A 57,671-nucleotide genomic window follows, 5' to 3' on the forward strand; every position below is an offset into this window, starting at 1 on the left:
CTGGAAAAGGCCCCATTCGAGCCTGGCGGATCAGACGCCGGATGAGGCATACTTCGCGACGCTGCCTGCGATCAAATCGGCAGCATGATTGCCTCGGCCGCTCCACTTAAAAATCTCAGAAAACTGTCCGAACGAGTGAGGCCACCTCTGCTCTACGCCGCCAGCCCTTACCAGGATCACGCTCTATATCGTGAGTTCGAGGCGGAGATGTTCGAGGCGCGGCTGGGGCTGTTGGAAGGTTGGGCGTATCCCGATGCCCGGCTCAGCGGGGGCGCCGGCAAGAAGATCACGCAGACGCGGGCTCGTGCTGCACGGGATCTCAAGCAGCTCCTGAGACAAACGGCCGAGTCGGTCGAACTGCGCAGTACCGGACACGCGTGGTGTATCAGCGGCACGCACGGCTGTCACGGCCAAGGGGTGTACGACCCTTCAATGTGCGGTGGTTGCTCGCAAGCCGTCATCGACCAAGAGCAAGCATCTGCCTGGCAGATGATCCACCTGGACAACCTGCGGCTAGCGGCGATCACCGATTGCGGCCCCGTGGTGGCCGATAAGGCACGGCGGGCGGTCGAGCGCTCGACGCAGGTGCTGCTGGATCTCGGCTGTGCGCTGCCGACCGATGACCAGGTCAGGACGTATACGGCCGCGCAGGAGGGCGCATGATCATCCGTGCAGGCATTACCCCAGCCGAGACCCAAACCGGTTCGGCGCCACGCCGTCGGAGCAGAGCGAGGACGCGCGAGGAGCTGCAGCTGGCGATACTGCGGGTCAAGAACAAGGGGCTGAAGCTCAGCATCTCCGCAGTTGCCACCGAGGCTGGCGTGAGCGCTGGCCTCATCCACAACACGTACTCCGACATCGCCGAAGAGATCCGAGCTCAAGTCGGTCGGGGCACTCGGCAGCAGCGCGATGCCAAGGCCGCGGAGGTCAAGAAAATAAGAGCACAGCTGAAGATTCTGCGCGCGGAGCGCGACGCTGCACTGGCCGACGTTGCGAGGCTGGCCTCGATCAATGAAACACTTCGTCAAGAGGTCGCAATATTACAGGCGGCATCTTGTGGAAAGGTCGTTGCTTTGCCTCCTAGGAGCCAGGTCTAACGCGGGTGCCCGGAGCAACAAACTGTTCGTCGTGAAAGGTCACACCAGGTCGACGTCTTACGCTTAGTATCACTTCCCACTCCGAATTGGCTGTCATGGCCGACTGATGCCCGTACAGGTGGGATCTCATCGTTGAGGCCACAAACGACCCCAGTGTGAGCTACCACGCTGGCATCGGGAGCTCCGTGTTCCCTCGCGCGCTATAATTAATGGAACCTCCCCTACGATTCGCTGATTCAATGTAGCGTCATCTGAGAAGGAGGATGTCTAAATGCGACGGAGGGTTGAATACGCGCGAAGCGCATCCGGTGACAAGTGCGGCCATTGCATTGGAGCGTCCGAAATCCATTCGAGCAGGAAGTGCCTCACGAACCGGACATACTTCCGGCGTGTGCCGCCCGCCAGACCGCGGACGGCGTCGAGGAAAGCGTCGAACTCGTCGAGAAACTGAGCGACTTCAGCGTCCGGCGCCGAGAGCACTTTGGGGGTAGGCCGGCCCGACCGTGGGCGCGACTGTGACATTCTTCTTCTCCAACCGGCCACCATGGCCGGTAGAAGAAGTTCAGAACATTATGCGAAGCGTTGCCACCCGGCCGCAGACATTGGACCGCGCGTCACGAAGCCGCACCAGGATCGAACTCGTGTCGCTGCGCATAATTTGACGCTGAGCATAATCGTGAATATGCGAAGCTTCGCATATTCACGAATCCCGGCCGACCCTCGGCCCTGCCTGCTGCATAACGCCAGTTATGACTTCAACGATGCGTTGTTGCCGGCGGTGGCGAGTTATTTCGTGAGGTTGGTGGGGCGGGTTTTGGGGAGGGCAGGTCAGGAGCGCACTTTGGCACCCAGAGGTTGAAGGCGCCAACTCAATGCTGGCGCCCTCGGGTCATCAGAACTTGTGCTTGATCCCGACACCTACCGCCCAGGGCGAATAGCCGGCCTGGACGGTATCGTTCGCAAATACGCCAACTGCGGCGTTGCCGTTGCGGTTATTGTGGTAGTAGATGGCGTCTGCGAATAGTGTCGTACGGCGCGACAGGTGGTACGCATAGTTTACCGAATAGCTCTGCGTGATCCGCTCGCCGCTCTGGCTTACGTGCGCGGTACCGATGTTGATATCGCCCGGGCCGACGGGAATGCCGGCGTTGACTTGCCAGGACGAAGCCGACCAGTTATCGCCGGTGCGGTGCGCGTGTATGTAGTTCGCGCCAATCTCGATGTCGTGCCAGGTTTTGTACGAGACGCTGATCAGTTCCGTTTTCCAACTCGAAGAGTCTGACGTTTTGACGCTCGTGTAGTAGTTGTAGTCGTTGTACGCGACGTTGAACTTGAACGGACCGGTTGCATAGCGAATCCGGCCGCCGATCTGTCGCCCGGACAGGGACTGAAAGCCGGCTATGTTCGAGAATCCATACGCGACATCGGCGCTCAGGCCGCGCCAGTGCGGCGTCGAGTAGTACACGCCGTTGGAGAAGTAGTCGGTGTATGTGTCATAACCGAGCACGGTGTCGTATTGCAGCTTGATAGCAGCGAGACTCGAGTCACTGAAGTCCAGGTTGCGATCCGAATCGACATAGGCCCAGTAGTCAGGTTTATGCATCCGTCCGAGTTCAATTCGGCCGAGAAACGGGTTCGACAGCCCAACATAAGAACCTTTACTCCACATCACGCCGTTCGATGGACCTTTTCCGCTCAGTAGCTTGAAGCCCTGCTCCAGGAAGAAGAATGCGACGGTTTGTCCGCCCAGCGATTCCGTCCCGCGTAACCCCCAATAGGACGTACCGTTCCACATCTCGGTGTTGCGTATCCCGGCGTCTGAGTTGCCCGTCATGAATCCAGTCTCCACCTTGCCGTACATCAGGACCGAAGAGATATCGGGTACTGGCTTTGCGGTGTTGTTGAAGCTGCCGGTATCGGAATCCTTTCCGGTCGTCGGCGCATATGGGTCTGCTGCCATTGCGTGTGTGGTGAGGCAGGCGGTACCGGCTGCAAGCAGGAGTCGGGTGGTCGTTTTCATGTTGGATGTCTCCGGGATATCGTTATTGGAATCGGGCTCGCACAAGGTCAGCGCACGGACAGGCAATCGGGCGCAACGCGACTGCGCACGAGGGCAGTGAAGTCATCGAGGCGGCATGCGCCGGGGTGGGCTGGGTCATCGCAGCCGGCGATGCGCAGCGGCAGGCGCGAAGGTGGGACGGTCGCGGATAGCGGCGAAGCGTTGCGTAGCTGCGCAAGCGACGCGTAGTCGAGCTCGAGCGTCACGTAGCGCGTACGGGATGCCGGATCGAGCCAACGAGCGAATACGAGCCCCGCACCCGGCGGCGTGTGGTCAGGTTGATCGGGAAGAGACCAGTCGAGGTCGAGCATGCCCGCGACGTTCGCGAGATTCGTATCGTGCGCGCCGAGTAGATACACGCGAGCGTCGGCCGGCGCATGCGTCGGGAATGCCGCCGGTTCGCCAGTACCCGCTGTCAGCGCGCCCACGACATCGGCAAGCAACGGCGTGCCTTTACGAATGGCGACGGCCGGCGTTTTCGCAATCAGGTCGAACTGGGCATTGTGGGCCGCGAGCAACGTGTCCCAATCGTCGCGATCGCGGATACGGCCCCATGCCACTTCCTCGGCCGGCATGCCCTGTGCGTATTCGAGCAGAAACACCTCTGAAACGGTCGACGCGATGCCGAGCGGGCCATCGAGGCGGATACGCCGCCCGGATTCGTCGATCTGCACGCGCGTCGGCAGACTTGCAAGGCTGCACACGTCGTCGGCTGCGTTCTTGCAGCGCAGGCTGGACGGGAAGTCCAGCACGTCGTTCATGCGCGCCAGCGACGTCGCGTACCGCCGTTGCAGCGAAGCCGGGCCGTCGGGGCCGAGCCGCGCCGCAATTGCCGCATGGACGGCTTTCGGATCGAGTCGACACTGGCCGGACTCAGCGGCATGAAACAGCGGATCGTCGCGGTCGAGTTCGGCCTGGTGTGCGCCATGCAACCCGCACCCCGGCGCGATGCCGTCGAGCAGGGCATCGGCCGTCACGCGTGTGCGCTGATCGACGTCGGCCCACGCGGCGACGTGGCCGGCGGACGGGCAGGTCGTCCTTTCCGGCAGCAGATGCTGCCGGCGAAACCAATCCCCGTACCAGTTTCCCATCGCCCGGATCATCGATTCACCGCGTGGCGTCAGTTCGCCGGCGGCGACGGGCCAGACGGGCCAGGGCCGGGTGGTCAGTTCGGCTAGGGGTGGCTTGGTTCGGGTCGGCGAACGAACGCCATGCCGGCTGACGATGACGACGGATTCGAGCCGCCAGCCCGACATTGCGGCCAGTGCGTCGATTCCGGCGTGCGTGGGTGCCGCCTCGATGCCGGCACGGGCGCACATCGATACGGCCGCGGCAAGTGCCGCGACGCCGATTCGAATACCGAACGCGCGCTGACATGATGTTCGACGCAGGACGGCTTGAAACGAACGAGGGGACATCATCTCGACAATCTCCCGGTATCAATTTGCACACGAGTGCAATCAATAACAAAAAAAACGATCAGAACCGGACGGTCAGTCCGAGCATGAGTGCGAGCTGGTTGTGGTTCGACGACGGCGTCGAGTTTTGCGAATCGCCGACCAGCGCGGCGGCATCGATGATCTGCGGCGCACCGGCGGCGCCGAGCGTCTCCCCGGATGCGTGCGTGTACCCTTGCAGCGCATACACCGTCGTGCGCTTGGACAGGCTGTAGCTTTCCTTCAACGCGATCTGCTGATAGCGCGCGGGCGACGCGATGCCGTTCGCTTTCGACGCGAGCGTGTACGAGTAGCCGCCGCCGATCGAGAAAGCTGGTGTGAAGCTGTAGACGGCAAGGGCGCCGTACGTATTGAACATGGCCGTATTGGCGAACAGCGACTTGTGCCCCGGCGCATAGCGGACATTCGAGTAGTTGAGCCCGAGCACCAAGTCGCCGATCCGGTAGTTGGCGACGATCGCCGCATGCTGGATGCTGCGGGCGGAAACGTAACCGGCATTCACGGATGAATTGGGGATGCTGGCCGTCGACGTGCTGTCGAAGCCGGACGTGAGTGCGGCGTTGTCCATCCGCAGATAGCCGGCCGCGATGCCGAGCGGTCCGCTCTCGTATTTGAGTGCGGCACTGATCGACTGGCCGCGGCCGGCGCTGCCCGGGATGCCACCCACGCCGTAAAGCAGCCCCGCGGTGACGCCGCCAAAGGTCGGAGACACATAAGAGACCGCATTGTTGATTCGGAAGCTGCTGTCCAGTCCGTCGATATCGCCAGGATGTGCGCCCGTCGCGCCGGTCAGCCAGTTGCTGCCGGTGTAGGGGCCGACGAACAGGTAATAAGGTGTGTATTGGCGGCCCAGTGTCAGCGTGCCGACGCTGCGGCTGCGCAGTCCGACAAATGCCTGGCGATTAAACAGAAGGCCGGCGCTCGACGCCGCTCCGGTGTTCAGGTCGAACCCGGCTTCGAGCTGGAAGATTGCCTGTAGGCCGCCGCCGAGATCCTCTGATCCTGTCAGGCCGAATTTTGACGTCGACAGGTTACCGGCGCGCAGATAGGTGCGCGCCGCGCCACGCGAGTTGTTGACGTATGCGATGCCGTCGTCGGCCACGCCGTACAACGTCACGCTGCTCTGCGCGAACGTGGCATGCGCTGCAAACAGCGCGACAAGCGGAAGCAATCGGCGGATCGTTCGGCTCGAACGGAAAGGATTGGGGGTCATGCGAGTGTCTCCTGTTGTAGTCATGCGGCGGATCTCTTTGTCTTCGACATCGAATTTCGTTATGCGAATTAAGTGGGTGGGCCAATTCCCCCGTGGCGACCTTGCCACATGGAGGAAGAAGTGCGACGCGAATTTTCCGGCGGCCGTTGAATTCGGCCCGATCGTCAGACCATCAGCCGAGGTCGAGCGCATTCGTCAGATCGCCCGGCGGCGTTGCGTTGCGCGACGCGAACGCCTTGTCGCGCCCGGCGACGCCGTCGAGCGGCGCGAGCCCGTGCACACGGCTGATGAAGCGCAGGATCGAGTTCGTGTCGTACAGCGTGTGATCGACGTGGCCCTTCTTCGCGAACGGCGAGATCACCAGCGCCGGAATCCGCGAGCCCGGGCCCCAGCGATCGCCGACCGGCGGTGCGACGTGATCCCACCAGCCGCCGTTCTCGTCGTGCGTCATCACGATCACCGTGTTCGCCCACTGCGGGCCGCGCCGGATGTGCTCGATCACGTTCGCGATGTGACGATCGCCCGATTCGACGTCCGCGTAGCCCGCGTGCATGTTCAGGTTGCCCTGCGGCTTGTAGAACGTGACGGCGGGCAGGCGGCCCGCGTCGATGTCGGCGATGAAGTGGTTGGTCGACGCCTCGTCGCCGAGGCCCGCGTCGCGCAGGTGCCGGCGGCGTGCGTCGGTGCCAGGCGCGAAGCTCGCGAAATAGTTGAACGGCTGGTGGTGATACTGGAAATCGGGCACGGTGCCCGTGTCGCGATGCTCGAGCGCGTACTGCCACGCGCCGCTGTACCACGCCCAGTCGACGTTCTTTTCCGACAGGCGATCGCCGATCGTCGCGTAGCCCTGCGGCGGCATCACTCGATGGTCGGCCGGGTCCGCGTATGCGGCGTTGCCCGGATCGGGCGGCGGCACGTAGCTCGGCTGATACGGCGGCGCCATCGTGTTGACTCCGTAGCCGTCCGGCGTCAGCGGGCCGTCGGCCGCGAACTTCGGCGGACCGTCGAGCGCGGACGCCGGCGAATCCTTCGCGAGCTTCAGCCGCGTGCCGGCCGGGTCGTCGCCCTCGACCTGCGACAGCAATTTCGCCGCATGCGGATGCTTGTGGGCGTCCGGATACAGCGGCGGCTGCGCGGAGATGAGGAACATGTGGTTCATCCACGAGCCGCCGAAAGCAGCCATGAAGAAGTTGTCGCACAGCGTGTATTGCCGCGCGAGATTCCACAGCCGCAGCGTGTCGGCCGAATTGCGGTAGTGGCCCATCACGAGGCTGCCCGAATCGGCCCATGCCGCGAACTGGTTGTTTCGGCCGGCCGCGATCTGCATCTGGTTCTGGTAGAAGCGGTGCCACAGGTCGCGCGTGATCACGCCGTTCGGCAGCGGCTCGCCCTGCGCGTCGGCGATCCGGAACGGTGCGTTCGGCAGCTTGTCGATGTCGCGTTCGGCGATCGCGTAGCGCTTGCCGCCCACTTCCTGCGCCTGCGGCACGAGCCCGCCCCAGATCTTCGGCAGCACGGGCAGCGGCGTCTTGCCGTCGCGATCGAGCTGTTGCGCATGTTCGGGCCGAACCTCGCTGAGCGGATGCTGCACGCCGGGGAAATCGCCGTACAGATTCGAGAAGCTGCGGTTTTCCGCATAGATCACGACGATGTGCCGCACCCGCTGGCGCAACGCTTCGTCGATGCGCAGGTCGGCGGCCGAACGCGGCGCATGGCCGGCGGTGGTTTCGCAGCCGCCGAGCGCGACACCCGCACCGAGCGCGGCAAGGCCGACGAGCATGCGGCGGCGGTCGGGATCGTCCGGGCTTGGCTCTGGCATATCCGGTGACGTTGCGCAATTGAAGCTGGATTCCATCGAGTTGTCTCCATGTCGTGCCTGCGGATGCGGGCCATGTCAACCGGGCGGCGCCGGCGTGATGGCCGGTGAGCTAGAATGCCGGGCCAGTGATTGGCTGGAAGCATATTGCACTCGTGTGCAAATCGAATCGGGATTTTCCCGGTATGCATGTGAATTCGTTGGTTTCGAGGCAGACTTGCCGGGCAAGACATCGTTCGTCCGACGGGCCGCAGACGGCAGGAATCGCATCGGATTTCGTCTGGTTTGATAAGCTAGCGATCTCCACGACTGACGCAGATTGGCCATGCGCGAGACACTCATGACGGACAAAGAGAAAGAAAAGAGCTGGGCGACGGCAACCGATGTCGCACGACTTGCCGGCGTGTCGCGCTCGGCGGTGTCGCGGGCGTTTACGCCTGGCGCCAGCGTGTCCGACAAGACGCGTGCCCGGATCATGCGTGCGGCCGAGCAGCTCGGCTATCAGGTCGACTACAACGCACGCAACATGATTCAAGGTCGCAGCAGCTTCGTCGGAGTGGTGACCTCTGGCCTGGAGAATCCGTTTCGCGTGAAGCTCCTGTCGCCGCTCGCCCATCATCTCGGCGAGCAGGGCTTCTTGCCGATCCTGATGGATGCGGACGATGCCGATCAGATCGCTCACTCGCTGCAAATTCTGCTCAGTTACCGTATTGCTGGTGTGATCATGACCTCGGGTGCACCGCCGCTTGCGCTCGCCCGCGAATACGTCGCCCGTCGCGTGCCGGTCGCGATGCTCAACCGGGCCGCTGAGATCGACGGCGTCGACGTCGTCAACAGCGACAACGAGACCGGCGGAAGGCTCGCCGCGCAACGGCTCGTGCAGGCGGGCGGAAAGCGGTTCGCTTTTGTTGGGCCGCATCTGTCGAACTTCAGCGGCAAGGCACGTTGCGAGGCGTTCGTGCAGACCTTGCGCACGCTGCCGGGTCGCCGGGGCGAAGTCGAATTGTGCAACACCTCGACCGACAGCTACGAGAGCGGTCAGCAAGCCGCGAAAACGCTGCTGGACCGCTCGCGCGGTATGCCGGACGCGGTGTTTTGCGCCACCGACATGATCGCGCTCGGTTTCATCGATGCGGCCCGGCAGCGCTTTGGCCGAAGCGTGCCGGAGGACCTCATGGTGATCGGATTCGACGATATCCCGCACGCCCGCATGGGAAGTTATCGCCTGACGACGATCGCGCAGAACGTGGACGACCTGGCCCGGGAGGCCGTCGACGTTCTGGTCGACCGGATGACCGATTTCACGCTCCCGACTCGCACGCGCGTGGTGCCGGTTTCGCTCGTCGAGCGGGATTCCGCCGGCCCTGTCTCCGGGTAAGCCCCGACGCTGGAACAGGAATTCCAGCGTTTCGAAGGTTGAATCGCGGTTTCGTTGGTGCTACATTGCACTCGTGTGCAAAATTCCGGACGACACCGGGACAACGCGGCGGCCACCAACGATGTGGGACGGCGCGGACAATCAAAACATGGAGACAACCGATGAAATTCCCGTTGCGAAGCGCCGTCGCCACCGTGCTGGCAGCAGCCTCCCTGACGGCCGCGCACGCGGCCGGCAACCTGAACGTGCTGTGTTCCGCGGATCTCGAGTGGTGTCAGCTGATGAAGACGCGGTTTGAGAAGGAAACCGGTATAGACGTATCGATGATCCGCAAGAGCGCGGGGGAAAGCTTTGCGCAGATTCAGGCGCAGGCGAAGAATCCGCAGGTCGACGTCTGGTGGGCAGGGTCCGGTGATGCACACCTGCAGGCGGCGTTCGAGAAGCTGACGCAGCCCTATCAGTCGCCTCTCGCGGCACAACTGCAGCCGTGGGCGCAGACCTTCGCGACGGTGGCGGACGGTCGATCGATCGGCATCTACCAGGGCGTACTGGGCATTGGCTACAACGAAACGGAAATCAAGTCGCGCAAGCTTCCGGTTCCGAAGTGCTGGAAAGATCTGCTGAATCCAGCTTACAAGGGCGAGATCCAGATCGCGAACCCGAACTCGTCGGGCACGTCGTACGTCGCGCTCGCGACGCTCGTGCAGTTGTTCGGCGAAGATGACGCATTCAAGTACCTGCGCGCGCTGAATGCGAACATCAGCCAGTACACCGATACCGGCGTTGCACCGGGCGAGGCTGCGTCGCGAGGCGAGTCGACCGTCGCGATCGAATTCATGCACGACCTGATCAAGCAGAAGGTTGCGGGTTTCCCGATCGCCGTCGCACCAGCTTGTGAAGGCACCGGCTTTGAAATCGGCGGTATGAGCATCGTCGCGGGCGCGAAGCATCTGGCCGAAGCGAAGCGCTTCTATGACTTCGCGCTGCGCGCTGATACCGAGACCGCTGCCGTTGCCGCGAAGGCTTACCAGATCCCGGCGAATCGAGATGCGAAGGTGCCGCCGCAGGCGCCAAACGTTGCATCGATCAAGCTGGTCAATTACGACTTTGCAAAATACGGCTCACCGCAAGTTCGCAAGCACCTGCTGCAACGCTGGACGACCGAAATCTACAATCACGGTAACTGACGCGAAGATGAACAAGATCTTGTCGAGTTGGCTCGCGGTGGCGGTCTTCGCGCTCGTCGCGCTGCCCTGGTATCAGCAGGATGCGGGCGTGTTCGCGTTTCGCTGGATCGGTGACGCGCTGCGCGGCACACCGTGCGCGGCCCCGCTGTTCTGGCAGATGTTGCACGACGGGATGGCCGGCGCGTGGATACTGGCCACGTGTCTCGCCGCCGCCGGCGCGGCGCTGGCGGTGTTGCGCCAGCGTCGCGTGCTGGGCGCGGCGTGGATCGGATGCGGCGTGACCGGCCTGATCGTGATCGGCTGGCTCGCGTGGGGCACCGCATTGCCGACGGGGCTCGGTGCCGGCGCATTTCTGGCCGCACTGGCGTTTCTCCTGATCGCGACGAGCGGCGCGGCACTGACGGGCGCGTGCCGTGGCGACCTGTTCGTGACCGGTGCGATCGGGATCGTCGTCGCTCTGATTGCGATATTCGTGTTCTGGCCAGTCGGCAACATACTGCTCGACGCATTTCGCAATGCTGACGGCGCGCTCAGGTGGGCGTCGGCGCTGCCGCGCGTCATGTCGCGCAGCGTGTGGGGGCTCGCCTGCCTGTCCGGCGGACGCAGTTGCGGCGTCGCATGGAACACGCTGGCACTCGCGATCGCGAGCGCCGCCGGATCGGTCGCGCTCGGTTGCACCCTTGCACTGCTGGCCGCACGCAGTGCGGCGCGCTGGGTACGGGCGCTGCGTAGTCTCGCGGTGCTGCCGATCATCACCCCGCCGTTCGTACTCGGCCTCGCGCTGATCCTGCTGCTCGGTCGCAACGGCGCACTTACGCTGCTCGTCGCGGACCTGTTTGGCGTGGTGCCCGGCCGCTGGCTCTACGGCATGCCCGGCGTCTGGCTGTCGCAACTGCTGGCGTTCACGCCGATCGCTTTCATGACGCTCGTCGGCGTCGTCGAAGGGGTCGGCCCGTCGCTGGAGGAAGCGTCGCAAACGCTCGGTGCGTCGCACTGGCAGACGTTCGTCACGGTGTCGCTGCCACTGATGCGCCCGGGGCTCGCGAACGCGTTCCTACTGTGCTTCATCGAAAGCATGGCCGATTTCGGCAACCCGATCGTACTGGGCGGCAATTTTCACGTGCTGTCGACCGAGATCTACTTCTCGGTGGTCGGCGCGCAGAACGATCCGGGCCGGGCAGCGGGCCTGGCGCTCGTTCTGCTCGCGTTCGCGCTCGGTGCCTTCCTGCTGCAGAACCGCTGGCTTGGCCGCCGTTCATACGTGACGGTGTCCGGCAAGGCCGACAGCGGCGCGCACGCGGCGCTCGATCCGCGGCTGCGTGTGGGCCTCTGGTGCGTCGCCGTGCCGTGGCTCGGATTCACGCTGGTCGTGTACGTGATGATGTTGCTCGGCGGCTTCGTGAAGGTCTGGGGCGTCGACAACAGCCTGACGCTGATGCATTACGCCGATGCGTTCGGCATCGGCGCGGATGCCGGCGGCCTGTACTGGCATGGCCAGGCGTGGCCGTCGTTCTTCACGACGCTGACGATCGCGGCGATCGCGACACCGCTGACGTCGCTGGTCGGCATGCTCACCGCGTGGTTGCTGATTCGGCAGCGCTTTGCCGGCAAGCGCCTGCTCGAATTCGGCACGCTGCTGAGCTTTGCGGTGCCGGGCACGGTCATCGGGATCGCATATCTGCTGACGTTCAACGCAGGCGCGATCCAGTTGACGGGTACCGGCGCGATCCTCGTGCTGTGCTTTGTGTTCCGCAACATGCCGATGGGGCTGCGCAGCGGGATCGCGGCGATGCGCCAGCTCGACGCGAGTCTCGACGAAGCGTCGATCATGCTGCGCGCGAGCAGCTTTACGACGATCCGCCGCGTGATCCTGCCGCTGCTGCGCCCGGCGCTCGCGTCCGCGCTCGTCTACGGTTTTGTGCGCTCGATCACGTCGGTGAGCGCGGTGATCTTCCTCGTCAGCGCGAATTACGACATGGCGACGTCCTACATCATCGGGCTCGTCTCGAACGGCAACTACGGCACCGCGATCGCCTACGCCAGCGTGCTGGTAATCGTGATGCTTTTCATGATTCTCGTGGTGCAGCGTTTCGTCGGGGTACGCCGGCTGCGCGCACATACACGGGTGCAGGATTCCAGCCGGCGCGGTCCGGTTCTGAAAGTGAAGGAGACGACGGTATGAACATGACCCAGTCACGCGGTTCGCTGGTGTTCGAGCGGGTCAGCAAGTACTACGGCAAGAGCGTCGCGGTGGACGACATCAGCTTTCGCATCGAGCCGGGCACGATGGTGACGCTGCTCGGCCCGAGCGGTTGCGGCAAGACCACCACGCTGCGGATGATCGCCGGACTCGAACGCGTCGATGCAGGGCGGATCTTGATCGGCGGGCGCGATGTGACCGATCTGTCGGCGGCGGAGCGCGACGTCAGCATGGTGTTTCAGTCGTACGCGCTGTTCCCGCACATGAGCGTGGTCGAGAACGTCGCGTACGGATTGGCGGTTGCGCGTCGGCCGAAGCGGGAGGCGCGCGAGAAGGCAATGGGCGCGCTGGCGCTGGTTGGCCTTGGTGAGTACGCGACACGCTCGCCGAGCGAACTGTCGGGTGGTCAGCAACAGCGGGTTGCGGTAGCGCGTGCGCTGGTGCTGGAACCGGAGATTCTGCTGCTCGACGAGCCGCTGTCAAACCTCGACGCGAAGATGCGTACCCGCGTGCGCGACGAAATTCGCGATCTGCAGGTCAAGCTCGGTCTGACCGCGGTCTACGTCACGCACGATCAGGAAGAGGCACTCGCGATTTCGGATCGCATCGTCGTGATGAACCGCAAGAAGATCGCGCAGCTCGGCACGCCGCGCGAGATCTTCGACGCACCGGCCGACGAGTTCGTCGCGGACTTTATCGGCAACGCGAATCTCGTCGACGGCGAGATTCGCGTGATCGGCGACAAGGTTGCGCAATGCATGATTGGCGGAACGAGCCTCGACCTGCCGTACACCGGGACGCGCACCGGGGCGGTGCGTATCGCGTTGCGCCCGGAGGCCATCAGGCTCGGGCCGGAGCAGGACGGCGCGATCGCCGGTGAAGTCAGTCGTGCAACCTATCTCGGTCGTGAAATGCAGTACACGGTTCAGTCGTCATTGGGAGAATTGATTGTGGTGAGTCATCGGTTGGATCAGCCGTTTTCGCGGGGCGAGCAGGTCGCGCTCCAGTTCAGCGCGCACGGCGCGGCCATTGTTGGAGCGCACGCATGAGCGCACCGGGGATGGAGACGATCGCGCTCGATGCCGATCTTGCGAGTCGATATGCACTCGTGTGCAAAATTGCTCGGGAAGCCGGGGAGCGCGCGTATCGGATGTTCGTGAATCGCGCGGCGCTCGAGGTCGAGCACAAAGGTTTGCAGGACGTGGTCAGCCTTGCCGACCGTGAAGTCGAGAATCTGGTGCGTGAGCGTGTCAGCGCTGCGTTTCCGGATGATGCGTTCCTCGGCGAGGAAACGGCGGCACAGGCCGGCGCGTCGCTGTTGTCGGAGCGGATCGTGTGGATCGTCGACCCGATCGACGGGACCAGTTGCTTTCTGAACGGGATGCATGCGTGGTGCGTATCGATTGGCGTGCTGATCGACGGTGAGCCAGCGATCGGCGCGGTGTTCGATCCGAACAGCGGCGAGTTGTTTCATGCGGCGATCGGGTGCGGCGCATTCGTCAACGACGCGCCGATCCGGGCCGCCACGGCACGATCGGTGCGCGACGGCGTGGTGGGCGTCGGTTTTTCGCATCGGGTCGTGCCTTCGATGTTCATTCCGTTTCTCGAGCGACTGCTGGCGGACGGCGGGATGTTCATTCGAAATGGCTCAGGCGCGCTGATGATTGCGTACGTTGCGGCCGGCCGGCTGATAGGCTACTACGAACCGCACATCAACGCGTGGGACTGCGTGGCCGGGATCGTGCTGGTGCGCGAAGCGGGCGGTGTCGCAAACGACTTTCTCGCGGGCAACGGGCTGCTGGCCGGCAACCCGATCATTGCGGCTGGCGACGGTTTTTATCCGACGCTCGCCGCATTGATCGCGGGTTGACCCAATCGGCCGCGTTGCGCCCATGACCGGTTCCCTGCACGACGCGATCGGACACGACACTCCCCAAGGTGTCGACGCACTGATGGCGCGGATCGCCGAATCCTTCGACGCGTTGCCGCGCCAGTTGAAGTGCGTTGCGTCGTGGATCGAGGCGAACCGTTCGATGGTCATGGTGCTGCGCATCACCGACATGTCGACCGCATGCGGCGTACCGGCGCCGACCATCGTCCGCTTCGCGCAGCGCTTTGGATTTGCCGGATTCGCCGAATTGCAGGCGGTGTTCCGCGACGAGTACACCGGTGCCAACGGCATCACGCCGAGTTATCGTGAACGGATCAGGCGCCTGATTCGCGATACCCCCGGCATGTGGCCGGCCGCAGCCGCGGCTCGCGAATTCATCGGCGCGATCCGGGCGAGCGTCGACGAACTGGAGGCGTCGTTCGATGCCGATCGCTTCGAGGCGGCGGTCGCGCTGCTCGAGTCCGCAGGGACGATCTATGTGGTCGGCGTGCGGCGTTCGTTCGCCGCCGCGAGCTATTTGTCCTATGCGCTGCAGCACACGTCGAAGCGCGTCGCGCTGGTGTCGGGGCTCGGCGGCATGTACCGGCAGCAGATCCGAAGCGCCGGCAAGGACGATGTCGTGGTCGCGTTTGGCTTCGCGCCGTATGGCGACGAAACGCGGCGGTGCGTGGAGACCGCTCGGCGCCGCGGCGCCGGTTGTCTGATCATCACCGACAGCCTGTTTTCTCCGCTCGTCGAATACGCGAGCGCATCCCTGTTCGTGAAGGAGTCGAGCGCGTTCTCGTTCCGCTCGCTCACGAGCACCTTGTGTCTATGCCAGGCACTGTTTTTCGCGCTTGCATGCAGGCTCGAATCCGGTGCGCCAGGCTCTCCGGAGGCGGATTACCATGACGATTGAAGTAGCACTTTTTGGCGCGGGGCGTATCGGAAAGATCCACGCCGCGAATCTTGCAAGACAGCCCGGCGTACGTCTCAGGTATGTCGTTGACGTCAACGAACAGGCCGCGATCGAACTTGCCGCGCGGCACGGAGCACGTGTCGCGCGTGTTGACGATGCGATCGCCGATCCGGCGATTGCAGTGACGGTGGTGTGTTCGAGCACCGATACCCATGCCGATCTGATTTTGAAATCGGCCGACGCACGCAAGCATGTGTTCTGTGAAAAGCCGGTGGACCTGGCGCTGGAACGTGCCCGCCAGTGCGCAAAGGCGGTATCGGCGGCCGGCGTGGTGGGCATGATCGGGTTTCAGCGCCGTTTCGATCCCACCTTCTCAGCGGTCAAGCGTCGGATCGATGCGGGCGAAATCGGCTCTCCGGAAATGCTAATCGTCACGAGCCGCGATCCCGGAGCACCGCCGCTCGACTACATCCGCCATTCGGGGGGCATTTTCAAGGACATGCTGATTCACGACTTTGATATTTTCCGGTGGATTCTCGACGATGAAGCGGAAACCGTTCATGCGACCGGCAGTTGTCTGGCGGATCGGCGCATCGCTGATGCTGGAGATGTCGATTCGACGGCCGTGACAATTCGGACCAGGAAAGGGCGGTTGTGCCAGATCAATACGGCACGTCGGGCCGCATACGGTTACGACCAGCGTTTCGAGGTGCTGGGAAGCGACGGCATGCTGCAGGCAGGCAACCTGCGTCCGACCGAAGTTACCGTGTATGCGAAGGATGCCGTTTCGACCGATTTGCCCGAGGCCTTTTTTCTGGAGCGGTATCGGCAGGCTTACGCGCTGGAGATCGAGCATTTCTTCGCGGCGATCCGTGAGGGCGAGTCGGTGCGCACCACCGTTGCGGACGGCGTGAAGGCGCTCGAACTGGCGGAGGCCGCCACGGTTTCGGCGCGCGAGGGCAGGGTCGTTCGCGTTGACGAGCTCAGCGTGTAATCCAGGCTTCCGCCCTGCGGCGGACATTTATCATCGCGACGGTCGTCGAAATCGTCGTTCGGAACACATTCACTCGATGGCAGGAGACATGCATACCCATTCGCCCTCGCGCTTCGCGGTATCCCGCACGCGCGATCTGATCTGTGTTGGACGCCTGGCGGTCGACCTCTATGCGGAACAAGTCGGCGCGCGTCTCGAGGACGCGACCAGCTTCGCGAAATATCTTGGTGGTTCGTCGGGCAACATCGCTTTCGGCACTGCTCGCCTGGGATTGAAATCATCGATGCTGACGCGCGTCGGTGACGATCACATGGGACGATTCCTCGTCAACGCGTTGCGCAAGGAAGGGTGCGATACTAGCCGGGTCGTGACCGATCCCGAACGCCTGACCGGCCTCGTTCTGCTCGGTTTGAAGGATCGAGATACGTTTCCCCTCGTATTCTATCGCGAGGATTGTGCGGATCTGGCGGTCGACGAGGCTGACTTCGACGAGCAGTACATCGCATCGACCAAGGCGTTGCTCATCACCGGCACGCATTTCTCGACCGCCCAGGTCAACCGCGCGAGCCTCAGAGCCCTCGAATACGCCCGTGCGAACGATGTGCGCACGGTACTCGACATTGACTACCGCCCAGTGCTGTGGGGCTTGACCGGCAAGGCCGACGGTGAGACGCGCTTTATCGCGAACGATCGGGTCAGCGCGCATATCCGGCAGATTCTGCCGTGGTTTGATCTGGTGATCGGAACGGAGGAGGAGTTCTGCATCGCAGGTGGAAGCAATTCGCTGATCGACGCGCTGTCACGCGTGCGCGAGGCCACACCGGCGACGCTCGTGGTGAAGCGCGGCCCGCTGGGCTGCCAGATCATCGAGGACGCGATTCCAGCCTCGATCGATGAGTTGCCGATTTTCGGCGGTGTCGAAGTGGAGGTGCTCAATGTACTCGGCGCGGGCGATGCATTCGCGTCGGGCTTTCTGTCCTGCTGGCTGCGCGACGCGCCGCTCGCCGCGTGCGCCCGCACGGCGAACGCGTGCGGTGCGCTCGTCGTGTCGCGTCACGGGTGTGCGGCGGCGATGCCAACGGCCGCCGAACTCGACTACTTTCTGCGCGAGGCAATGCAGAACCCGATTCGGATGCGCCGTCCCGATCGTGACGGCACGCTTGCCAGGTTGCATCGGGTCACACCGGCACGTACCGAATGGCAGGAGATTTTCGGCTTTGCGTTCGATCACCGCAATCAGTTTTTCGCGCTCGCGCAGGAAACCGGCGCGGCACTGCACCGGATCGATTCGTTGAAACGGCTCTTCGTCGAAGCCGTCGCGCAGACAGAGATACAGCTCGGCCTGCAAGGGCGGATCGGTGTGCTGATCGACGACCAATATGGACAGGACGCGCTGAATGACGCGACGGGCCGCGGCTGGTGGATCGGACGTCCGGTCGAGTTGCCGGGGTCGCTGCCGCTCGAATTCGATCACGGTCGCTCGGTCGGTACGACGCTCGGGAGCTGGCCGGCCGAGCACGTCGTGAAATGCCTAGTGCAGTACCACCCGGACGACAGCGTCGCGTGTCGCCTCGAACAGGAAACCCAACTGCGCACGCTGTACGACGCGGTCCAGGCGAGCGGCCACGAGTTGCTTGTCGAGGTGATTCCACCACGCCGGCCGGATCTGCCAGACGGCCCGGACGTCGTGCTGCGCGCGCTGAAGCGCCTGTATAACCTCGGTATCTACCCGGAATGGTGGAAGCTCGGCGCGCTTGACGTCGCGCAATGGCAGGCAGTCGACGCGCTGATCGCCGAACGCGATCCGTACTGCCGCGGCGTCGTGCTGCTTGGCCTGTCGGCGCCGGTCGATGCGCTGGTCGACGGTTTTCAGGCGGCTGCCGCGTCGGCATCCTGCCGGGGTTTCACGGTCGGTCGGACGATCTTTCACGAACCCAGCCGCGCATGGCTCGCCGGTGAAATCGACGACGCTGAGGCAATCACGCGGGTGCGTCGAACATTCGAAACGTTGATCGGCGCGTGGCGCACCGCGCGCAAACGCCATGTGACTGCGCACCACGCCGTTAGGGAGGCAAGATGAACCACTGTGCTTCATCGTACGAGACAGCCTTTACTAGTGGCACCGGAACGGTCCGGCTGACGGCCGCGCAGGCGCTGGTCTGCTATCTGGCTGCGCAGCGCGTACCGGCTGAAGACGGCAGCGAGCGCACCGAGCCGCTATTCGGCGGTGTATTCGCGATTTTCGGTCACGGCAACGTCGCCGGAATCGGCGAGGCACTGTACGAAGCCCGCGACGTGTTGCCTACCTACCGGGCGCACAACGAACAGGCGATGGCGCATAGCGCGATCGCTTATGCGAAGGCGCATTTCCGCCGCCGCATGCTGGCCGTCACGACGTCGGTCGGACCAGGTGCGACGAATCTGGTGACCGCGGCCGCGCTTGCGCACGTCAACCGTTTACCGGTGCTGCTGCTGCCCGGCGATACGTTCGTGTCGCGTGCACCGGATCCGGTACTGCAGCAGATCGAGGATACGCACGACGGGGGTATTTCCGCGAACGACGCACTCCGGTCGGTGTCGCGCTACTTCGACCGGATCGTGCATCCCGCGCAGCTGCTCAGCGCGTTGCCGCGCGCGCTTCGCGTGTTGACCGACGCGGCGCAATGCGGTCCTGTTACGCTGGCCTTGCCCCAGGACGTGCAGGCGATGGCGTATGACTATCCGGTCGACTTTTTCGTGCCGCGCACGGTCCCGTTCCATGCACCGTCACCGGTCGACGCTGAAATCGATGCCGCACTGGAGGTGCTCAGGTGTGCGGAACGGCCGTTCATCGTCGCCGGAGGCGGGGTGCTGTACAGCGAAGGCGGAGTGCAGGCGCTGCGCACGTTCGTCGACGCATATGGGATACCGGTCGGCGAAACCCAGGCAGGCAAGAGCGCGCTGCCGTGGGATCACCCGCTGAATGCAGGCGCGCTCGGCGTGACGGGTTCGCCGGCTGCGAACGCGCTGGCGCACGATGCAGACGTCGTGATCGCCGTTGGCACCCGGCTGCAAGATTTCACGACGGGCTCTAATACATTGTTCGCCAGTGGACGCGTGATTGCCGTCAACGCGAATGCGTTCGATACGCTGAAGCATCGTGCGACGTCGGTCGAAGCCGACGCGAAACGTGCGCTCGATGCACTTCGCTCGCGACTCGACGGCTGGTCGGTGCAAACCGACTGGACCGCACGCGCGAACAGGCTATCTGCTCAATGGCGCGATACCGTTGCGACACTGACCGGCACGCCGCAGCGGGCCGGCGTATTGCCGTACGACGCGGATATCATCGGCGCCGTTCAGAGATCGATCGATGACTCGGCCGGCCATGACGTCGCCGTCTGTGCCGCCGGTACGCTGCCGGCCGAACTCCACAAGCTATGGCGTACGGCGGTGCCAGGAGGCTACCACGTCGAGTACGGCTATTCGTGCATGGGGTACGAAATTGCCGGTGGCCTTGGCGCGAAGCTCGCGAGACCGGAGCGAGAGGTGATCGTGTTCGTGGGTGACGGCAGCTACCTGATGATGAATAGCGAGATCGCGACGTCGGTAATGTTGGATGCGAAGCTGATTATCGTCGTGCTCGACAACGGCGGTTACGGTTGCATCAACCGCCTGCAACAAGCGTGCGGAGGGGCGCCGTTCAACAACATGATCGAAGACTGCCTGCAAGGCCCGCTCGGGGCTCCGACGATCGATTTCGTCGCGCACGCGCGCGCGCTGGGTGCACTCTCGGAATACGCGGCCGACGTGGCGGCGCTCGAGGCTGCGCTGGCAAGGGCGCGCGCGGCCGACCGCACGTCCGTTATCTGCATCGAAACCGACGCGACCCGGACGACCGCAGAGGGCGGGTGGTGGTGGGAGGTGGCGGTACCCGAAGTCTCACGTCGCGCGGCGGTGCGCGATGCGCGTACGGAATACGACGCCCGGCTTGCCGGCCGCGCAGGCAGTTCGACGAAAACTTTGTCTCAACCGGAACCCGCGAAATGAGTGCATACGACATTCGAATCGGCATCAACCCGCTTTCCTGGATGAATGACGACTTGCCGTCGCTGGGCGGCGAAACGTCGCTGGACGTCGCGCTGACCGAAGGCCGGCAGATCGGCTATGCGGGTTTCGAGCTCGGCAACAAGTTCCCGCGCGAGCCGCAGGCGCTGAAGACGTTGCTTGCGCAATATGATCTCGCGCTCGTGTCCGGCTGGTATTCGGGCCGGCTTGCGGAGCGCAGTGCGCAGGAGGAGATTGACGCTGTCGAACCGCATCTGGAATTGCTCGCGAAGAACGGTGCGACTGTGCTGGTGTATGGAGAGGTCGCGGGCTCGATCCAAGGCGTCGCCGACGTGCCGTTGTACCAGCGTCCACGGTTCGTCGACGACACGCAGTGGGAGGGCTATGCGGCCCGTCTCGACGAGTTCGCACGATTCACGTTGAGCCGTGGCGTGCGGTTGGCTTACCATCACCATATGGGTGCGTATGTCGAGGCGCCGACCGATGTCGACCGGCTGATGGCAAGTACCAGCGAGGCCGTCGGGCTGCTATTCGACACCGGACACATCACGTTTGGCGGCGGTGATCCACTGGATATGCTGAAGCGGCACGTCACTCGCGTGTGCCACGTTCATTGCAAGGATGTGCGGGCCGACGTGATCCGTCTCGCGCGCAATCGCAACTGGAGCTTCCTGCAATCCGTAATCAACGGTGCATTCACGGTGCCGGGGGACGGCGATGTCGATTTCGCACCGCTTGTTGCGCTACTGAAGCAGCACGGATATCGCGGCTGGTTCGTCGTCGAGGCGGAACAGGATCCGGCTGTCGCGCCAAGCTACGTATGTGCGGACAAGGGCTACCGCACGCTGCGCGCGCTTGTCGATGCGCCGCTACAATTCGGGCATCAAGGGGTCGCGTCATGACGCTGCTCGTCAAAGCCGCGCTGGAAGGGCGTTCGATCGCAACGGTAACGCCGGATTCGGCTGGCTGGAACCATGTCGGATTCGCGGCATATCGGTTGAAGGCCGGTGAGTCAGTGACGCTTCATGAAGCCGCGCGTGAAACCTGTATCGTCGTGATGACCGGCACTGTCGAGATCGTCGCCGACGGCGGAGAGCGCTGGCCCGACCTCGGGACACGCGACAGCGTGTTCGATGACGTGCCGCCGGCGGCGCTGTATCTGCCGCCGGGACGGCGGGTAACCGTCACCGCATTGCATGACGCGGAGTTGGGGGTGGCGAGCGCGCCGGGCGCCGGCAAATATCCAGCTCGACTGATCGACCCGTCCCTGATGAGGCGATCGGTGCGCGGTGTCGGCGCAAATAGGCGATACGTGCGCGACATCCTTCCGCAGACAGAGCCGGCAGAATCGCTTCTGGTGGTCGAAGTGGTCACGCCGTCGGGGCATTCCTCCAGTTATCCGCCCCACAAACACGACAGCGACAACGTACCGATCGAGAGTGTCCTAGAGGAGACCTACTATCACAGGATCAATCCGCCGCAAGGCTTCGTGTTCCAGCGCGTGTATACCGACGAGCGCGATATCGACGAGTCGATGGCAGTGTCGGATCGCGATGTTGTGATGGTGCCGCGCGGGTACCACCCGGTGGTCGTGCCATATGGCTACAATTCGTATTATCTGAATGTGATGGCTGGCCCCACCCGTGTCTGGCACTTCAGAAACGATCCGGAGCATGATTGGATCTCGAAAAGAGACGCGGCGAATGCTGGGTGATCAATATATCTCACGGAGACGGTTGGCTGCCACGGGTCATTTTGGAATCGATGACCATCGGCGATACGTGATCTGAACTCGAGAACTCTTCGAATCGGAGAACGATCGGCTTAGGAGTCTGATCGCCGAGTAGATCCTGGTAATAGACGGCTTGAAAGAGTTCAGCTGGAAAAATGGCCCCCCAGACGGGCCGGCGCGAGGAGCCGCAAGTCCTCAGTTGGCGGGGGATTTCGCAACGCAGGGCCGAAATAGGGATGCAGTATCCATGAAGTTGATCCGGTTGTCTGGCTTGACGCCTATAATTGAGAACCCCTCTGCAGGAGCCCGGTTCGTAGGTCGGCAGTGGTGTGCTTGGCTCCGTGCCGGAGTGTCAGGTAAGGACAATATTGGTATCGTTCTCAATTGGAAGCGTAAGAGGAATTGGAAATATACGTTAGTCCCGTGAAATGCGATCTAGGGATTGCGACGCAGTCGATGTGGACAGTAAGCCGCTGCGTTGGTATTGCAACGACGGCAACCCTAACCTTCACCGTTTTATAAAGACTATTGTCCACCTTGATGCGCTATCAGTGGTGTGCGCAACGCCGATCATGCTCGATATTCTCCGGTAGCGTGATCCGGAGATGAGACTTAACCGTATGCTTTTCGATCCAGATTTATAAGACGTTATTCGAAAGATTGGAGACGAGACGAGTCTCGCTCTATTTTGGGCTTCTTCGCGAGGCCCGGAGCATAACGGCGGCCTAGCTTCCAAAGCCGTGTCCGATCTCCTCAGCGATTGGCGAATCGCTGATGGAATCAATGCCTTGCAAGTGACTGATCTTGCTGAAGCGGTCGAGATGCTTTCCCTAAGAGACGGTTTCATAAAGACTGTTGGGTTCGCCGCAGGGTATTCCAGCAGATTAGGCAACAGCCGAGTTTGAGGATCGCTTCGTGAATGTCGGCGCGACGATCAAAGCGAATACGTAGACGGCGGAAAGGATACAGCCAGGCATGAGTACGTTCGACGACCCAACGGACTTTTCCAAGGCCACTACCGTGCGGGTGACCGCGCCGCGCGATGCTGGTGGGGATGTTGCGCTCGTGAAGGATGCGTCAGTATTTATCGTGGTCGTAACCACGGTCGGCGTAGACGCGGCCAGGACGGCTCAGAGGGTGTCCACGCACACCACCGACCCGCACGATGGCCTCGATCTGCGGAACCAGTTGGGTGACGTCGTTACGACTGACGCCGGTCAGGATTGCCGCGATCGGCGTTCCGTTGGCGTTGGTGGCGATGTGATTCTTCGAACCTGGTCGCGCTCAATCGGTGGGGTTCGGGCCAGTTTTGGGGCTGTCAGTAATTTCGTGTTCAAGGCATATGATGCTCCGAAGGAGGATGTATGCCTCGCAATCCGAAAGCCAAGCCGGTAGACCTGCCGGCCATTCCCGCCGAGTTGCTTGAGCAATTCGGCAACGGCCCGATGACCGCAGACGCGATCAATGCCGCGACGCTGGCCCTCAAGAAGGCGCTGATCGAGCGGGCGCTGGGCGGCGAGAAGAGTCACCATCTCGGCTACCCGCCAGGCGCTCCCAAGCCGAGCGCCGTGACCAACCAGCGCAATGGCACGGGCGCCAAGACAGTCCTGACCGAGGACGGCCCGATCCGTATCGAGGTGCCTCGCGACCGCGACGGCAGCTTTGAACCGCTGCTGATTCCCAAACACGATAGACGCTTCACGGGCTTCGATGACAAGATCGTCGCCATGTACGCCCGGGGCATGACCGTGCGCGAGATCCAGGGATTTTTGCAGGAGCAGTACGGCACCGAGGTCTCGCCCGATTTCATCAGCTCGGTCACCGACGAGGTCATGGCCGAAGTGACCGCCTGGCAAGCCCGGCCGCTCGAACCGATGTATCCGGTGGTGTTCTTCGATGCGCTGCGGGTCAAGATTCGCGAAGACGCCGTGGTCCGCAACAAGGCGATCTACCTTGCACTGGGCATTCTGCCCGACGGCACGCGCGATATTCTGGGTTTGTGGATCGAAGGCACCGAAGGCGCCAAGTTCTGGATGAAGGTGTTCAACGACCTCAAAACGCGTGGCGTCCACGACATCCTGATCGCCGTGACCGATGGCCTCAAAGGCATGCCGGAGGCGCTGGCCGCCGTGTTTCCGGCGACCACGCAGCAAACCTGCATCGTTCATCTGATCCGCAACAGTCTCGATTACGCCAGTTGGAAAGACCGTCGAGGATTAGCCGCCGTGATTCGCCCGATCTACACCGCGCCGAGCGCCGAAGCGGCTCAGGCAGAACTCGATGCCTTTGCCGACGGGCCATGGGGCCAGAGATTCCCGACGGTCAGCGCGGCGTGGCGCAACGCCTGGGATCGTGTGATTCCATTCTTCGCGTTTCCGCCGGCGGTTCGCAAGGTTATCTACACTACGAACGCCATCGAGAACATCAACTCGCAGCTGCGCAAGATCATCAAGACCCGAGGCCACTTTCCAACCGACGAGGCTGCCACCAAGCTCATCTGGTTGGCACTGCGCAACATCACTGCCGATTGGGGGCGTGCGGCTCATGATTGGAAGACGGCGATGAACCAGTTCGCTATCCTCTACGAGGATCGATTCGTTCGACCATCCGTGTGAATCTCAACCCGCCTTGAACACGGAAATTCTGACACCCCCAGACGTGTTCGCCATCTTTCCCTGCACGTTGCGTCCAGGCCACCACGGGGACGTGCGCCCCATCGACGATTAAGCCGAAGGCAAACGCTTCAAACCCCTCCCGCACAAGATGCGTCAGAGGCCGCCAGGTCGGCGTCCAACCTCGCGCGCGCAAGCAATTGACGTTTGGTCAGTCCTGGCACGCACTCACGGACGAAACAGGTGCAGGCGTCGGGCACCGACTCGGGAGGGAACGTCGGTGGTAACGCGAAGCCCGACAGTCGCAAGGTGTCTGTTATCCACGGTTCTCTACAACAACGACAACTGAGCCGGTATGCTTGCGCGAACTGCTTGATCGCTTTGCTTTACCACCAGGCTCTGCCGGTCCGTGGACTGAGTATTCCCGTCGTCCTGTCGATACTTCCGCGCCCAATCGACGCCAAGCACATCAGATGAGAACACAACGCCGGGTGCAATCTGAACAAGCTCGCTCATCGGCAGATGCTCCTAGGCGGGCTGAACGTCGAAGTGCGCAGCAGCGTAACGTGCGCTGCAGTTCCACACTTCGACGCCGTCACGGATGAATGTCGCCCATCCATCTTTTACGATCATCTCTGCTCGCGGAAATACGTCGCCATGCCCGTTCGCCGCGGCAGCAAAGACTGTCCGCTCACGACACGTCGCCCAGTATTTCCCATCGGCTAACGATGTCGACATCCTGCTCAACCGTCTTTCGGGCTTATTGTTCGATCAAGAACCGATCGCGGTTCTTCGCGCCTGCAATCCATTGGGGAGCCTTGCCGCGCCCGCTCCAGGTCGCGCCGGTCTTCGGGTCGCGATACTTCGGCGCGATCGGCGCCCGCGTGTTGGTCGCAACCGCACGGCGCCGCCCGAAAAGTTGCTCGGGTGTGATGTCATATTCGGCAATCTGTTCACGCATTGCCGTGATGATGCTGTCCAGTTCGGCGAGCCGCGCTTCTTCTGCCTGCTGTGCCAGAGCCTCTGCTTGCGCTTTGAGTTCGAGATAGGTAGCCATATATGGGTGAGGATTTCCCGTTAGGAGATTAGCCAGCGGACGAATAGCCCCTCGGTAATGGGAATGGCCGTCGACTGCAATGCCCATATTATATTCGGGAGCGTGGTGACAATCGATAGCGCCAGCAACGCGCGGGCCGACCACGGTAGGTGGATCGCTGGGATCTGGTTGCGAATGCAGCCGCTCGGACTGCATATGTCTCGCCGTAGAGCGTAATAATTCGCAAGCCGAACAAATATTACATAATTATAGTGATCGATGTTTTTGGTGTAAGAGCAAAGTTGTAATGTCGCATCTGAGCAAAGTTGAAATGTCGTAGTTCGAGGGTTTCGGCGCATGCTGGCAGCGGTTCGAACTGCCGGAGCGCATCGTGGGCCAACCTGGACTGATCACCATGAGCATGCGGGAGCTGGATCGTCAGAAGGTCGTGGAAGCCGTGATCGAGCAGCGTCTGATGCCTTGGCGAGCCGCGGAGCGGCTTGGGATCAGTCGACGGCAGATTGAGCGGCTGGTCGCCCGATATCGCGCTGCTGGCCCGGTCGGGCTGATTTCGCAGCGTCGTGGCCATGCGAGCAACCATCAACTGCCCGAGGATTTGGCGCATCGTGCCTTGAGCCTGGTTCGGGAGCGCTACGCCGATTTTGGGCCGACGCTAGCCTGCGAGAAGCTCTGGGAATGCCATGGATTGCAGTTGTCGAAGGAAACGGTCAGGAAGCTGATGACCGACGCCGGGCTCTGGATTCCGCGCCGGCAACGACCGCCGAAGGTCTACCAGCCGCGAGCACGGCGGGCCTGCCTGGGCGAACTGATCCAGATCGACGGCAGCGATCATCGATGGTTCGAGGAACGGGCGCCGGCCTGCACGCTGCTGGTGTACGTCGACGACGCGACGAGCCGGTTGATGCATCTGCACTTTACGGCGACCGAATCGACCTTCAGCTACTTCGAGGCGACGCGGACGTATCTGGAACGCTACGGCAAGCCGGTAGCGTTCTACAGCGACAAGTACAGCGTGTTCCGCAGCCCGACCGCGAGCAAGACCGGCAGCAGCGTGACGCAGTTTGGCCGGGCCATGTATGAGCTGAACATCGACACATTCTGCGCGAACAGCAGCTCGGCCAAGGGACGTGTCGAGCGAGCACATCTGACGTTGCAGGACCGATTGGTCAAGGAGATGCGCTTGCGCGGCATCAGCACGGTAGCCGACGCCAATGCTTATGCGCCCTCCTTCATCTCCATGTATAACGCGCGCTTCGCGAAGCCGCCGCGCAGCGACTTCAATGCGCATCGACCGCTGCGAAATGACGAGAATCTGGACCGATTGATGACCTGGCGCGAAACGCGCCGGGTCTCGAAGTCACTGACGGTGCTGTACGACCGAGTACTGTATCTGCTGGACGATACGCTCGAGAACAGGAAACTGATTCATCGTTACATCGACGTCTGGGAGTACCCGGATGGCCGGATCGAAATCCGGGCTGATGGCGAGGTATTGCGATGCCGCCTTTACGACAAGCTGGCGGAGGTTGATCAAGGCGCGATCATCGAACACAAACGCTTGAGTCACGCGCTGCAGGTCGCTGAAGCGATCCAGGCGCAGCGCGACAATCGACGGATCTCGGGCTCGCCGTCGCGCGCCAATCGGGGGCTGCCGGTACGCGCCAAGACATCGTTGCCCGGTGCCAAGAAGCAGCGTGCGTTCACCGAAGCCGACATCGAAGCGGCCATCCTGCAGGTCGCTTCGCAAACACATCAAGCAGAGTCTAACCGGCGGTCTGCCAAGGCCCGCGGGTAAACGCAAGCGCCCTGCTGCTTCAAGCTCGGCGCTTCAACGCTGAACGGCGGAAAGACCGATGAAACATGCGACATCTGTATTTAGCTGGCGCTACGACATCTGAATCCGGGTATGACATTTGGTGTGTGGCGGCTAAGTTGTAATGTCCGCTTCTGGCTAAGTTCAGATGTCCGCTTTTCGACCCATCGTAAGCTGATCGGCCGCTGGGAATCCAGCGCTGGAGGCTTCGATGGCAGCGACGGAACGGATCACGATGACGATGCGCGAGCTGGACAGGTTCAAGGTCATTCAGGACGTCGCGGACGGCAAGCTTCAGCCGTGGCGCGCGGCCGAGCGACTCGGGCTGACGACGCGGCAGATCCGGCGACTGGTCGGCCGATTGCGTGATCACGGGCCGCAAGGTCTCGTGTCGCAACGGCGCGCGAAGCCCAGCAACAACCGATTGGACAGCATGACGGCTGATCGGGTGCTGTCAATCATCCGGGATCGCTACGCGGACTTCGGTCCGACGCTGGCCTGCGAGAAGCTGTACGAATGCCACAACATTCGGCTGGCCAAGGAAACGGTCCGCAAGCTGATGACCGACGCTGGCCTCTGGGTGCCGCGCCGGCAACGCCCGCCCAAGGTCTACCAGCCGCGAGCGCGTCGGGCATGCCTGGGTGAACTGATCCAGATCGACGGCAGTGACCATCGATGGTTCGAGGATCGGGCGCCGGCCTGCACGTTGCTGGTGTACGTCGACGATGCGACGAGTCGGCTGATGATGCTGCACTTCACGCAGACCGAATCGACGTTCAGCTACTTCGAGGCGACGCGAATGTATATCGAGTGCCACGGCAAGCCGGGGGCGTTCTATAGCGACAAGTACAGCGTGTTCCGCAACGTAACGCCAGGCAAGACTGGTAATCGGGTAACGCACTTCGGCCGCGCGATGTACGAGCTGAACATCGACACGTTCTGCGCGAACAGCAGTCCGGCCAAGGGGCGAGTCGAGCGAGCACATCTGACGTTGCAGGATCGCTTGGTCAAGGAGCTGCGACTGCGCGGGATCAACACAGTGGCCGATGCCAACGCTTACGCGCCCTCCTTCATCGCCGCTTACAACACACGTTTTGCGAAGCCGCCGAAGAGCGATTTCAATGCGCACCGGCCGCTGCGGGCCGATGAGAGTCTTGACTTGGTGCTGACGTGGCGCGAGCCGCGGAAAGTGACGAAGTCGCTCACGGTGCAGTACGACCGCGTGATGTATTTGCTGGACGATACGCCGGAGAATCGGCAACTGATTGATCGAACGATCGAGGTTTGGGAGTACCCGGATGGGCGCATCGAACTCCGAACGGAGGGTCGTGTGTTGCCCTGCAGGCAGTACGACCGGCTGGCCGAAATCGATCAAGGTGCCATCGTCGAACACAAGCGTCTGAGTCACGTACTACAGATCGCGCAAGCGCTTCAGACGCAACGCGATAACAGCCGAATCGGTAAGGCACCGTCTCGAACGCATCGAGGCGATTCGACTAAGACGAATCGCAACACCACTCAGCCGAACCAAAAGAAGCAGCGTGAGTTCACGCAGACCGATGTCGAGAAAGTGATCGTGGATCTCGCCGAACGCAGACAGGTCCAACAGCCCGCGCGCAAACCTGGCCGTCGGTCTGCGAGGGGCAGTGACGCAAGCGTAAGCACCCTGCCCGTTCAGGATCAGCTCTTCGACACTGCGTGAGCTATAACCCAAGACAAACAAGCACCAAGCCCGTAAACCCGGACATTTCAACTTAGCCGAGAGGCGGACATTTGAGAATGGCTTTGACAGTGATTGTCGTAGTGGCTAGATTGAAATGTACGCTCCGCAATATCTCGACATACCTCGTTCTTACCGCCAGATTTCGCGCGAGTTGAACAATTACCCGCGGTAGGCGAGTTGCTTTCGATCTGTGGTCATGGTTTGGCTCCGTGGTTCTGATGGTAGGAACACGGCGCAGCAAGTACCAAGAGTTGGCGGGAGCAAGCGCCGATAAGCTCGGCGGCAAAATCGGACGACACTACGGCCGCGGCTGCTGGCGGCCGACGCTCCGTCTCGTTCCAGCTGCCACGTTCATCCATCCCTACGCCAAGTGTTCGATTAACTGCAGCCCCCTTCATTGGTGGATGATCGTGAGCGTGACGGCGCCCCAATTTTTCCAGTAATAGCCGGCCCGGTCGTTTGCGAGCACCGTGCCCATTCTACAAATGGGTGGCTGAATCGAGGCGCCCCCCTATCGTCTTGCTAATTTTAATATCAATTCCATATATCGAAGCGTAATGATTGAGCAAATCGATCATCTTCGGCGCGTTGTTTAATTTGTCATTAAAAACCATCTTTCCCGATGGCAAAATCCTAAATCGCGGCCTAGTTTTTGGAAAAATATTGAATGCCCTCGCGGCGTACCCGTAGCCACCAGATATTGGAAATGCAGTGATTAACCCAATATTCTCCCAGTCGATTTTTTGCCAAGTCGAACCAAAAATTCTTCTCGATATTGCCTTATTGTCAATTTCCACGTCAGACCAATTGTTGATAATTGCAATGGCGGTTGCCCCAAAGAAAAGAAAAGTAGACGCGATAAAAATCACACCGCTTAATACCGCTCCATGCCGTATTAATAAGGACCCGAAAAAACCGAAGATACAAACAACCGCGCACAGCCACACAGTCATTAGGGCTGCTCCCTTCGCTTTAAAGACGGCCGGCGTACTCGGCGGGGAATTCTCATACATCTTGGTAGCCTCATCTCCGGAATCCATGCTCGGCCCCCGGGTCCATGGCAGCGCCTATGGCGCCAAATATTCCTGTTAGTGCAGAAAATCCATTCGCGATGCCTGCGCCGACCGCCGCTTCACCTCCTGCTCCGACAACTGCAGCTTCCCCACTCATGAGTGGAGCTAGCGCACCAAGAGTTGTTCCGTATGCTAGTCCGTCCACGAGGCACTTACCAGCTAGTGCATTTCCGGCGACTGTTCCCGCCGCACCTGCAGCCGCACCTAAGGCTGCGGTGCTTCCGGCAGCAGCAAACATTCCGGCCGCTCCAGCTCCAGCCATGCCACCGAATGCGCCCGCCACTTGTGGAGCGACAACGCCTACAACAGCGCCAACAGCTCCGCCTGCCACTGCACCCTGCCATCCACCTGATACATAACCGGCCGCAGCTCCGGAAACGAGACCGATCCCAGCTCCCCACAGCCCGAAACGACCACTAGGATCTGTCAAATTAATGGGGTTGCCATACACATAGGCGTAGAGATTTTCCCCGCCCGACAACCCAATCGGATCCTCGGTCACGAATCGACTGAATCCTGCGTGATAGTACCTTGCGCGATAGAAATATAGGCCTGTTCCGTCGTTCTCTCGCCCGGTGTATTGAGCGGCGTTCGTGCTGACTTCGCCGGTTACCGATGTATTGCCGTACGGTTCATACTTATAACTCGTCTTGATCGTGCCGCTGGCGTCTGTGAGCGCTATCGTGCTACCCAACGCATCGCTGAGGTAGCTGCGCACGCCGACCCCGTCGGTCCGACTGTAGAGCTCGTCGATCCCCAGTCCAGTCAACATATTCGCTGTGGGCGCGCCGCTCGCCAGTTCCTGCACCACATTCGGCCCGTCGTAGAGGAAGCTTGTCGTCGTGCTGTTCACGGTCTTGCCGGTCCGGCGCCCCGTCGCATCATAGACAAAGCTCCCAGCCGCCGCCCCGGACAGCGACGAGAGCCGGCCGCGCGAGTCCCATCCGTAGGTGAGGCTACCATCGCCGACGAGACTGCCGTTTGCGTCATAGGTCAGCGTCGTACCGGACCAATTGGTCAACCGGTTGTCCGCATCATAGGTTGCGCTCGCGAGCGCTGCCGGCAGGTTCATGCTGGCGACCGTTCCGCCAATCTGCGTACGCCGGCCGGCATTGTCATACGCATAGGTCAGGTTCCCAACGGTAGTGCTGCCGTTCGCATAGGAGATGCCGGTCAACTGATTCGCCACATCATAGCTGTAGGTGGCCACCATCCCATTGGGCAAGGTCAACGTCGATCGCCGGCTGGCGGCATCGTACGTGAACGCTACCTGCGCACTACCTTGCGTAATACCGGTAAGGCGATTCGCGTTGTCATAGCCATACGTGACTGCGTTCTGACCCGATACCTGGAAGGTGGCTCGCCGGTCCGCGGCATCGTAAGTGTACGCAACACTACCCTGCGACGTAGTTTCGGCAGTGAGGCGATCAAGACCATCATAGGTACGCGTGATGGTGCCGCCCTGGCTGTCAGCCATCTGGGTAGCGCGGTCACCCGCATCGTACGTAATGGCTACTGTTGCATCGGGCGACGTCAGACTTCCTCCGGAACTGGTCTGCCCATACGCAGCCGATATCTTGCGGTTTAGTCCGTCGTAGCTGAACGTCGCGATCTTGCCATTCCGATCAGTGAACTTCGTGAGGTTGTCGTTGCCGTCGTAGACGTAGGTCTCAACCGCCTGCAGAGGATCAGTGCGGCTCGCGCGCCGCTCCTTAGCGTCGTAGGCAAAGCTCGTTACTCCACCTCGAGCGTCCGTGAAGCTCGTCAGATTGCCGTTGGCGTCATAGGCCAAGCTCGTGATGCCACCGCGCGCGTCCGTCATGCGCGTCGGCAGGCTCCGCCCGTTATAGTCAAACACGGTGCGATTGCCCAGCGGGTCGGAAACGGACATTAACCGGCCGATGCCATCGGTGTAACGGGTAACCGTGCGGCCGAGGGGATCGGTGATGCCTGCCAGATCCCCGTACTGATAGCTAAAGGTTGTCGCATGGCCTAGCGGATCCGTGCTCCCGGTCATCTGCCCGAGGCTGTTGTAGGTAAAGTGAGTGGCGTTGGCCAGCGGATCGTCGATTTCGGTGAGATTGCCCGAGCTGTCGTACCGGTAGGTCGTGGTGTGCCCAAGCCCGTCCGTGTAGGTGGTCGGGCGGTTAAACACCGACTCGTAGGTATAGGTGCCGGTGACTGCCTGCGAGGTTCCCGATAGCGCGGTAACTGTCGCGAGATTACCTGCAGTGTCGTATGTGTAACTCGTGGTGCGCCCCAGTGCATCCGTGCTGGAGGCCAACCAATTGGTTCCAGCACCTCGGCCGTAGGTAAAAGTCTGCGCTTCCGACTTACCTACCGCCCAGCTGGCACTAGTCGAGTAGCCACTGCTGTTAAACGCAATCTGACGCACGTTGCCGTTCGGATCCGTGATACTGGTTTGCGTCACGTTCCCGCTGCCATCAAGCGTGTAGGCAAACTGGTATATCCCACCATCGGCAAGTGTCTGCTGCGCTACCCGGTTGTGCGAGTCGTACTGGTTGGTCAACATCACCTGACCGCCTGGCCTCGTGACCGTCAGCATGTTGTTCGCGGAGTCATACGTGTAGTGCTCGACACCCCCATCAGGATCGGTGACCTGCGCCAAGCGACCGCTCGAATCATACTGGTAAGTGACGGTCTGCCCGATACTGTCCTGCGCTTGCGTCACCCGGTTGGAACTGTCATAGGTCAAGCTAATGAAACGACCATCCGGGTTATTGATGAGGGTCAGATTGCCATAGGAATCGCGCGTCAGTGTGAGTTTGTTACCCAGACGATCGTCGAACTCACGAAGCGCGGCCATTCGGGAGTTCGAGCATCCCGCGCACTCGGCGAAGAACATCGTTCGGCCATCGCGCATCTTCAGCTGCCAACCGTTGTTCACCCAACTGATCTTGGCACCATAGTAGGCGCTCGGCGTGGAGGTATGCGTGTAGACAGCGTCAGTCCAACTCGTGCCGGCAGAGGTCCGCACGAAATGAACACGTCCACCGTCGGGCAGGATCAGATCCTGATAGGTGTACGAGCCCGTGTCGCCGATCGTGAAAATATCGTACCGGTCGCTGGTACCAATGCCGAATGCGCGAGACGTGCTGTCGCCCTGACGATAGACGCGCGTCAATGCCAACGGAATCGTGCCGGCGACCGCCAGATCTGTGCGCGAGAGTACGAAAAGTCCCGTCGCGCAATCCACCGGGTCGCCGCCCTGCGCTACGCAGCCCGGCTGCCCACCCGACCGGCTGGAACTCGGTTGACCGGCAGGATGACCAGGTTGAGGTGGCGGAACACTTTGCGAGCAATCCTGGCCGGGGCCGGCCTGTGCAGGGACGCTGGACGTTCCGAACGAACTTCCACACCCGCCGGCTGGCGGACCATTCGGCGGAGCATTGCTCGGCAGTGACACCATTGCGCCGGTGAGCTCGTAGATGGCCACCCCGGGATCAGGGACGATCTGCTGGCCATTGGCAGCGATCTTCCCCTGACCATACACATACCATCCCTTGAGCGTGGGGTCGTAGTTCCAGAAGTCCAGCACGCTGCCCGGCGCGCCGTGATGGTAATTCGGATAGAACACGCGTGCACCCTGCGCGCTTGCGGCATCCACTCCCTCGACATGTGCCCCACCCGGCTGCAGGGTGAAGTACACCGGTACGTAACGCGTCGGCAGCGGGAAAGGCGGCCGATCGACCGGTATCGGTGTAAGGGAAAGCTCGTTGATCACGTGGCCGGCACGATCACGCAACACGGCACCCTTTGGGATATGCACCTCCAGCCCAGGAACATACGGCGTGGTAATCACCACTTCGCTGGTGGTCGGTGAGTCGAACTTGACCGAATGCGGCGTGTCGATCAGCGGCATCCAGCTCGTGTACGGCAAGACCGTCGTCTTGCCGGCATCTAAGGTGACCAGCGCCTCGAAATAGCCCAACGTCTTGCCGGGCCGATCGGCACTGCGTCCATCGATGACGAGAGTCTGCGGTCCGGCTCCTACCCCGGACAGCAGGAAGCGCCCGGTCGCGTCGGTTAGCGTACTTTGACTGCCAAGCCTCATGGTTATGTTGGCTGCCGCGGCGCCGTTCATGAACAGCACTTGTCCAGACAGTGCGGTCACGCCTGGCCCCGCCGCCAACGGCGGCAACTTCTGCAACGGGGAAGCCGCCATCTTCACACGCCAGTCACCAGCTAGATGCGCCGCTTGCGGGATCCAGATGGTTGGCTCGCTCATACCAGCAACGGCCGCAGGTGATTGGGATTTCGATGGCGGTGGCGTGGCTGCCTTGCTACTCGATGCCGCGCTAGGTGCTGCGGCGTTGCCAAGACTTGTGGCCACCATCACGGCGCCGCTGCCCGTTGTGGCCACGGATGACGAGTTCCCGCTCAGTGTTCGCGTAGAAAACCCAATGGATGTGAAAGGAAGCGGCTTGCCCGATGCATCGACCGCGCCGCTAATAAACAGTGTGTAGTTCGCCCCGGGCCGGAGGTCGGCTTGGGGAGCTACGAAGAGCATGCGCCCGCCCTCGACGGGCACCACGCTCACCGGTACAGCATCCGTGGGTCCCAGCAGGGTCACTGTCCGCGAATTGAGACTGACAACAGATAGTGCGGTCGAAAATCGCACGGCTAGCCGCCCATTGATTGCCACGCCTGACGTACCAGCCGCCGGTAGTGAATCCATGACGACTGGGGCATTCTGACCAAGCTGCGTCGCCCGTACTTCACTGCTGGCTACATCAACCGCGGCGAAGCTTTGTTGCTGCGGGGAGTAAACTTCAGGGGTGTTCACTGGTTTGCCAGCGCCGTCGCGCCCGCCGGAAATCAGCACCGGCTCCGTGGGCATTACCGATGCGGTATGGTCGGCACGCGGGAAAACCATTTGCGCATTGAATGCACGGGCTTGGCGAGTGGCAGGATCCCATAGTTCGGCCTGCGACAGCGGAACCCCTGCCGCAGAAACGCCACCCGCGACGAGGACCGTGCCGTCCATGAGGACGGTGGCGGTATGGTGCGCTCGCGCCAGCAATCCAACATCACCCAGTGCGGTGAATGATTGTGAGGCAGGATCGAATAACTCTGCGCTGTTAAGCGTTGATCCGTCTGACCCAATTCCACCGAGGATCAACACCTTGCCATCGGGCAGCAACGTCGCGGTGTGATAAGCACGGGGCGTGGTGAATCCTGCGTGTAGCGATGTGGCTTGCTGAGTAATCGGGCTAAATAATGCTGCCTGACTGGACGCGGCGCCCACACCACCCGCCAGCAGCCTCCGACCATCGGGGAGAACCGTGTCGCTTTGCCCCGAAGGTAGCGCTGCAGCCAATGTCCGACCTATGCCGAAGGACAAAAGCATCGCAAGCACAATGATCCACGTGAAAGCGCGAAGCACACGGCTCACGCCGCACCGCCCCATCGAGAATCCAATTTTCGTTCTACTGAGCATTTGTCTGCTCCCGTCATTGGCCGTTAAGCGTGAACGTCGCACTGCCGGTGTCGGTTCCTGAGGGAGTGATGGCGATGGCATATGTTCCCGATACCGATAGACTCACCGTACTAGTGGCCGCATTGCTACAAAGATTCGAGCTCGCCATTCCGGAGCCATCTGGCGCTCGTAACTGAACGGAGCCAGAACCGCAGCTTGGAAAATTGGAATTCGTCGTCACGAGGCTCACCTGCTGTCCTGCAGTACCGCTGAAGGTGAGGCTCATCTTCTGTCCAGGCACTGTGGTGCCCAGCGTGACGGGCGAACCGCCAAGTGCAATTGTGGCCGTTGGGTCCGAGGGAACGTCGTACAACTGGAACGTAGCACTGCCGGTAGATCCTGCATTGGGATAAGCCGCAATGGTGTACGTGCCGGTGGTTGGCAGCGTAGTCGCACCGACGAAACTATTGCTGCACAGGTTTGTTCCAGCCAAGTGCGATCCGTCCGGACCATTTATAAACGTCGATGTCCACAGGCATCCCGGGAAATTTGAATTGGTTGTGAGCAAGCTCACTCGATGGCCTGCCGTGCCGTTGAAGGTCAAGCTCATATTCTGGCCGGGCACTGTCGTGCCCAGCGTGACGGGCGAACCTCCGGGTGTGATCGTCGCTGTTGGGTCCGAGGGAACATCGTACAACTGGAACGTAGCACTGCCGGTAGATCCTGCATTGGGATAGGCCGCAATGGTGTAGGTACCGGTGGTTGGCAGCGTAATCGCACCGACAAAACTGTTGCTGCACAGGTTTGTTCCAGCCAAGTGCGACCCGTCCGGACCATTTATAGAGACCGAGGTCCACAGGCATCCCGAGAAATTTGAATTGGTCGTGAGCAAGCTCACCCGCTGCCCTGCCGTGCCGCTGAAGGTCAGACTCATATTCTGGCCGGGCACTGTCGTGCCCAGCGTGACGGGCGAACCTCCGGGAGTAATCGTGGCCGTTGGGTCCGAGGGAACATCGTACAACTGGAACGTAGCACTGCCGGTGGATCCTGCATTGGGATAAGCCGCAATGGTGTACGTGCCGGTGGTTGGCAGCGTAACCACACCGGCGAAACTGTTGCTGCATAGGTTTGTTCCAGCCAAGTGCGATCCGTCCGGACCATTTATAGAGACCGAGGTCCACAGGCATCCCGGGAAATTTGAATTGGTCGTGAGCAAGCTCACTCGATGGCCCGCTGTGCCGTTGAAGGTCAAGCTCATATTCTGGCCGGGCACTGTCGTGCCCAGCGTGACGGGCGGACCTCCGGGTGTGATCGTGGCTGTTGGGTCCGAGGGAACATCGTACAACTGGAACGTAGCACTGCCGGTAGATCCTGCATTGGGATAGGCCGCAATGGTGTAGGTACCGGTGGTTGGCAGCGTAATCGCACCGACAAAACTGTTGCTGCACAGGTTTGTTCCAGCCAAGTGCGACCCGTCCGGACCATTTATAGAGACCGAGGTCCACAGGCATCCCGAGAAATTTGAATTGGTCGTGAGCAAGCTCACCCGCTGCCCTGCCGTGCCGCTGAAGGTCAGACTCATATTCTGACCGACCGTTGTCGTACCAAGCGTGACCGCTGGTCCACCGGGAGTGATCGTCGCAGTCGGATCCGGAGGAACGCTAATCAGCGAGAATGTGACACTGCCGGTTGTATTGGCTGAAGGGCTTATGACAATCGTGAAGCTGGCGGTCACGGGAAGCGCGACGGGAGTAAGAAGGGTCCCGTTGCAAAGATTGGTGGTGCCGGCGACCGTACCATCAATGTTGAGTATCTGTATGGTGCCGGTGGAACACGAACCAAAACTGGAACTTGTAATCAGCAAGGTCGCGCGTTGGCCAGCTGTACCGTCGAACAGGATCATGCCAATCTGATTGGCGGTACTCAATGTCACAGATTGCGAGCTTCCCATTGCCATGCGGCCAGTAACTGCGACATCTGCCACCACGTGAGTGCCGGGCGGTACAAAGAAGTCCTGGCTGCTGGTCGCCTGACCGTATGGGGTCGTTATCCCAAAGTGGCCTGAGGTCGAGAAGGGCGGAACCGTGGTTCCAATCGTCGTCGTTGTCGCACTGGATACTTTAGTTACGCGGGTGTTCAGGACAACATTGTCGTCGATTGTGGTTGCTCGAAAGTTTGCTCCCGTAATCGATACTGTAGTACCGGCTCCTCCGATCGTCGGAGTGAAGCTTGTGATCGTGGGAGCCTGCCCCGATACCACGGAGAAAGAATTCGTGCTCGTCGCGCTCCCTGCCGGTGACGTAACGGAGATCGGTCCGGTGGTAGCACCAGCCGGCACTGTAACAACCAGCTGATTTAATGTTGCTGAGACGATCGTAGCTGTCGTCCCGTTGAAGGCTACGGTATTCTGGCTGGCGGTTGTGGAAAATCCAGCGCCCGAAATCGTGACGTTCGCGCCAGCCGGCCCGCTTCCAGGCGAGAATGCGACGATCGAGACGGCGCTGTTACCGCGCCAAATCGACACGATGTTCCCCAGCGCATCGTAGTTATATGCCGCAGTGTTTCCACCATCATCGACCACTCCAACCAAGCGACCTAGCTCGTCATAGGAGAGGTTGTACGTCGACGCCAGTGACGACACGCTGGCCGAGAGCAACGCAAGTACTGTGGCAACTTGCGCTGTGCGGGCAAAACGAAAAGATCGACGCAACATCGCCTATACCCCCGTCTGTGGGTACATCGGACAGCGACAAAATATAGGATAACGAACTATTAGGGAACAAACTACGGAGAGGAAGGGAACGAACGGGATAGATGCTCTGCACTGAGCACGTCAGACGAGGATTGGCGGCATCCGGACATGACGACGGCGGGCGCGAGTGTGCTCCAGTCGCTGCTGAGAATGATTAGCATTTAATTCCCCGAAACCATTTAATAATTCTGTTAGCTTTCGTTGTTATGCATTGTCTGCGTTTGCAGCAATGACCTGTGTTTTAGAGTATGAAAATTTGATAGTCAACATCGAAATCGCCAAATAAATCGTGTGACGAATAAAGATGGAAAATGACCCCACTTTCACGCATCACTCATTCAATCGCCGTGCGCCGTCTACTTCTAGATCTACAAAGAATGACAAACGTTTGCGCCAAATAAATCCCTTGTACGATTCTCAGCATGTGCTAGCTTCATCGTTACCGGACGTTTTTTACTTCGGTTCACGGGGTGATAAAAGAAATGGACACGCACGTCGTCGGCGGGCTACCGATCCAAAATTACATGCCGGCGCTCACGGGACGATGCGTTGCCATGGCCATGGCGATGGCTGTCGCCATACCGCTCACGGCGCGTAGCCAGGAGACGACCGATCGCGTTGGCTTGCCACCTGCAATACGCGAGGCCGGTTCGCCTGGCGGGTCAAATGCGATACGGCTAGGCCAAAGAATCTTCTTTGATAAACGACTGAGTGCTGACGGAACAGTGAGCTGCGCAAGCTGCCACCAACCCGAACGCGCCTTCACGGACGGGCTGCCACGATCGCGTGGTGTGGGCGGTCATACAGGAACTCGCAATGCGCCGAGTCTGCTCAATGCTCCGCTCGTCAACACACAATTCTGGGACGGGCGAGAATCTTCGCTGGAAACTCAGGCGTTGGAACCCTTCGTAAACCCTGTTGAACAGGGCCTCGATAATCTCAATTCGCTGCTCGGAATTATTCGGGCCGATACAGGGTATGTTCAAGGATTTAAGGCAGCGTTTGGTGTTTCCGGACGCGCCATCACCACGCAGCATGTCGCGCGGGCGATAGCGAGCTTCGAACGTAGCCTCGTCGTCGGCGACTCAGCGCTCGATCGGTATTATTTCCGTGGCGACGCGACCGCACTTTCTCCAGAGGCCGTGCGAGGGTTCTTGCTGTTTGTGGGACGAGCACGTTGCTCGAGCTGCCACACAATAGATCCGGCGGCTGCCACTTTCACCGATGAGCAGTTTCATACTCTTCATGTCGGAATGTCCCGCATTGATGGTCGACTCGCCGATCTGACTCAGCAGGTCATCAAATTGCGGAACCACGGCGCCTCTGTTGCGACCCTCGTGCTCAGCAACAACGATATCGCCCAACTCGGCCGATTTGTTGTAACGCTTGCCCCTGAAGACATTGGCAAGTTTCGAACACCAAGTCTTAGGAACGTCGCGTTGACCGCTCCGTATATGCATGACGGAAGTATTGCGACGCTCGAAGAGGCGGTGGACCAGGAAATCTACTACCGTACGGCGCAAAGTGGCAACCCATTGATTCTCACGCCGAAGGAAAAGCACGATCTGATCTCGTTTCTGGAGAGCTTAACAAGCAGCACGGCACTGTCAAAGTTGAAAAATTGACTTGCGCTGGAAAGCAGCGTTCGAGTCACGCAGTTAAAACGACAATAGGTGAGACGCCATAGACTCAGTAGGAGTCGATGTATTCGGTGCCACCTTTCTTGGGGAAAGTGGGGATGAAAGGCAGATGTTCTCCGTGCGTGGCGTCTTTGCCCGTCATCGCGATCGCCATTTTTCTACAAGCTCTGCCCTGCGCTTTTGGCGACGTATACCTTACGCGCCTGGACGACGGAACACCCGTCTACAGCGACGCACCCCGCAACAGGGAGTCCCGGCGAATTTCCATTTCGGCGGCGACCCCTCGCCCCCCTTCGAAGCTTGCCGCCACGCCAAAGCCTCTGAATTCGAGGTTGCCTTGGGATATTGTGGTCAAAGACATTGCCGCGCAACACGAAGTAGACCCTGCCCTCGTACAGGCTGTCATCGACGTCGAGTCCCACTTTAACCCGAACGCGAAATCAAGCGCTGGTGCCACCGGGATGATGCAGTTGATGCCGCGGACGGCCTCTCAGTATGGCGTGACCGACGCCTTCGATGCATACCAGAACATCGATGCTGGCGTCCGGCATTTGAAGATGCTGCTCGACCGATATCATGGCAACGTTGTTCTAGCTCTATCTGCATATAACGCGGGCGAGCGAACGATCATTGCACGTCACCGTCTGATCCCACCGTACAGGGAAACGATGCTCTACGTTCCCAAAGTATTAGCGCGTTACGAAGTCTACCGGGCAACAAAGGTCGAGCAGGGGGGAATCCGATGAAATTCCTTGGAACCGCGATCGGTAGCGAAGCTGCCGCAGAGCATCCGCTGTCACGTGCGATCACTCGCGCCCGGGGATTCACCTTGCTCGAGTTGCTAGTTGTCATCGTGATCATTGGCTTGCTCGCCTCGTACGTCGGGCCCAAGTATTTCGCCCAGGTGAACAGGTCAGAAACGACGCTTGCGAAGGCGCAACTCGCATCTTTCGAGAAGGCGCTCGATGCGTTTCGGTTGGATACCGGTCGCTATCCCACCACCGACGAAGGACTGAATGCGCTCCTGGTACAGCCGTCGACTCTTGCGAACTGGAACGGTCCGTATCTAAAGAGAGAGGTTCCTCCCGACCCTTGGGGCCGGCCTTACCAGTACAAAGCGCCAGGCCCGAAGGGGGATTTCGAGGTCAAAACTCTTGGCAAGAGTGGCACGCCTGGTGGAACCGGCGAGAACGCCGAAATCTCCATTCCTTGATCTCCTCAACAAGGGGCCCAACGATGCGTTTCGATGCTCGCGTTCTAAGTGCCGACCACCGTCTCGTTCAGGTGACGGTTGAAGCTGGTGACGCGTCAGCGGCAAGGCGGCAACTTGAAGCGCAATCGCTACGCCCGATTGATATTCGGCCAGCAATCGTTGGCCAAAGGATGAGGGGACGCTTTCGATTCCCGGTCGTGCTATTTACGCAAGAGCTCCTGGCGCTGTTACGTGCGGGTCTCGCGATTGTCGAGGCATTGGAAGCGCTCGAAGAGAAGGAGGCGGTGCAGAGTACGAGAGCACTCATTGGACGGCTCTTGCAGGCGCTGCGCGAAGGAAATCGATTCTCTTCCGCCCTTGCTGAACACACATCCGTGTTTCCGCCCATTTACATTGGACTAGTCCGATCGGCTGAGGGTACAAGCGATCTGCCGGTTGCTCTGGAGCGCTACGTCGAGTATCAGCAACGCGTCGACACCGTTCGAAACAAGATCACGAGCGCTTCACTCTACCCGGTGATTCTCTGTACGGTGGGTGGCGCCGTGACGGTCTTTTTGATGGCCTATGTAGTGCCGCGCTTTGCGGTCATCTATCAGGACACGGGCCGACCGCTTCCCCTGCTGTCCCTTGCAATGATCAAGGTTGGGCTATTCATAGGGGAGCATTCCCTCGCCATTGCGATTGCCGCGATCTGCGGTGCCACTCTTGCATTTGCAGCGGCACGTTCATGGGTAATGCGTGGTGGGCTGGGGCAGCTCCTCTCGTCCATGCCATTCGTTGGCGAGCGTGTGCGTACCTATCAACTATCACGTCTCTATCTAACGCTGGGCGTTCTGCTCGAAGGGGGTATGCCAGTCATGGACGCACTGCGAAGCGCCAGGGCCATTATTCCCCGCGCCTGGGACCAGGCGTTTGATGGCGCGACCGGCCACGTTGAGGCCGGCTATGGGCTTGCCGCCGCGTTCGAACGTCACGGACTTACGACGGCGGTTTCACTTCGCATGCTACGCGTGGGTGAACATTCGGGCCAAATTGGACAGATGCTTCGGCAGTCCGCGGAATTTTACGAGGGGGACATTTCGCGCTTCGTCGACAGGTTCACACGTACATTTGAGCCTCTACTGATGGCCACGATTGGAGTGATCGTCGGCGCGATCGTGATTCTTCTGTACATGCCGATCTTCGATCTGGCTTCGAGCCTGCAATGAACACCACCTGGTCGGTCTCGCCGTTGGACCCCGCACTGATTGACCAGGCGCGTGATCTTGTACGGCGGTCCTCGGGGAACATGATCGATGCGCTGCAGACGACGATGGGGGCAAGCGGCCGGGAAATTGTCGCGTTGCTTGGAAGCCACCTCAACTGGCCCGTCGTGGAAACGGCCGATATGAGTGCGGCTACACCTGCATTCGATCTGCTACCGCTCGTCAAGGCTCTGCAGCGAGGAGCCCTGGTATTACGGACCGCGGCTGGTGATCTTTGGGGCGTGGTCGCGGATCCATTTGATGCAGATCTGCAGATATGGCTTGATGCTCATGCCGGTGCGCCATTGCAGTTTCGCCTGGCTGTCGCTGAAGACATCCGGGCTTACCTTGCCAAACAGGAGGAGCGCACCCGTGCGGTGGACGGCATCCTGGCGGTCGCGGGCAGCGATGCCGGCGACAGGCGGAATACGCCGGAGCTATCGTATGCGGCAGCGGCAGACGGGGCGAGCCCCGCTGTCAAACTCGTCAACTCCACTCTATACGACGGACTGAAGGCCGGTGCATCCGACGTACATTTCGAGTGCCATGCGAGCGGCCTCGGTGTCAGGTACCGCATCGATGGTGTACTCGTGGTAGCGGCAACATTTAACGGCGTGGATTTGGCAGAGCAGGTCATCTCCCGACTCAAAGTGCTGGCTGATCTGGATATCGGTGAGCGACGGATTCCACAGGATGGAAGTTTCCGCGTAAGTGCGCAGGGGCGCGATATCGATTTGCGCGTTTCTATCATGCCAAGCGTTCACGGTGAAGACGCCGTGATCCGAATTCTCGACAAGCAGGCAATGATCGAAGCTCACGGCAGCCTGAGCCTGCATGCGCTCGGCTTTGACGAGTCAACGCTCCGGACGCTGCGTCAACTGGCCGATGCGCCCCACGGCATGCTGCTGGTCACGGGCCCCACTGGCTCGGGAAAGACGACAACCTTGTATGCCGTAATTGCGGAGACCCATTCCGGTCATGACAAGATCATCACCATTGAGGATCCGGTTGAGTACCAGCTACCCGGCGTCTTGCAGATTCCCGTGAATGACAAGAAGGGACTGTCGTTCGCCCGTGGTCTCCGGTCGATCTTGCGGCACGATCCCGACAAGATCATGGTTGGCGAGATCCGGGATCCGGAAACGGCCGAAATTGCAGTTCAGGCTGCCCTCACCGGCCACCTCGTCCTAACCACGGTTCACGCCAACAACGTATTCGACGTCTTTGGTCGATTCACACACATGCGGATCGACCCCTACGCCTTCGTATCATCCTTGAATGGTATTTGCGCACAACGCCTGCTGCGCTTGACTTGTACTCGATGTCGTGAACCCGCCCGCCCTACCCCTGAGCAATTGCTTAGCGCAGGTCTGCACGCAGAAGATTCGGATCGCTTCACATTCGTAACAGGTGCGGGATGTGGGGACTGTCGGGGCACTGGATATCGTGGACGGAAGGCAATCGCTGAGATCTTGACTCTCAACGATGAGATCCGCGAGATGATCGTAGAAAAAGCGCCAATTCGGCAAATTAAGGAGGCTGCGTACAGGCTAGGAACTCGCTCTTTGCACAAGACGAGTTTGGATTGGGCCACACGGGGGCTCACCACACTTGAGGAGGTTCGACGTGTGGCAATGGTCACGTGAAGCCGCTCAACTCGTGGTCGCTCAGGATCACGTTTCATTTTGTCGACGCCCCGCAACGGACGCGGTTGCTCCGGTCGTGCAGTCGTCGGTGCCAATCTTGACATCCGTTGAGGATGCAGTGGCGTCGTGCCTTGCCAATCAACCAAAGACGAAGTTTGTGATCGATATCGTGGTTAGCGACGCATACGCCAGATTCTGGATCGTTGCACCTCCTAGGAACGCATCCACACGGAGGGACCTCAAGCTATGCATGTTGCTGCGATTCGAAGAGCTGTTTGGTGATTTGCCCGACATCTGGAGCCTGCAAGCTCATTGGCACGCAACCAAGCCAATTATCGCCAGCGCAATTCCATTGTCACTCATCAACGCGATTCGCTCAGGAGTTTCGTCCAGTCGCATGGGTGTTAAGCGCTGTGTGCCCCGCTTTGTAGCCGAATGGAACAGGCACTGTCGGTCGTTCCGCCAGGGGGAAGCGTGGTTCGCAGTGTCCAGTGACTCAGCTTTCACCGTGGCACTGATTCAAAACAGGCGCATCAGTTTTATCCGTAAGGTCCGACAACCATTCGGCGAAGAGGCCGCCTTGAGCACTGTCGCATCAACGCTTCGAAGCCTGGCGTTGTACTACGACGGGCCCGCACCGCAAACGGTCATATTGAGCGGTGACGTACCTGTGACCTGGCACGAAGCTGATATCGGCGGATTCCATTTCAAACGACCGCAAGGCGCCAAGCTACAGCCAGATTCCGATGAGTCTCGTGAAGCGGATTCAGGACACGGGCATAGAAATGATGCGCCTGAACATTGATTTTGCGGCATCGATCGGACAGTCACGCTGGCGGCTCCGTTCGCCGGCCCTCGTCCTTGCACTTGTCGGCATAGGGCTATGTGCTTGGGCAGGCATTCGTATCGATGAAGTGCTTAGTATGACCGAGAAAGTCCGGGCGCGAGAAAACCATCTCGAGGCCGTTCTTACGACGCGTGAAACCAGGAATCGCCAACCTCCACCGCCTCCCGAGGCCCAGGTGCGCGCCGTCAATCAAGGAATTAGCCGTCTAAATGTACCGTGGGGGGATTTCTTCGAGTCGCTACAGAGCGTGGCTGCGCCGCATGTGACGCTGCTCGCAATCGAGCCCGAAGCGGCGACCTTCACCATGAAAGGCGTGGGCGAAGCAGCCGGGCCGGAAGGAATGGTTCAGTACATCGAGGCTCTGAGGCGGAATGGATTTTTTACAAGCGTAACCCTCACCCATCACGAGATCAACACATCCGATACCAACTTGCCGATACGCTTCAGGTTCGACGCGACTTGGCGAGGAGGCGAGCGATGAAGCGAACCGTCCTCAACTTCACTCTGTGGCTCGCAACGTTTTCCACGGCAGAATGGATTGCGGCGGGGACATTTGCGTTAGGTCTGCTGCTGAGCTGTGTCGTCGCACCATTGATGGCTCGTGACCTGAATTCGTATAAGGGGCAACTACGTCAGCAAGAGCGCAACTTCCAACGATCAAGCGGGCGGCAGGTTGCCAGCGTCAGCGAGGCAGAAAACCGGCTCAATCACTTTTACTCTGTGCTGGTCCCTGAGGATCAGCTCGAGCGGTCGGTTGGTAAGCTCTTCGAGATTGCGAGCGTCTCAGGCGTGAAGCTCGAGAAAGCCGACTACCACTTGGCTACTGACAAGGCCGGACAGTACGAGACCTATCAGGTCGATCTGCCAGTTCGGGGAAGCTACACGGCTATTCAGATGTTTTGCGAGCAGACGCTGGCCGAGCTTCCAGCTGCATCACTGGACGCGCTCAAATTCCATCGCGACAAGGTCAGCAATATTCAAATCGAAGCGACGCTTCGGCTGACAATCTTTGCCGGCTTGCGTACGTCGCGTCCGTCACCGCGCCGACCGTCACCACCAGCAGGAACCCAATTGGTCTCGGGAACGACGAAATGAAGATGCGCCGCATTCTAATGGCGGGCGGTCTCGTCGCCTCAGCTCTCATCGCGGTGTTCGGAGATCGATCGAGCCCGGGGGAGGCGGTAGGCGCGACACGCCGTGCGCTCGTTCCGACGTCCGAAGGCGCTCCAGGGTCTGTACCGGCGAAGACGGCTAGCGCATCAGACCGTGTCGATCCCGACGCTCATTCAAGTGGTGTTTTGCTGCTGCGTGACCGTGCCTCCGCGACCATTCGCAAGCAGGACGCCGCACCTTTTGCTGTGACATCCTGGACTCCGCCTCCGCCCACTTCGTCCGTCGAACAGAAGCCTACCGCACCACCACTGCCGTTCAGCTACCTCGGTAAAGAACTTGAAGGCGATCAGTGGCGGGTCTTTCTAGCTAAGGGCGACGAGGTACTGATTGTCAAGGCCAACGACGTAATAGGCGATACATATCGAGTCGAAAGTATCACTCCGCCGACTGCGACCATTCGCTACCTACCTCTGAATGAGGCACAACAGTTGAATATCCAATAGCGAGTCGCGTCGGCCATGTCAACCAAATCTACTCTGTTCGGAATCGTCCTCGTGACGATGTTGTCCGCATGTGGCACTGATAGAGCGGTGCGCACGGCGCATGAGTCCTTCGATGCTGGAAAGGTGGACGAGAGCCTCGCGACGTTACGAGTGGCACTCAAGAATGACCCTACAAACGCTGTGCTGCGTGCCGAGTATCTAAAGTTACGCGATCAGGCCGTCGCGACGTGGCTGGAGACAGCCAGAACCGCAGTACGCAAAGGCAATGTGCCAGCAGCGCGCGAGAACTATCAGAACATCTTGAAACTTGACCCGGACAATGATCGGGCGAAGTACGGTTTGCTACAACTCGATGCTGACGCGATCCACACAAAGTGGTTGGAACAGGCGCGAGCGATGGTCGCCAAAAAGGACGTTGACGGAGCGATCCCGTTGCTGAAGAGAATTCTCGCGGAGGACCCCGCCAATACGCCTGCTCGGGCACTATTGAAGTCCCTTGATGATCCCGTCGAACGGCCACCTCTTAACGCGAAGATGACAGAGGCACTGAAGCGGATGTTCACAATCAACTTCAAGGACGCCACCCTTGCACAGGTTTTCGAGGTCATGTCGCGCACATCGGGCGTCAACTTTGTATTTGACAAGGACGTACGCACTGATCAGAAGACGTCAGTTTTCCTGAATCGCACGACTGTTAAGGAAGCGATCGATGTCGTGTTGATGACCAACCAGTTGGAGCAACGCATCCTCGATGGGAACACGATCCTCGTCTACCCCAACACACCGGCGAAACTGAAAGACTACAAACCATTGACGGTACGCACTTTTTTCCTGGCACATGCAGACCCGGAACAGGTGGCCAATACGCTGAAGACGATAGCCAAAGTCCGCGACCTCGTGGTCGACAAGAAGGAAAGCACCGTCATCATGCGCGACTCACCGGAAAACGTATCAATTGCGGAAAAATTGGTTCAACTTCTGGATCTACCAGACCCGGAGGTGATGCTGGAGGTAGAGATCCTGGAAGTTGATCGCAACCGCCTCTCAAGCCTCGGCATCAAATATCCCGATCAGCTTACACTGACGCCGTTACCGAGCGGCTCAAACAATACACTTACGCTGGCCGATCTGGGCCGCCTGACGACGGCCGCCGTCGGTGCGGCCGTACCGCCACTCACTGTCAATGCAAGTCTCACGACGACGGATACAAATCTGCTTGCAAATCCTCGCATTCGAGTGCGTAACCGCGAGACCGCCAAAATTTTGATTGGCGACAAGGTTCCGAACATCACGTCTACTTCGACCGCAACCGGCTTCGTGTCGTCGAATGTTCAGTATCTCGATGTGGGGTTGAAGCTCGAGGTCACGCCGATCATAGCTGCTGACGGCGAGGTTGAGATCAAGATCAATCTGGAAGTGAGCAACATCGCGAACCAGCTGACGACATCGCAAGGCACTATCGCTTATCAGATCGGTACCCGATCTGCGGCCACGGTACTACGACTGAAGGATGGCGAAAACCAGGTTCTCGCTGGCCTCATCAACGACAACGATACACACACGGCAAACAAGGTTCCCGGACTCGGCCAACTTCCGCTACTGGGCAGGCTCTTTTCCAGTCACCAGAACGATGGAAAGAAAACCGAGATCGTCCTGTCGATCACACCTCATCTTATTCGCACCCTCCCCAGTCCCGATGCACGACTGTTGGCGTTCGACTCCGGCACAGAGTCGAACTCGCGCAGCCTGGTGAGAAGCGATGCCAATGTAGACACCAGCTCGCAGCCCAACCCGGCACCAGTTAGTCCCTCGTCTGCGAAACCGGCACCCGCAGGACAAGTGCCACCAAGTGCAGGAAGCGCAGGCACCTCGCCACCCATCGGCCCGAGCGCTTCTACTCCGGTCGCGCCTATCAATGGAGCGGTGAATCCCGTACCTGAGCCGGCGACTGGCGCCGCACAGGCAATCTGGCTTGCACCTTCGCAAGCCAAGGTTGGCCAACCGTTCACAGTGCAACTTGTCATGAATTCGGGGCAGCCCGTGACCGGCATTCCGTTAGCGATTGGCTACGATCCGAAGAAGCTGGAGGCAGGCAATATCGTTGAAGGCGAGTTTCTGAAACAAGGGGGGGCGCCTACCAGTTTCCAGGTTCGAGCTGACCCTGCAGCTGGGCAAATCTACGTAACCGACACTTATACGGGTGACGGTCAGTCGAGCGGCGCAGGAGCGACAGGACAGGGGGCAGTGTTCACGGCCACGTTCAAACCGATCGGGTCCGCTAATCCAACTGCGCTTTCTGTCGTGTCCATGATGCCGGTCGGGCAAAACGGCGTCACCGTTCCGCTTGTATTGCCGGCACCACAGGCAATAGTCGTCTCACCCTGAAAGGTGTCTCATGCGATGCAGTCAGGATGGGTTCACCCTCATCGAACTTCTCATTACGCTGGCCATCCTAGCCGTGTTGGCCGGCATTGCGTTACCGACAGCGCAGGTATCGGTCCAACGCGTAAAAGAATTCGAGTTGCGACGGGACCTTCGCGAAATCCGCACGGGGATCGACGCCTACAAGGATGCAGCGGACCACGGACGCATTGAAAAGCCCGCCGACAGCACAGGCTACCCGAGAAACCTCAATGTGCTGGTCGACGGCGCCGAGGATATCCGGGATCCTCGGAAATCGAAAATCTATTTCTTGCGACATATCCCGCGCGACCCCTTTTGCGCCGATGAAAACGTCGGTGATGTTGACTCATGGGGAAAACGCAGCTACGCGAGTGATGCAACGGATCCGCAGGAGGGGGACGATGTCTACGACGTCTTTTCGAAATCGACGGTGGTTGGGCTTAACGGGATCCCGTATCGCCGGTGGTAACGGTCCCGTTCGATCTTCAGGAGAGTCGAGATCGCGTGACCTCGGTAGATCGAATGGATTCACGCTTATCGAGCTGCTGGTTGTCATGGCGATCGTGGCCATGCTCCTCACTCTCGCAATTCCAAAGTATTTCCAGAGTGTTGAGACCGCCAAGGAAGCCGTTTTGCGAGAAGACCTGCGAGTGATGCGCGAGACCATCGACAAATACTACGGAGACACGGGCCATTACCCTGACAGCCTTACGCAACTTGTGGACAAGAAGTATCTGCGCGCGATGCCGATCGATCCCATTGCCGGTCCGACGGCCGAGTGGAAGATCTTGCCGCCTGACGACCCAGACCAGGGAAAGGTCTATGACGTAAAAAGCGCTGCACCAGGTAGCGATAGAAACGGAGCGAGGTATGCCGACTACTAGTAGACGCCGCGGAATCCCAGCGACAGGTTTCACATATCTGGGGCTATTGATATTCGTCGCGATTGTCGGGATTGTCTCGGCTACTGCAGTTTCACTCGGCTCGATTGCTCAGAGGCGGATTGCCGAAGACGAGTTACTGTTTGTGGGATTACAGTTCCGGGCGGCTCTCAAAAGCTACTATGAAGCGACTCCGCCCGGCGGCGACCCTTATCCCATTTCGCTACAGGCTTTGTTGAAAGACTCGCGTTTTCCGACCGTCGTCCGGCACCTGCGGCAGATCTACGTAGACCCACTAACGGGAAAAGCGGATTGGTTGCTTGTTACGACGCCGACCGGTGAGATCATGGGAATCAGTAGTGCGTCTGACCAGCATCCGATCAAGGTCGATTGCTTTCCCCCGCCATTTGAAGTATTTGCAGGAAAGAAACGCTATTCGGAATGGGTCTTTTACTATCAAATTTCGGCGGTCGCAGCCGCGCGTCCTTCGGCCGCCTCTGGTCCCTAGGTCGGCGCTGTTGTGAACACGTTTCCGTCTAGATTGATATCGAATACGCGCGTCGACGTGTGGGGTGCCTTTTGTTTGTTGAATTATTTTTCATTCGCGCGGCCTGCAAATCAAATATTTATTACGGCATCATTTTACATATTTGTATCTATTAATTTTTTTGTAGTGCTAGATTGAAATATCGTGTTCTAGCCATTAAGAAATGTCGCGTTTGGACCTCGGTAAGCTTGCCGGCCCCCTGCTTTCTCAATCGGCGGTGAAATCGATATCAACGTGTACAGCATTTTTGCGGCGGGCGCAATGTAGTCGCTGCTTTTTGTACCGGTAGCGATCTCTGCGCGAGGCCGCGCAGCGGTCCTGATAACCATCGCGAGAACGTCACTCCGGGTTTGCGCGCGGCTTGTTGGGCCCAAAGAAGCGAATGGCACTCGGTGCCAACGACAACCCGGCGCTCAATCCGAGCATGAGCAGGCTGGTGCCATGCGTCCACTCGGTTTCAAACTGACTCAGCGCAATCCCCAAGACCAAGGGGGTAGCCACCCACATGCTGAATCGCCGCCAATCAAAACGATTCGATTTTAGATCCCAGATCGAGCGAGACACGATTTCGTCGGCGACATTCAGCCTATCCCGAACCTCTTGCAGATCCAAGGTGCGCTCATGCTCAGCCGTCGTGTTCGGGTTTCGGTGCAAGCGGCGTTTGAAAATCTCGCTGCGTACGGCATGCTCGTCGGGGGCGTCTGATAGTTCTCTCCAGTGGAGCGTTTTCACCCCATAGGACTGCAACAGCAAAATGGATGTTCTTGGCCGGCGTAGGACCTGCAGGTGGCGCCCGTCGAGCACGACCAACCATTCATCGCGCTCATCGCTAGGCTCGATGATTGCGAGTCGTTCGGCTGCGGGGTAGGACGCCTCCCGCACCCAGGTAGCTATCGCAGGTTGGTCGTGCGCGCGCATGAAAGCTACCCGATGCTTACCTTCGTGCGCCCAGAATATTCCCAATGGCCTTACCCAGATGTAGCACGAGTTGCTCGTCGAACCGAATGTCCCAGCATAACCGGCGATCTTTTCCGGCACTTTGTCGGCCTCGACATGCTCAGGAAGCCCTTTGATACTCGCACCGAGAACATGTCGCGGGTTCACGTAAGCTCTGAAGTACTGCTGCTCATTCTGCTCCCAGTCCACGAACGGCAGGACAAGGCGCAGCAGCGAATCGCCGAAGTAAGCACAGGTGTTGCGCGAATCCATCCAGTCGTCAAGGAAAGGTTGGCCAACCAAGCCACGTGCATGGCGATCCATCGACAGCTTCAAGTTACATAGCTCAGAGACCACGTCAATGATGCGGCCCGACATCATCTGGTTAGTGAGATCCCTCGGCGGCGTCTCCTGTGCTGAAGCGGTACTCACCTTGCGTCTCCTCTATCGACATGCTGCGCCAAATCGGGAACCGCAGCGAGATCGAATTTGTGAAGTCAACCCCTTGGCCAGAAACGAACTGACATCGACGGTCGACGTGAAAGTCTGGGGGCCCGGGTCTTTTCCGTGCTTACTTCGCGTTCGAGTATTGAGCTTGCAGCACGCTCACATCCTGCGTCCTTTCCACGACGTGCGGCCGATAGCGATGCGCTTGCGCGGCGATACTCGCAAGACCGGGCAGTTGCGGTATCTCCAGCGCGTCCTTCGACAGCGCCACACGAAACCGCGCCATCGCTTCGGTGCGGTGACAGCTCGCCATTTAGGAGTGCTTAACTTGCTTGAGTATCGTTACCATTGTTTTTCGATCAGTTACCTCAACGGCCTTGTGTTCGGTGTATCCGTATTCGTCCATCGCGTGATTTTCCTTGGTCTACGGCAAATTGCGTTGTTCTCTGCGGAGGAAAAGATCCTTCGCGAAATCAAAGAAATTCTCTTCAAGCCGCGCCATCTTCCCACCGCATATCGCTTGCAACACTTCAGGACTAACCTCTCTCCCGAATCTATGGCGCGACCCGTCGGCGGGATCCAGGGGTTCGTTCAACACAGCAGATAGCACACGCATCGACTGCAACTGTCTTGCCGTAGGGGGACGTGCCGTCTGCCATTCATCGGCGTGCCGCACGTTGTTAGCCGAAGCGACTACTACCTGACCAAAGGAACACCCTGCAAACCGAGGCACAGCTGCGTCCCATTCGTGCTGGACACCTTCGATATCCGCCCTGAACGACTGAAGCGCGTTAGACAGCGCTACTACGATCGCTCCCGCATAAACGCCTCGGGCGACTTCGACCGCGCCTCTTTCATCATTTATTCGGTGATACGCGTCATAGTCGAGACTGGTCATTGGATGGGGGGACTTCTTCGCGGCGATCGCAAATTGCTCTTTGAGCGCCTGGTCGAGTCGTGTCACGTCGTCAACCAACGGGAACACCGAGTCGAACATGACGGAAAGGACCGGAAAATTGAAGCGCCACCAATTAACGAGCCGAAAAAAAGCGTGGTAATCCGGGCTCGTCATCATAAGATCGCCGCGTCTTGTCAGCGCCAGATCTCCATTCACGACCGCGAGATCCCCCGGGGTCGTCAGCAGAGTAATCTCGTTGCGATCCACAACATCGTCATAGTCAGGCACCGCGGGCTTTGCAGTGCCGCTATCAGTTGCAATTTTCTCTATTGACATGTTTTCCTATACAGGGAATTTTGCTCGAACAACGGCCGCGAGCCGTTCATGTGACGCCCTATTGGCCGGAAAATTGCAACCGGGAGGGGCAATCGCACCTGCAGCGAAAAATTCACTCACTCCACACGATCGCAGCCGATCCTTTGCTTTGTTGCCCAAGGCAGCGACCAAGGCATTCGGGAACATAGCCAACTGCACGTGCAGGTAACGCGCTCCGCACTCGCGTACAACACTGATCGGCACGGATCCACCTTCCTTGCTTGCGGAACATAACACCGAGTCAGTGATCCAAGTCCACCGCATCTGGGTATTAAAATCTGCGCCTGGCCAGCACGCGTCGAGCAGCTCGCGCACGCGTCGGTGAAACAGATCCTTACCCGTCTCGAAAGCCTCCCAGGCATACCGAGCAGCCGATTCTTGGCGCCCACGACTAGAGCCGTCATCCATATGCGACTCGGAGTGGTGAGGGTCACCCGGCTCTGCCATCACGAGCACGAGACGGACCTCAGCCAGCCCCCCGATTGCTCCACAGTATCCACGCGGCACATGCCCGCGCGCTGGCGCCCAGGAAACCTTGTTTCGACATCCACCCGCCAAGCCCGCGCACGGCTCATAAGCAGGTGCCAAGCGGTTTAAGAGATCCGAGGACGGCAGGATGCGATTGGCTCTGAGCGTCATGGCGTTTTCCGTGCTACTGACAGTATTGGCGATACGCATCCTGCACCTCACCGCACTGCATTGCTGCGGCGGCCGGGCTCACGATATCGGCGAATTCCTTCGAGCAAACCTGCCTGCCGCGCTCCATGAGCGTCCGACATCGAAGCTGGGCTTGTTGCACATCGAGCTTTCGGACGCAATCGGCGTGCTCGGGGGTTCCTCGGGCGAATCCGTAGTCATCGCATCGCTGCTTCAGCGCATCGAGGTTCTGTTGTGCGCAGGCAGGCACCACGAGCGCCCCGAAAGCGATGAAGACAGCCCATGCGGCAATTCGATTGATGAGGTGCATCGCGTTTTCCGATCTCAGCAAACCGCGTAGGCGCGCAGTGCGTCGCTGGCCGCGCGTTCGTACATCCACGCCTTATCAGGGCCGTCTTCACACGTTCGCGCGATGACATTCGCCAGATGCGATACTGCGCTACGCCCCGGCTCACCCATTTCGGCCGCCAGCAGTTCGACCAGGACTGCGTCGGCCGAATGCTCGTAATATTGCCAGCGGAGCGCGTTGCCGCGAGCATCGCCGGGACGCTCCGGCTTCTCGCCACACGCGGCGCAAATGGCCCGAGCCACTACTGCTCGCACTCGTTCTTGATGAAGATCCATGAGCGTTTTCCTTGTTGTTACCCTCGCTCGGTCACGCGATTCCATGACCGGTACTTCCATGGGACCACATCTTCAAGCGCCGTGATCTTTGGATACGGCATATCTGCTTCGTGCGTCCCGGTCAGGCTGTATGCTGCGGCAATCTTGAGCTCAAGGATCGCCGTGCGTTCCTGCGGTATGAACGCCCACGGAGTTACCGGCCAGCATGGATTTACGCACAGGTCCCGGACCAAAGCTGCCCGAAGCGCGGGCCAATGGGATTTCCACGCCAACAACCGTTTAGCGAGGTCCGACAGCCCGGTCGCGTACGAAATCTCACATAGAAAGACATGCTCTTCGCGTAGATCGACTGCCACGGCATCGCAATACCAGTGCGGGCCAGTCTGATCAGGATTCGCGCCCGGATTCAACTGAATGCAACACTCCGTATTTATGAATGTCGCCCGGTCGGCGCGCAAATAGTCGGTCACGATGCCCTGATAGTAGTCCATAGTTGCGCCCGCTTTTCTTAAACCGGTTCATTGGGCAACCACATGAGCGCGCCGTCGCGCTCAGTGCCGGCGATCGCAGTCCACGTCCGACCGTCTTCGGCGATCGCGATGCAGCCCGGTTGCCAGTGATCGGGGTTCCGCAACTCACTCACCCAGCTCTGCACTTCGCCGTCGAATATCACGACGACTCCACCACGTCCGACGTAACCGCGCTCTTCCCGCCAACGTCGCGCCACTTCGATGGGTTCCATAGCAGTCTGCCTGTTTTCCGTTCCGCTACTTCGATTGATCGAGGCGATCGCATAGCGCCAGACCTGATGGCGTAGCACGCCAGCAGCCGAGATCATCACGCGTCGCAAACCCTGCTCGGTACATTGCTGCATCGTATCCACGTTGCAGATGCGGGATCCGTTCGCCATCACCGCCGACTCGGCGCCTGGCTCGGCCGCCCAGCCATGAGACAGCCATCGCATGACACGGACCTGCACAACAGTCAGCTTGGGCGAGATCGCTTCCATCGCGTTTTCCAACCCATCACCGATTTCCAAGTACTGCGGTGATATTCTCGACCCCGGCCGCCGAGAACACGGCCGGCCCAAGATGCATCACGTGTCCGTTCACGTGCTTCCTGAATGACGCAACCACGGGAACGACTCGGTGCGGGATCTTCGCTGCGGCAGAGACGTTCCAGTTGCTATCGAACACTACTGCGATCAGGAAGTCAAAATGCGCTCCGGCCAAGTCTCGAACAGGACTCATCTGCGTCGACGGGTTCGTGGGCGTCACTCGGCGCGCCTTGATTTCGTACCTCACCTTCTGCGGATCTATCGCGTCGTATCCCTTGCACGATTTCCCTGCAAGCTCCAGTCCCAATCTGGAAGAGACTAGCCATTCCGCGTAGTCGCCCGTCGGGTTGTTGCCAGACCGAAGAACGCCGCGTCGCTGCAGCTCCGCGATTACAATGCAATGCGTGGCGAGGAGGTCGGCGATCGACAGTTTCGACATATCGCCGCTGCCTGTAGCAGCAATGGGCGCTTGGCGATCCATTTGCTTCCCCCGTTTTCCTACGAATTCTGTTGTGTATCGCCGAGCGTCGCCGACGCTTCCAACTCGCGGCGGGCTCTCCGCAGGCAGCGAAAGTTCCGGGCGCTCCAACCGAAGACAGCAACGAAAAAGACCGCGATTGCCGACAAGATAGTTGACCGGTCCCAAACGCCACGCGCTGTCACGCAAAAACCCAGGATGCTCCAAACGCAAAGGAAAATCGGCGGGCCTTCAGGCTTGCACACGATCACGCCGTTCTCATGGTCACGCCAGCCAATCAAGGTCTGCCAGTTGCCGGCTTCCGCGAGATAGGCGGTGATCGTCATTCCTGACTCGTTACGGGGCTTGCCTGGTGCGGCCACCGAATATTCCTTCCGGTCTGCGCTTTCGAACCCGAACAGGGTGACCTGCTCGCGGTTCTGCGAAGTCTTCACGACGCCAAACACGCGATCTAGTCGAACTGTTTCAAGCGGCATGTTCGAGTTTTCCTATCGAACAGTGCCGTTCTTGCAGTGACTGCACCACATCCCTTTGCTTGCGCTGAATAGCGCCGGGCGTCCGCAATGCTGGCAGCGGATCGTGATCGCTCCGAGGTACATCATGTTATCCGTGGTAAAACCCAACGACATACCGGAGTTGCATAGTCGAATTGCCATTCGAAGTAGCCGTTGCTCGGGTTCTCGTTTTCCTTGGTCAAAAGTCCGCGTCACGAAAACGATCGGCGTTGGCCACTTTTCCTCGCAACATCGTGGCCCAGAGGAGCGCGCGACACTCAGCGGGAATCTGTCCCCAAGAAAGAAGAACGATACCGGCCTTCTCGTAGTCGCCTTTCGCTCTCATGGCAGCATAATTTTCCTCGATCGTGACGATATGAACGGACTCGGAGTCAATGAGCGTACGAACGAACTCGTCAGCATCGTTGACGCGCTCGTTGCGGTGCCGAGCGACCAGCTCCGTGAGCGTTGTCTGGATTCGCTTGTAGTGTTCAAGCCGCAGGCCCGTTCCGCCTCCGGAAACTGCCGAGCTCGACACCTGTCCCGTGAATTGGCGAATTCGGCGCTTCACGCTCTCGGCCATGATGTGTGTGTACCAGGCTCGCGCTCGCCCGGCTGTTACATTCGGGCGCGAGGCGAGCCACATGATTTCATCGTAGATGGAGACGAGCGCCGCGCGGAGGTCATCAGCAACATCCCGGTCAATGCCTTCAGATATCTCTGTGCTCATTCTTCTTGACCCGATGCCATTCCAGTTTCCGGCGCATTTCCCAACCGCCCTCCTTGCCGGTCCTTCCCAAGTCCTTCGGAACCGGCCCGGCGGGCACGCCGTACGTACAGGCGAACGCGCAGACGTAGCCGTCCGCGAGCAGCTGACGCTCGACCTTCTTGAAAGCACTCCCGTGGAGTGCGGTATAGCTGTTTGCCATGGTCGCCCTGTCGCGCGTGTTTTCCTACCCTTCGTATTCGTTGCTGTGTTGCCTGGTGGTAACGCCGTTCGCATCCGTCAGTGTCAGCTCGAACTCGTTCATGTCGGGCCGGATCGAAAATGCCTTGCTCTGATCGTACGAGTGATAGTTCAGCGCAACCTTGGCACCGGTAGCGTCGAGGAGCTCGAAGTCGTAATCTAAGCTCCAACGATTGTTGCCTTGCCCGCCGACCATTCCATGCGCCTCGGCACCTCGGATCGCGATGCCAAACGAGCACTCGCGGCATGCCTGGTCGATAAG

The 57,671-nt window shown here is 60.0% G+C and carries 49 protein-coding genes and 1 pseudogene (1 of these 50 running past the window's edge); 29 read left to right on the top strand and 21 right to left on the bottom strand.

Annotation, left to right across the window (positions count from 1 at the left end; genetic code table 11):
• Nucleotides 1–84 precede the first annotated feature (84 nt).
• Both LGM71_RS29125 and LGM71_RS29130 read left to right on the top strand, forming a co-directional pair.
• Nucleotides 85–663: a hypothetical protein gene (locus LGM71_RS29125; protein ID WP_226117764.1), complete on the top strand. Its 579-nt coding sequence runs from the start codon at nucleotides 85–87 to the stop codon at nucleotides 661–663.
• On the top strand, nucleotides 660–1,097 hold the full coding sequence (locus tag LGM71_RS29130) for a TetR family transcriptional regulator (protein WP_226117769.1): 438 nt from the start codon (nucleotides 660–662) through the stop codon (nucleotides 1,095–1,097). Before LGM71_RS29125 ends, LGM71_RS29130 begins: the two co-directional genes overlap by 4 nt.
• A gap of 892 nt (nucleotides 1,098–1,989) precedes the next feature.
• Here the strand turns inward: LGM71_RS29130 and LGM71_RS29135 are convergent.
• From LGM71_RS29135 to LGM71_RS29150, 4 genes are all read right to left on the bottom strand, one after another.
• Nucleotides 1,990–3,117 carry a porin gene (locus LGM71_RS29135; RefSeq protein WP_226117771.1) on the bottom strand — a complete coding sequence of 376 codons (1,128 nt, stop codon included), beginning with the start codon at nucleotides 3,115–3,117 and terminating at the stop codon, nucleotides 1,990–1,992.
• 47 nt (nucleotides 3,118–3,164) lie between these two features.
• Entirely contained in the window at nucleotides 3,165–4,475 is a 1,311-nt protein-coding gene (locus LGM71_RS29140) for a histidine-type phosphatase (RefSeq protein ID WP_226117773.1), read from the bottom strand.
• A 160-nt stretch (nucleotides 4,476–4,635) separates the two neighbouring features.
• Nucleotides 4,636–5,826 carry a porin gene (locus LGM71_RS29145; protein ID WP_413226924.1) on the bottom strand — a complete coding sequence of 397 codons (1,191 nt, stop codon included), beginning with the start codon at nucleotides 5,824–5,826 and terminating at the stop codon, nucleotides 4,636–4,638.
• A 172-nt stretch (nucleotides 5,827–5,998) separates the two neighbouring features.
• A complete protein-coding gene (locus LGM71_RS29150) occupies nucleotides 5,999–7,645 on the bottom strand; it encodes an acid phosphatase (RefSeq protein WP_413226921.1) in 1,647 nt (548 codons plus the stop codon).
• Between the two features lie 337 nt (nucleotides 7,646–7,982).
• Here LGM71_RS29150 and LGM71_RS29155 point away from each other — a divergent pair, with 337 nt between their 5' ends.
• The 11 genes from LGM71_RS29155 (at nucleotide 7,983) to iolB (ending at nucleotide 21,951) form a co-directional block, all read left to right on the top strand.
• Nucleotides 7,983–9,020, top strand: coding sequence for a LacI family DNA-binding transcriptional regulator (locus LGM71_RS29155; protein ID WP_226117779.1), 1,038 nt, complete (start codon nucleotides 7,983–7,985; stop codon nucleotides 9,018–9,020).
• Between the two features lie 38 nt (nucleotides 9,021–9,058).
• Nucleotides 9,059–10,207 (top strand): ABC transporter substrate-binding protein, encoded by a 1,149-nt coding sequence (locus LGM71_RS29160; protein ID WP_226117781.1) that lies wholly within the window; start codon nucleotides 9,059–9,061, stop codon nucleotides 10,205–10,207.
• Nucleotides 10,208–10,214: 7 nt separating this feature from the next.
• On the top strand, nucleotides 10,215–12,389 hold the full coding sequence (locus LGM71_RS29165) for an ABC transporter permease (RefSeq protein ID WP_226117783.1): 2,175 nt from the start codon (nucleotides 10,215–10,217) through the stop codon (nucleotides 12,387–12,389).
• A gap of 2 nt (nucleotides 12,390–12,391) precedes the next feature.
• Entirely contained in the window at nucleotides 12,392–13,456 is a 1,065-nt protein-coding gene (locus tag LGM71_RS29170) for an ABC transporter ATP-binding protein (protein WP_226118133.1), read from the top strand.
• Nucleotides 13,453–14,277 carry an inositol monophosphatase family protein gene (locus LGM71_RS29175; protein ID WP_226117785.1) on the top strand — a complete coding sequence of 275 codons (825 nt, stop codon included), beginning with the start codon at nucleotides 13,453–13,455 and terminating at the stop codon, nucleotides 14,275–14,277. Before LGM71_RS29170 ends, LGM71_RS29175 begins: the two co-directional genes overlap by 4 nt.
• Before the next feature lie 34 nt (nucleotides 14,278–14,311).
• A complete protein-coding gene (locus tag LGM71_RS29180) occupies nucleotides 14,312–15,196 on the top strand; it encodes a MurR/RpiR family transcriptional regulator (RefSeq protein ID WP_413226925.1) in 885 nt (294 codons plus the stop codon).
• Entirely contained in the window at nucleotides 15,186–16,190 is a 1,005-nt protein-coding gene (iolG, locus tag LGM71_RS29185) for an inositol 2-dehydrogenase (protein WP_226117789.1), read from the top strand. Before LGM71_RS29180 ends, iolG begins: the two co-directional genes overlap by 11 nt.
• 88 nt (nucleotides 16,191–16,278) lie before the next feature.
• A complete protein-coding gene (locus LGM71_RS29190) occupies nucleotides 16,279–18,270 on the top strand; it encodes a bifunctional 5-dehydro-2-deoxygluconokinase/5-dehydro-2-deoxyphosphogluconate aldolase (protein ID WP_226118135.1) in 1,992 nt (663 codons plus the stop codon).
• Nucleotides 18,267–20,219, top strand: coding sequence for a 3D-(3,5/4)-trihydroxycyclohexane-1,2-dione acylhydrolase (decyclizing) (iolD, locus tag LGM71_RS29195; RefSeq protein ID WP_226117791.1), 1,953 nt, complete (start codon nucleotides 18,267–18,269; stop codon nucleotides 20,217–20,219). Before LGM71_RS29190 ends, iolD begins: the two co-directional genes overlap by 4 nt.
• Nucleotides 20,216–21,139 carry a myo-inosose-2 dehydratase gene (gene iolE / locus LGM71_RS29200; RefSeq protein WP_226117793.1) on the top strand — a complete coding sequence of 308 codons (924 nt, stop codon included), beginning with the start codon at nucleotides 20,216–20,218 and terminating at the stop codon, nucleotides 21,137–21,139. The genes iolD and iolE overlap by 4 nt, the downstream gene beginning before the upstream one ends.
• The gene (gene iolB, locus LGM71_RS29205) at nucleotides 21,136–21,951 is read left to right on the top strand and encodes a 5-deoxy-glucuronate isomerase (protein ID WP_226117795.1); all 816 of its coding nucleotides are present in this window, start codon (nucleotides 21,136–21,138) and stop codon (nucleotides 21,949–21,951) included. The genes iolE and iolB overlap by 4 nt, the downstream gene beginning before the upstream one ends.
• A gap of 861 nt (nucleotides 21,952–22,812) precedes the next feature.
• Here the strand turns inward: iolB and LGM71_RS29210 are convergent.
• Nucleotides 22,813–23,280: pseudogene (locus LGM71_RS29210) on the bottom strand (IS5 family transposase); the annotation flags it as partial.
• Nucleotides 23,281–23,333: 53 nt separating this feature from the next.
• Between LGM71_RS29210 and LGM71_RS29215 the strand changes: the two are divergent.
• Nucleotides 23,334–24,584: an IS256 family transposase gene (locus LGM71_RS29215; protein ID WP_226117797.1), complete on the top strand. Its 1,251-nt coding sequence runs from the start codon at nucleotides 23,334–23,336 to the stop codon at nucleotides 24,582–24,584.
• Between the two features lie 525 nt (nucleotides 24,585–25,109).
• Here LGM71_RS29215 and LGM71_RS29220 read toward each other — a convergent pair.
• Together LGM71_RS29220 and LGM71_RS29225 are read right to left on the bottom strand one after the other, a co-directional pair.
• Nucleotides 25,110–25,319 (bottom strand): hypothetical protein, encoded by a 210-nt coding sequence (locus LGM71_RS29220; RefSeq protein ID WP_124906376.1) that lies wholly within the window; start codon nucleotides 25,317–25,319, stop codon nucleotides 25,110–25,112.
• A gap of 22 nt (nucleotides 25,320–25,341) precedes the next feature.
• Complete coding sequence (locus tag LGM71_RS29225) at nucleotides 25,342–25,638, bottom strand: H-NS histone family protein (protein WP_226117799.1); 297 nt, start codon at nucleotides 25,636–25,638, stop codon at nucleotides 25,342–25,344.
• Nucleotides 25,639–26,032: 394 nt separating this feature from the next.
• On the opposite strand from LGM71_RS29225, the gene LGM71_RS29230 reads away from it, so the two are divergent.
• Both LGM71_RS29230 and LGM71_RS29235 read left to right on the top strand, forming a co-directional pair.
• Entirely contained in the window at nucleotides 26,033–27,433 is a 1,401-nt protein-coding gene (locus LGM71_RS29230) for an ISNCY family transposase (protein ID WP_185633842.1), read from the top strand.
• 229 nt (nucleotides 27,434–27,662) lie between these two features.
• Nucleotides 27,663–29,153, top strand: coding sequence for an ISNCY family transposase (locus tag LGM71_RS29235; RefSeq protein WP_413226922.1), 1,491 nt, complete (start codon nucleotides 27,663–27,665; stop codon nucleotides 29,151–29,153).
• Between the two features lie 500 nt (nucleotides 29,154–29,653).
• Here the strand turns inward: LGM71_RS29235 and LGM71_RS29240 are convergent, their stop codons facing one another.
• The 3 genes from LGM71_RS29240 to LGM71_RS29250 are packed head-to-tail and all read right to left on the bottom strand — an operon-like array spanning nucleotide 29,654 to nucleotide 38,400.
• Nucleotides 29,654–30,187 carry a hypothetical protein gene (locus LGM71_RS29240; protein WP_226117801.1) on the bottom strand — a complete coding sequence of 178 codons (534 nt, stop codon included), beginning with the start codon at nucleotides 30,185–30,187 and terminating at the stop codon, nucleotides 29,654–29,656.
• 10 nt (nucleotides 30,188–30,197) lie between these two features.
• Nucleotides 30,198–35,708 (bottom strand): RHS repeat-associated core domain-containing protein, encoded by a 5,511-nt coding sequence (locus LGM71_RS29245; protein WP_226117803.1) that lies wholly within the window; start codon nucleotides 35,706–35,708, stop codon nucleotides 30,198–30,200.
• A 13-nt stretch (nucleotides 35,709–35,721) separates the two neighbouring features.
• Entirely contained in the window at nucleotides 35,722–38,400 is a 2,679-nt protein-coding gene (locus LGM71_RS29250; protein WP_226117805.1) for an IPT/TIG domain-containing protein, read from the bottom strand.
• Between the two features lie 521 nt (nucleotides 38,401–38,921).
• On the opposite strand from LGM71_RS29250, the gene LGM71_RS29255 reads away from it, so the two are divergent.
• The 12 genes from LGM71_RS29255 to LGM71_RS29310 all read left to right on the top strand — a co-directional run bounded on the left by LGM71_RS29255 (nucleotide 38,922) and on the right by LGM71_RS29310 (nucleotide 50,437).
• Complete coding sequence (locus tag LGM71_RS29255; RefSeq protein WP_226117807.1) at nucleotides 38,922–40,064, top strand: cytochrome-c peroxidase; 1,143 nt, start codon at nucleotides 38,922–38,924, stop codon at nucleotides 40,062–40,064.
• Between the two features lie 113 nt (nucleotides 40,065–40,177).
• Nucleotides 40,178–40,825: a lytic transglycosylase domain-containing protein gene (locus tag LGM71_RS29260; RefSeq protein WP_226117810.1), complete on the top strand. Its 648-nt coding sequence runs from the start codon at nucleotides 40,178–40,180 to the stop codon at nucleotides 40,823–40,825.
• On the top strand, nucleotides 40,822–41,292 hold the full coding sequence (gene gspG / locus LGM71_RS29265; RefSeq protein WP_226117812.1) for a type II secretion system major pseudopilin GspG: 471 nt from the start codon (nucleotides 40,822–40,824) through the stop codon (nucleotides 41,290–41,292). Before LGM71_RS29260 ends, gspG begins: the two co-directional genes overlap by 4 nt.
• 23 nt (nucleotides 41,293–41,315) lie before the next feature.
• Nucleotides 41,316–42,500 (top strand): type II secretion system F family protein, encoded by a 1,185-nt coding sequence (locus tag LGM71_RS29270; RefSeq protein WP_226117814.1) that lies wholly within the window; start codon nucleotides 41,316–41,318, stop codon nucleotides 42,498–42,500.
• Entirely contained in the window at nucleotides 42,497–44,182 is a 1,686-nt protein-coding gene (locus LGM71_RS29275; protein ID WP_226117815.1) for a GspE/PulE family protein, read from the top strand. Before LGM71_RS29270 ends, LGM71_RS29275 begins: the two co-directional genes overlap by 4 nt.
• 250 nt (nucleotides 44,183–44,432) lie before the next feature.
• Nucleotides 44,433–44,987 (top strand): hypothetical protein, encoded by a 555-nt coding sequence (locus LGM71_RS29280; protein ID WP_226117817.1) that lies wholly within the window; start codon nucleotides 44,433–44,435, stop codon nucleotides 44,985–44,987.
• Nucleotides 44,929–45,510, top strand: a complete 582-nt coding sequence (locus tag LGM71_RS29285; RefSeq protein WP_226117819.1) for a hypothetical protein — start codon at nucleotides 44,929–44,931, stop codon at nucleotides 45,508–45,510. Before LGM71_RS29280 ends, LGM71_RS29285 begins: the two co-directional genes overlap by 59 nt.
• On the top strand, nucleotides 45,507–46,124 hold the full coding sequence (locus LGM71_RS29290; RefSeq protein WP_226117821.1) for a hypothetical protein: 618 nt from the start codon (nucleotides 45,507–45,509) through the stop codon (nucleotides 46,122–46,124). The genes LGM71_RS29285 and LGM71_RS29290 overlap by 4 nt, the downstream gene beginning before the upstream one ends.
• A 536-nt stretch (nucleotides 46,125–46,660) precedes the next feature.
• Nucleotides 46,661–49,030, top strand: coding sequence for a secretin and TonB N-terminal domain-containing protein (locus LGM71_RS29295; protein WP_226117823.1), 2,370 nt, complete (start codon nucleotides 46,661–46,663; stop codon nucleotides 49,028–49,030).
• Between the two features lie 10 nt (nucleotides 49,031–49,040).
• Nucleotides 49,041–49,517, top strand: a complete 477-nt coding sequence (locus LGM71_RS29300) for a type II secretion system protein (RefSeq protein WP_226117825.1) — start codon at nucleotides 49,041–49,043, stop codon at nucleotides 49,515–49,517.
• Nucleotides 49,504–49,932, top strand: coding sequence for a type II secretion system protein (locus LGM71_RS29305; RefSeq protein WP_226118137.1), 429 nt, complete (start codon nucleotides 49,504–49,506; stop codon nucleotides 49,930–49,932). The genes LGM71_RS29300 and LGM71_RS29305 overlap by 14 nt, the downstream gene beginning before the upstream one ends.
• Nucleotides 49,919–50,437, top strand: coding sequence for a type II secretion system protein (locus tag LGM71_RS29310; RefSeq protein WP_226117827.1), 519 nt, complete (start codon nucleotides 49,919–49,921; stop codon nucleotides 50,435–50,437). Before LGM71_RS29305 ends, LGM71_RS29310 begins: the two co-directional genes overlap by 14 nt.
• A 378-nt stretch (nucleotides 50,438–50,815) precedes the next feature.
• On the opposite strand, the gene LGM71_RS29315 is transcribed toward LGM71_RS29310, so the two are convergent.
• The 3 genes from LGM71_RS29315 to LGM71_RS29325 all read right to left on the bottom strand — a co-directional run bounded on the left by LGM71_RS29315 (nucleotide 50,816) and on the right by LGM71_RS29325 (nucleotide 53,093).
• A complete protein-coding gene (locus LGM71_RS29315; protein ID WP_226117829.1) occupies nucleotides 50,816–51,844 on the bottom strand; it encodes a hypothetical protein in 1,029 nt (342 codons plus the stop codon).
• Nucleotides 51,845–51,983: 139 nt separating this feature from the next.
• Complete coding sequence (locus LGM71_RS29320) at nucleotides 51,984–52,172, bottom strand: hypothetical protein (protein WP_226117831.1); 189 nt, start codon at nucleotides 52,170–52,172, stop codon at nucleotides 51,984–51,986.
• 111 nt (nucleotides 52,173–52,283) lie between these two features.
• A complete protein-coding gene (locus tag LGM71_RS29325) occupies nucleotides 52,284–53,093 on the bottom strand; it encodes a hypothetical protein (RefSeq protein WP_226117833.1) in 810 nt (269 codons plus the stop codon).
• Nucleotides 53,094–53,748: 655 nt separating this feature from the next.
• Here LGM71_RS29325 and LGM71_RS29330 point away from each other — a divergent pair.
• Complete coding sequence (locus LGM71_RS29330; RefSeq protein WP_226117835.1) at nucleotides 53,749–54,129, top strand: hypothetical protein; 381 nt, start codon at nucleotides 53,749–53,751, stop codon at nucleotides 54,127–54,129.
• On the opposite strand, the gene LGM71_RS29335 is transcribed toward LGM71_RS29330, so the two are convergent.
• From LGM71_RS29335 to LGM71_RS29370, 8 genes are all read right to left on the bottom strand, one after another.
• Complete coding sequence (locus LGM71_RS29335; protein WP_226117836.1) at nucleotides 54,114–54,413, bottom strand: hypothetical protein; 300 nt, start codon at nucleotides 54,411–54,413, stop codon at nucleotides 54,114–54,116. The genes LGM71_RS29330 and LGM71_RS29335 overlap by 16 nt on opposite strands.
• A 17-nt stretch (nucleotides 54,414–54,430) precedes the next feature.
• Nucleotides 54,431–54,904 carry a hypothetical protein gene (locus LGM71_RS29340; RefSeq protein WP_226117837.1) on the bottom strand — a complete coding sequence of 158 codons (474 nt, stop codon included), beginning with the start codon at nucleotides 54,902–54,904 and terminating at the stop codon, nucleotides 54,431–54,433.
• 17 nt (nucleotides 54,905–54,921) lie between these two features.
• Nucleotides 54,922–55,422 carry a hypothetical protein gene (locus LGM71_RS29345; RefSeq protein WP_226117838.1) on the bottom strand — a complete coding sequence of 167 codons (501 nt, stop codon included), beginning with the start codon at nucleotides 55,420–55,422 and terminating at the stop codon, nucleotides 54,922–54,924.
• Between the two features lie 16 nt (nucleotides 55,423–55,438).
• Nucleotides 55,439–55,951: a hypothetical protein gene (locus LGM71_RS29350; RefSeq protein WP_226117839.1), complete on the bottom strand. Its 513-nt coding sequence runs from the start codon at nucleotides 55,949–55,951 to the stop codon at nucleotides 55,439–55,441.
• Between the two features lie 17 nt (nucleotides 55,952–55,968).
• Nucleotides 55,969–56,424 carry a hypothetical protein gene (locus LGM71_RS29355; RefSeq protein ID WP_226117840.1) on the bottom strand — a complete coding sequence of 152 codons (456 nt, stop codon included), beginning with the start codon at nucleotides 56,422–56,424 and terminating at the stop codon, nucleotides 55,969–55,971.
• Nucleotides 56,425–56,641: 217 nt separating this feature from the next.
• Nucleotides 56,642–57,172, bottom strand: a complete 531-nt coding sequence (locus LGM71_RS29360; RefSeq protein WP_226117841.1) for a hypothetical protein — start codon at nucleotides 57,170–57,172, stop codon at nucleotides 56,642–56,644.
• The gene (locus tag LGM71_RS29365) at nucleotides 57,153–57,371 is read right to left on the bottom strand and encodes a hypothetical protein (protein ID WP_226117842.1); all 219 of its coding nucleotides are present in this window, start codon (nucleotides 57,369–57,371) and stop codon (nucleotides 57,153–57,155) included. Before LGM71_RS29365 ends, LGM71_RS29360 begins: the two co-directional genes overlap by 20 nt.
• Nucleotides 57,372–57,395: 24 nt before the next feature.
• Nucleotides 57,396–57,671 carry the 3' portion of a hypothetical protein gene (locus LGM71_RS29370; RefSeq protein ID WP_226117844.1) on the bottom strand. 66 nt of this gene lie beyond the right edge of the window, so 276 of the gene's 342 nt are visible here — the last part of the coding sequence; the start codon falls outside the window, past its right edge; its stop codon occupies nucleotides 57,396–57,398.

Source organism: Burkholderia sp. AU33545, assembly GCF_020419685.1.
Taxonomy (GTDB): domain Bacteria; phylum Pseudomonadota; class Gammaproteobacteria; order Burkholderiales; family Burkholderiaceae; genus Burkholderia; species Burkholderia diffusa.

Excerpts from the sequence above, each read along its gene's own strand:
- LGM71_RS29260 (WP_226117810.1), top strand. The coding sequence starts at position 40,178 with ATGAAAGGCAGATGTTCTCCGTGCGTGGCGTCTTTGCCCGTCATCGCG.
- iolG (WP_226117789.1), top strand. The coding sequence starts at position 15,186 with ATGACGATTGAAGTAGCACTTTTTGGCGCGGGGCGTATCGGAAAGATC.
- LGM71_RS29360 (WP_226117841.1), bottom strand. The coding sequence starts at position 57,172 with ATGAGCACAGAGATATCTGAAGGCATTGACCGGGATGTTGCTGATGAC.
- LGM71_RS29130 (WP_226117769.1), top strand. The coding sequence starts at position 660 with ATGATCATCCGTGCAGGCATTACCCCAGCCGAGACCCAAACCGGTTCG.
- LGM71_RS29235 (WP_413226922.1), top strand. The coding sequence starts at position 27,663 with ATGGCAGCGACGGAACGGATCACGATGACGATGCGCGAGCTGGACAGG.
- LGM71_RS29140 (WP_226117773.1), bottom strand. The coding sequence starts at position 4,475 with ATGTGCGCCCGTGCCGGCATCGAGGCGGCACCCACGCACGCCGGAATC.
- LGM71_RS29240 (WP_226117801.1), bottom strand. The coding sequence starts at position 30,187 with ATGTATGAGAATTCCCCGCCGAGTACGCCGGCCGTCTTTAAAGCGAAG.
- iolD (WP_226117791.1), top strand. The coding sequence starts at position 18,267 with ATGAACCACTGTGCTTCATCGTACGAGACAGCCTTTACTAGTGGCACC.
- LGM71_RS29365 (WP_226117842.1), bottom strand. The coding sequence starts at position 57,371 with ATGGCAAACAGCTATACCGCACTCCACGGGAGTGCTTTCAAGAAGGTC.
- LGM71_RS29285 (WP_226117819.1), top strand. The coding sequence starts at position 44,929 with ATGAGTCTCGTGAAGCGGATTCAGGACACGGGCATAGAAATGATGCGC.
- LGM71_RS29145 (WP_413226924.1), bottom strand. The coding sequence starts at position 5,826 with ATGACCCCCAATCCTTTCCGTTCGAGCCGAACGATCCGCCGATTGCTT.
- LGM71_RS29335 (WP_226117836.1), bottom strand. The coding sequence starts at position 54,413 with ATGGATCTTCATCAAGAACGAGTGCGAGCAGTAGTGGCTCGGGCCATT.
- LGM71_RS29255 (WP_226117807.1), top strand. The coding sequence starts at position 38,922 with ATGGACACGCACGTCGTCGGCGGGCTACCGATCCAAAATTACATGCCG.
- LGM71_RS29155 (WP_226117779.1), top strand. The coding sequence starts at position 7,983 with ATGACGGACAAAGAGAAAGAAAAGAGCTGGGCGACGGCAACCGATGTC.
- LGM71_RS29230 (WP_185633842.1), top strand. The coding sequence starts at position 26,033 with ATGAGCATGCGGGAGCTGGATCGTCAGAAGGTCGTGGAAGCCGTGATC.
- LGM71_RS29355 (WP_226117840.1), bottom strand. The coding sequence starts at position 56,424 with ATGCCGCTTGAAACAGTTCGACTAGATCGCGTGTTTGGCGTCGTGAAG.
- LGM71_RS29225 (WP_226117799.1), bottom strand. The coding sequence starts at position 25,638 with ATGGCTACCTATCTCGAACTCAAAGCGCAAGCAGAGGCTCTGGCACAG.
- LGM71_RS29340 (WP_226117837.1), bottom strand. The coding sequence starts at position 54,904 with ATGGACTACTATCAGGGCATCGTGACCGACTATTTGCGCGCCGACCGG.
- LGM71_RS29300 (WP_226117825.1), top strand. The coding sequence starts at position 49,041 with ATGCGATGCAGTCAGGATGGGTTCACCCTCATCGAACTTCTCATTACG.
- LGM71_RS29245 (WP_226117803.1), bottom strand. The coding sequence starts at position 35,708 with ATGCTCAGTAGAACGAAAATTGGATTCTCGATGGGGCGGTGCGGCGTG.
- iolE (WP_226117793.1), top strand. The coding sequence starts at position 20,216 with ATGAGTGCATACGACATTCGAATCGGCATCAACCCGCTTTCCTGGATG.
- LGM71_RS29165 (WP_226117783.1), top strand. The coding sequence starts at position 10,215 with ATGAACAAGATCTTGTCGAGTTGGCTCGCGGTGGCGGTCTTCGCGCTC.
- LGM71_RS29215 (WP_226117797.1), top strand. The coding sequence starts at position 23,334 with ATGCCTCGCAATCCGAAAGCCAAGCCGGTAGACCTGCCGGCCATTCCC.
- LGM71_RS29175 (WP_226117785.1), top strand. The coding sequence starts at position 13,453 with ATGAGCGCACCGGGGATGGAGACGATCGCGCTCGATGCCGATCTTGCG.
- LGM71_RS29295 (WP_226117823.1), top strand. The coding sequence starts at position 46,661 with ATGTCAACCAAATCTACTCTGTTCGGAATCGTCCTCGTGACGATGTTG.
- gspG (WP_226117812.1), top strand. The coding sequence starts at position 40,822 with ATGAAATTCCTTGGAACCGCGATCGGTAGCGAAGCTGCCGCAGAGCAT.
- LGM71_RS29280 (WP_226117817.1), top strand. The coding sequence starts at position 44,433 with ATGTTGCTGCGATTCGAAGAGCTGTTTGGTGATTTGCCCGACATCTGG.
- LGM71_RS29330 (WP_226117835.1), top strand. The coding sequence starts at position 53,749 with ATGCGATTGGCTCTGAGCGTCATGGCGTTTTCCGTGCTACTGACAGTA.
- LGM71_RS29270 (WP_226117814.1), top strand. The coding sequence starts at position 41,316 with ATGCGTTTCGATGCTCGCGTTCTAAGTGCCGACCACCGTCTCGTTCAG.
- LGM71_RS29325 (WP_226117833.1), bottom strand. The coding sequence starts at position 53,093 with ATGTCAATAGAGAAAATTGCAACTGATAGCGGCACTGCAAAGCCCGCG.
- LGM71_RS29345 (WP_226117838.1), bottom strand. The coding sequence starts at position 55,422 with ATGGAAGCGATCTCGCCCAAGCTGACTGTTGTGCAGGTCCGTGTCATG.
- iolB (WP_226117795.1), top strand. The coding sequence starts at position 21,136 with ATGACGCTGCTCGTCAAAGCCGCGCTGGAAGGGCGTTCGATCGCAACG.
- LGM71_RS29350 (WP_226117839.1), bottom strand. The coding sequence starts at position 55,951 with ATGGATCGCCAAGCGCCCATTGCTGCTACAGGCAGCGGCGATATGTCG.
- LGM71_RS29220 (WP_124906376.1), bottom strand. The coding sequence starts at position 25,319 with ATGTCGACATCGTTAGCCGATGGGAAATACTGGGCGACGTGTCGTGAG.
- LGM71_RS29135 (WP_226117771.1), bottom strand. The coding sequence starts at position 3,117 with ATGAAAACGACCACCCGACTCCTGCTTGCAGCCGGTACCGCCTGCCTC.
- LGM71_RS29250 (WP_226117805.1), bottom strand. The coding sequence starts at position 38,400 with ATGTTGCGTCGATCTTTTCGTTTTGCCCGCACAGCGCAAGTTGCCACA.
- LGM71_RS29150 (WP_413226921.1), bottom strand. The coding sequence starts at position 7,645 with ATGCCAGAGCCAAGCCCGGACGATCCCGACCGCCGCCGCATGCTCGTC.
- LGM71_RS29190 (WP_226118135.1), top strand. The coding sequence starts at position 16,279 with ATGCATACCCATTCGCCCTCGCGCTTCGCGGTATCCCGCACGCGCGAT.
- LGM71_RS29290 (WP_226117821.1), top strand. The coding sequence starts at position 45,507 with ATGAAGCGAACCGTCCTCAACTTCACTCTGTGGCTCGCAACGTTTTCC.
- LGM71_RS29170 (WP_226118133.1), top strand. The coding sequence starts at position 12,392 with ATGACCCAGTCACGCGGTTCGCTGGTGTTCGAGCGGGTCAGCAAGTAC.
- LGM71_RS29320 (WP_226117831.1), bottom strand. The coding sequence starts at position 52,172 with ATGGCGAGCTGTCACCGCACCGAAGCGATGGCGCGGTTTCGTGTGGCG.
- LGM71_RS29125 (WP_226117764.1), top strand. The coding sequence starts at position 85 with ATGATTGCCTCGGCCGCTCCACTTAAAAATCTCAGAAAACTGTCCGAA.
- LGM71_RS29275 (WP_226117815.1), top strand. The coding sequence starts at position 42,497 with ATGAACACCACCTGGTCGGTCTCGCCGTTGGACCCCGCACTGATTGAC.
- LGM71_RS29310 (WP_226117827.1), top strand. The coding sequence starts at position 49,919 with ATGCCGACTACTAGTAGACGCCGCGGAATCCCAGCGACAGGTTTCACA.